The 57,671-nt window shown below is 61.6% G+C and carries 50 protein-coding genes and 1 tRNA gene (2 of these 51 only partly in view); 43 read left to right on the top strand and 8 right to left on the bottom strand.

All coding sequences use genetic code 11. The features are described 5' to 3' along the window. On the top strand, positions 1–952 hold the end of the coding sequence (locus tag B5D32_RS01085) for an acyl-CoA dehydratase activase (protein ID WP_078783228.1). 1,976 nt of this gene lie to the left of the window's left edge; the window shows 952 of its 2,928 coding nt (coding positions 1,977–2,928); the start codon falls outside the window, past its left edge; it ends in the stop codon at positions 950–952. Between the two features lie 11 nt (positions 953–963). Next, complete coding sequence (locus B5D32_RS01080) at positions 964–2,283, top strand: 2-hydroxyacyl-CoA dehydratase (protein ID WP_078783227.1); 1,320 nt, start codon at positions 964–966, stop codon at positions 2,281–2,283. A gap of 249 nt (positions 2,284–2,532) precedes the next feature. Here B5D32_RS01080 and B5D32_RS01075 read toward each other — a convergent pair whose 3' ends face one another. Next, positions 2,533–3,186, bottom strand: coding sequence for a Crp/Fnr family transcriptional regulator (locus B5D32_RS01075; protein WP_078783226.1), 654 nt, complete (start codon positions 3,184–3,186; stop codon positions 2,533–2,535). Positions 3,187–3,272: 86 nt separating this feature from the next. Between B5D32_RS01075 and B5D32_RS01070 the strand changes: the two genes are divergently transcribed. From B5D32_RS01070 to galE, 18 genes are all read left to right on the top strand, one after another. Next, positions 3,273–3,995 carry an ATP-binding protein gene (locus B5D32_RS01070; protein ID WP_078783225.1) on the top strand — a complete coding sequence of 241 codons (723 nt, stop codon included), beginning with the start codon at positions 3,273–3,275 and terminating at the stop codon, positions 3,993–3,995. Between the two features lie 80 nt (positions 3,996–4,075). After that, a tRNA-Val gene (locus B5D32_RS01065) sits at positions 4,076–4,151 on the top strand. Positions 4,152–4,596: 445 nt separating this feature from the next. Further along, entirely contained in the window at positions 4,597–6,381 is a 1,785-nt protein-coding gene (locus tag B5D32_RS01060; RefSeq protein ID WP_159446951.1) for an ABC transporter ATP-binding protein, read from the top strand. After that, on the top strand, positions 6,374–8,257 hold the full coding sequence (locus B5D32_RS01055) for an ABC transporter ATP-binding protein (protein ID WP_078783223.1): 1,884 nt from the start codon (positions 6,374–6,376) through the stop codon (positions 8,255–8,257). The genes B5D32_RS01060 and B5D32_RS01055 overlap by 8 nt, the downstream gene beginning before the upstream one ends. 548 nt (positions 8,258–8,805) lie before the next feature. Further along, positions 8,806–9,303, top strand: coding sequence for a crossover junction endodeoxyribonuclease RuvC (gene ruvC / locus B5D32_RS01050; RefSeq protein WP_078783222.1), 498 nt, complete (start codon positions 8,806–8,808; stop codon positions 9,301–9,303). A 171-nt stretch (positions 9,304–9,474) separates the two neighbouring features. Further along, complete coding sequence (gene ruvA, locus B5D32_RS01045) at positions 9,475–10,074, top strand: Holliday junction branch migration protein RuvA (protein ID WP_078783221.1); 600 nt, start codon at positions 9,475–9,477, stop codon at positions 10,072–10,074. 66 nt (positions 10,075–10,140) lie between these two features. Beyond that, positions 10,141–11,148 (top strand): Holliday junction branch migration DNA helicase RuvB, encoded by a 1,008-nt coding sequence (gene ruvB / locus B5D32_RS01040; RefSeq protein WP_078783356.1) that lies wholly within the window; start codon positions 10,141–10,143, stop codon positions 11,146–11,148. A gap of 158 nt (positions 11,149–11,306) precedes the next feature. After that, positions 11,307–12,170 (top strand): class I SAM-dependent methyltransferase, encoded by an 864-nt coding sequence (locus B5D32_RS01035; RefSeq protein WP_078783220.1) that lies wholly within the window; start codon positions 11,307–11,309, stop codon positions 12,168–12,170. 3 nt (positions 12,171–12,173) lie between these two features. Further along, a complete protein-coding gene (locus tag B5D32_RS01030; RefSeq protein ID WP_242943372.1) occupies positions 12,174–13,016 on the top strand; it encodes an energy-coupling factor transporter ATPase in 843 nt (280 codons plus the stop codon). Positions 13,017–13,296: 280 nt separating this feature from the next. Then, positions 13,297–14,175: an energy-coupling factor transporter ATPase gene (locus B5D32_RS01025; RefSeq protein WP_078783219.1), complete on the top strand. Its 879-nt coding sequence runs from the start codon at positions 13,297–13,299 to the stop codon at positions 14,173–14,175. Then, positions 14,168–14,986, top strand: a complete 819-nt coding sequence (locus B5D32_RS01020; protein WP_078783218.1) for an energy-coupling factor transporter transmembrane component T family protein — start codon at positions 14,168–14,170, stop codon at positions 14,984–14,986. The genes B5D32_RS01025 and B5D32_RS01020 overlap by 8 nt, the downstream gene beginning before the upstream one ends. Before the next feature lie 56 nt (positions 14,987–15,042). Next, on the top strand, positions 15,043–15,801 hold the full coding sequence (gene truA / locus B5D32_RS01015) for a tRNA pseudouridine(38-40) synthase TruA (protein ID WP_078783217.1): 759 nt from the start codon (positions 15,043–15,045) through the stop codon (positions 15,799–15,801). A gap of 136 nt (positions 15,802–15,937) precedes the next feature. Beyond that, positions 15,938–17,284: a DUF5711 family protein gene (locus B5D32_RS01010; RefSeq protein ID WP_078783216.1), complete on the top strand. Its 1,347-nt coding sequence runs from the start codon at positions 15,938–15,940 to the stop codon at positions 17,282–17,284. A gap of 194 nt (positions 17,285–17,478) precedes the next feature. Next, positions 17,479–18,150, top strand: a complete 672-nt coding sequence (locus B5D32_RS01005) for a CvpA family protein (protein WP_078783215.1) — start codon at positions 17,479–17,481, stop codon at positions 18,148–18,150. Between the two features lie 213 nt (positions 18,151–18,363). Next, complete coding sequence (locus B5D32_RS01000; protein ID WP_078783214.1) at positions 18,364–20,676, top strand: ATP-dependent Clp protease ATP-binding subunit; 2,313 nt, start codon at positions 18,364–18,366, stop codon at positions 20,674–20,676. A gap of 10 nt (positions 20,677–20,686) precedes the next feature. Further along, complete coding sequence (locus B5D32_RS00995) at positions 20,687–21,694, top strand: hypothetical protein (RefSeq protein ID WP_078783213.1); 1,008 nt, start codon at positions 20,687–20,689, stop codon at positions 21,692–21,694. Between the two features lie 122 nt (positions 21,695–21,816). Then, positions 21,817–22,749 (top strand): helix-turn-helix domain-containing protein, encoded by a 933-nt coding sequence (locus tag B5D32_RS00990; protein ID WP_078783212.1) that lies wholly within the window; start codon positions 21,817–21,819, stop codon positions 22,747–22,749. 72 nt (positions 22,750–22,821) lie between these two features. Further along, a complete protein-coding gene (gene galE, locus B5D32_RS00985; RefSeq protein WP_078783211.1) occupies positions 22,822–23,847 on the top strand; it encodes a UDP-glucose 4-epimerase GalE in 1,026 nt (341 codons plus the stop codon). Positions 23,848–24,011: 164 nt separating this feature from the next. Here galE and B5D32_RS00980 read toward each other — a convergent pair whose 3' ends face one another. Then, a complete protein-coding gene (locus B5D32_RS00980; protein ID WP_207706137.1) occupies positions 24,012–24,794 on the bottom strand; it encodes a helix-turn-helix domain-containing protein in 783 nt (260 codons plus the stop codon). Positions 24,795–24,914: 120 nt separating this feature from the next. Here B5D32_RS00980 and B5D32_RS00975 point away from each other — a divergent pair, with 120 nt between their 5' ends. From B5D32_RS00975 to B5D32_RS00930, 10 genes are all read left to right on the top strand, one after another. Beyond that, positions 24,915–26,027 (top strand): ABC transporter ATP-binding protein, encoded by a 1,113-nt coding sequence (locus B5D32_RS00975; RefSeq protein WP_078783209.1) that lies wholly within the window; start codon positions 24,915–24,917, stop codon positions 26,025–26,027. Positions 26,028–26,150: 123 nt separating this feature from the next. Next, on the top strand, positions 26,151–28,043 hold the full coding sequence (locus tag B5D32_RS00970) for a PTS fructose transporter subunit IIABC (RefSeq protein ID WP_078783208.1): 1,893 nt from the start codon (positions 26,151–26,153) through the stop codon (positions 28,041–28,043). Positions 28,044–28,183: 140 nt separating this feature from the next. Beyond that, positions 28,184–29,935, top strand: a complete 1,752-nt coding sequence (locus tag B5D32_RS00965; protein WP_078783207.1) for a hypothetical protein — start codon at positions 28,184–28,186, stop codon at positions 29,933–29,935. Positions 29,936–29,956: 21 nt separating this feature from the next. Next, positions 29,957–32,299, top strand: coding sequence for a putative glycosyltransferase family protein (locus B5D32_RS00960; protein WP_078783206.1), 2,343 nt, complete (start codon positions 29,957–29,959; stop codon positions 32,297–32,299). Between the two features lie 15 nt (positions 32,300–32,314). Beyond that, the gene (locus tag B5D32_RS00955; protein ID WP_078783205.1) at positions 32,315–32,935 is read left to right on the top strand and encodes an epoxyqueuosine reductase QueH; all 621 of its coding nucleotides are present in this window, start codon (positions 32,315–32,317) and stop codon (positions 32,933–32,935) included. A gap of 190 nt (positions 32,936–33,125) precedes the next feature. Further along, entirely contained in the window at positions 33,126–34,424 is a 1,299-nt protein-coding gene (locus B5D32_RS00950; RefSeq protein ID WP_078783204.1) for a putative ABC transporter permease, read from the top strand. Positions 34,425–34,709: 285 nt separating this feature from the next. Further along, complete coding sequence (locus B5D32_RS00945; RefSeq protein WP_078783203.1) at positions 34,710–36,677, top strand: BMP family ABC transporter substrate-binding protein; 1,968 nt, start codon at positions 34,710–34,712, stop codon at positions 36,675–36,677. Further along, positions 36,674–37,327: a metallophosphoesterase family protein gene (locus tag B5D32_RS00940; protein WP_078783202.1), complete on the top strand. Its 654-nt coding sequence runs from the start codon at positions 36,674–36,676 to the stop codon at positions 37,325–37,327. The genes B5D32_RS00945 and B5D32_RS00940 overlap by 4 nt, the downstream gene beginning before the upstream one ends. Positions 37,328–37,453: 126 nt before the next feature. Then, the gene (locus B5D32_RS00935) at positions 37,454–38,452 is read left to right on the top strand and encodes an NAD(P)H-dependent glycerol-3-phosphate dehydrogenase (RefSeq protein WP_078783201.1); all 999 of its coding nucleotides are present in this window, start codon (positions 37,454–37,456) and stop codon (positions 38,450–38,452) included. 11 nt (positions 38,453–38,463) lie between these two features. Continuing rightward, on the top strand, positions 38,464–39,246 hold the full coding sequence (locus B5D32_RS00930; protein ID WP_078783200.1) for a Cof-type HAD-IIB family hydrolase: 783 nt from the start codon (positions 38,464–38,466) through the stop codon (positions 39,244–39,246). A gap of 171 nt (positions 39,247–39,417) precedes the next feature. Here B5D32_RS00930 and B5D32_RS00925 read toward each other — a convergent pair whose 3' ends face one another. Both B5D32_RS00925 and B5D32_RS00920 read right to left on the bottom strand, forming a co-directional pair. Beyond that, the gene (locus B5D32_RS00925) at positions 39,418–40,404 is read right to left on the bottom strand and encodes a helix-turn-helix domain-containing protein (RefSeq protein ID WP_078783199.1); all 987 of its coding nucleotides are present in this window, start codon (positions 40,402–40,404) and stop codon (positions 39,418–39,420) included. A 180-nt stretch (positions 40,405–40,584) separates the two neighbouring features. Next, positions 40,585–41,307, bottom strand: a complete 723-nt coding sequence (locus tag B5D32_RS00920) for a uracil-DNA glycosylase (RefSeq protein WP_078783198.1) — start codon at positions 41,305–41,307, stop codon at positions 40,585–40,587. 228 nt (positions 41,308–41,535) lie between these two features. Between B5D32_RS00920 and B5D32_RS00915 the strand changes: the two genes are divergently transcribed. Together B5D32_RS00915 and B5D32_RS00910 are read left to right on the top strand one after the other, a co-directional pair. Then, positions 41,536–42,675 (top strand): hypothetical protein, encoded by a 1,140-nt coding sequence (locus B5D32_RS00915; protein ID WP_078783197.1) that lies wholly within the window; start codon positions 41,536–41,538, stop codon positions 42,673–42,675. A 64-nt stretch (positions 42,676–42,739) separates the two neighbouring features. Further along, positions 42,740–43,615, top strand: coding sequence for a YitT family protein (locus B5D32_RS00910; RefSeq protein WP_078783196.1), 876 nt, complete (start codon positions 42,740–42,742; stop codon positions 43,613–43,615). Between the two features lie 355 nt (positions 43,616–43,970). On the opposite strand, the gene buk is transcribed toward B5D32_RS00910, so the two are convergent. Continuing rightward, entirely contained in the window at positions 43,971–45,038 is a 1,068-nt protein-coding gene (gene buk / locus B5D32_RS00905; protein WP_078783195.1) for a butyrate kinase, read from the bottom strand. A 164-nt stretch (positions 45,039–45,202) separates the two neighbouring features. Further along, on the bottom strand, positions 45,203–46,111 hold the full coding sequence (gene ptb, locus B5D32_RS00900; protein WP_078783194.1) for a phosphate butyryltransferase: 909 nt from the start codon (positions 46,109–46,111) through the stop codon (positions 45,203–45,205). Between the two features lie 430 nt (positions 46,112–46,541). On the opposite strand from ptb, the gene coaD reads away from it, so the two are divergent. From coaD to acrA, 7 genes are all read left to right on the top strand, one after another. Further along, a complete protein-coding gene (gene coaD / locus B5D32_RS00895; protein WP_078783193.1) occupies positions 46,542–47,033 on the top strand; it encodes a pantetheine-phosphate adenylyltransferase in 492 nt (163 codons plus the stop codon). An 89-nt stretch (positions 47,034–47,122) separates the two neighbouring features. Then, positions 47,123–48,337 (top strand): thiolase family protein, encoded by a 1,215-nt coding sequence (locus B5D32_RS00890; protein ID WP_078783192.1) that lies wholly within the window; start codon positions 47,123–47,125, stop codon positions 48,335–48,337. A 29-nt stretch (positions 48,338–48,366) separates the two neighbouring features. Continuing rightward, positions 48,367–49,152: an enoyl-CoA hydratase-related protein gene (locus tag B5D32_RS00885; RefSeq protein WP_078783191.1), complete on the top strand. Its 786-nt coding sequence runs from the start codon at positions 48,367–48,369 to the stop codon at positions 49,150–49,152. 92 nt (positions 49,153–49,244) lie between these two features. Beyond that, positions 49,245–50,117, top strand: coding sequence for a 3-hydroxyacyl-CoA dehydrogenase family protein (locus B5D32_RS00880; protein WP_078783190.1), 873 nt, complete (start codon positions 49,245–49,247; stop codon positions 50,115–50,117). A 98-nt stretch (positions 50,118–50,215) separates the two neighbouring features. Beyond that, positions 50,216–51,385 carry an acyl-CoA dehydrogenase family protein gene (locus tag B5D32_RS00875; protein WP_078783189.1) on the top strand — a complete coding sequence of 390 codons (1,170 nt, stop codon included), beginning with the start codon at positions 50,216–50,218 and terminating at the stop codon, positions 51,383–51,385. A 14-nt stretch (positions 51,386–51,399) separates the two neighbouring features. Then, positions 51,400–52,185 (top strand): acryloyl-CoA reductase electron transfer subunit gamma, encoded by a 786-nt coding sequence (gene acrB, locus B5D32_RS00870; protein WP_078783188.1) that lies wholly within the window; start codon positions 51,400–51,402, stop codon positions 52,183–52,185. Between the two features lie 17 nt (positions 52,186–52,202). Beyond that, complete coding sequence (gene acrA, locus B5D32_RS00865) at positions 52,203–53,303, top strand: acryloyl-CoA reductase electron transfer subunit beta (protein WP_078783187.1); 1,101 nt, start codon at positions 52,203–52,205, stop codon at positions 53,301–53,303. Between the two features lie 65 nt (positions 53,304–53,368). On the opposite strand, the gene B5D32_RS00860 is transcribed toward acrA, so the two are convergent. Continuing rightward, a complete protein-coding gene (locus B5D32_RS00860; RefSeq protein ID WP_078783186.1) occupies positions 53,369–54,046 on the bottom strand; it encodes a hypothetical protein in 678 nt (225 codons plus the stop codon). Further along, positions 54,043–54,597, bottom strand: a complete 555-nt coding sequence (locus B5D32_RS00855; protein WP_159446950.1) for a 5-formyltetrahydrofolate cyclo-ligase — start codon at positions 54,595–54,597, stop codon at positions 54,043–54,045. The genes B5D32_RS00860 and B5D32_RS00855 overlap by 4 nt, the downstream gene beginning before the upstream one ends. 188 nt (positions 54,598–54,785) lie before the next feature. On the opposite strand from B5D32_RS00855, the gene rfbC reads away from it, so the two are divergent. The 4 genes in view from rfbC to B5D32_RS00835 are tightly spaced (at most 12 nt apart) and all read left to right on the top strand, a layout consistent with a single transcriptional unit that may run on beyond the window. Beyond that, the gene (rfbC, locus tag B5D32_RS00850) at positions 54,786–55,352 is read left to right on the top strand and encodes a dTDP-4-dehydrorhamnose 3,5-epimerase (protein ID WP_078783184.1); all 567 of its coding nucleotides are present in this window, start codon (positions 54,786–54,788) and stop codon (positions 55,350–55,352) included. A 9-nt stretch (positions 55,353–55,361) separates the two neighbouring features. Beyond that, positions 55,362–56,159 carry an ABC transporter permease gene (locus B5D32_RS00845; protein WP_078783183.1) on the top strand — a complete coding sequence of 266 codons (798 nt, stop codon included), beginning with the start codon at positions 55,362–55,364 and terminating at the stop codon, positions 56,157–56,159. A 12-nt stretch (positions 56,160–56,171) separates the two neighbouring features. Continuing rightward, positions 56,172–56,948 carry an ABC transporter ATP-binding protein gene (locus B5D32_RS00840; RefSeq protein WP_078783182.1) on the top strand — a complete coding sequence of 259 codons (777 nt, stop codon included), beginning with the start codon at positions 56,172–56,174 and terminating at the stop codon, positions 56,946–56,948. Positions 56,949–56,951: 3 nt separating this feature from the next. Then, positions 56,952–57,671, top strand: partial view of a glycosyltransferase family 2 protein gene (locus tag B5D32_RS00835; protein WP_078783181.1) — the 5' end (the start) only. It continues 1,149 nt past the right edge of the window; the window shows 720 of its 1,869 coding nt (coding positions 1–720); the start codon lies at positions 56,952–56,954; its stop codon lies beyond the right edge, outside the window.

Raw genomic sequence — 57,671 nt, 5'->3', positions numbered from 1 at the left:
GATCGGCATCCCGCTCTGCCTGAATATGTACGAGCTTTTGCCGTTCTGGCACACGCTGTTCAGCCGCCTCGGCTTTGAGGTCGTCGTCAGCCCCTTCTCCAACCGCAAGCTGTACCAGAGCGGTCAGGCGACGATCCCCAGCGACACGGCCTGCTTCCCGGCCAAGCTGAGCCACGGCCACATTCACTGGCTGTGTGAGCAGGGCGTGGACGCGATCTTCTACCCCTGCATGAGCTACAACTTGGACGAGCACCTGGGCGACAACCATTATAACTGCCCCGTCGTGGCCTACTATCCCGAGGTCCTCGAGGGCAACTGCCCCGAGCTGAAGGCGACGAAGTTCATCTACGATTACTTCAACCTCGAGCGCCGCAAGGATTTCTACAAGAAATTCCAGCAGACGCTGGACCATTATTTCCCGGGGCTGGACCGGAAGGCCGTGCACGAAGCCATTGATGCGGCCTACGACGAGTACGCCCGCCACATGCAGCAGCTGCGCGACAAGGGCACCGAGATCATTGCGCAGGCCCGCAGGGAAGGCCGCCGCATCATTGTGCTGGCGGGCCGCCCCTACCACGTTGACCCTGAGGTCAACCACGGTATTGACCAGCTCATCATCCGGCAGGGCGCTGCCGTCATCAGCGAGGACTCCGTCAGCTGGCACGAGCAGAAGTTCCAGACCTCCGTCCTGAACCAGTGGACCTACCACAGCCGCCTGTACGCCGCCGCGAAATACTGCACCGAGAACCCCGACATGGACCTTGTGCAGCTCGTCTCCTTCGGCTGCGGCCTGGACGCCGTCACCACCGACGAGACCCGCGAGATTCTGCAGGCGGGCAGCAAGCTGTACACCCAGCTGAAGATCGACGAGATCACAAATCTGGGCGCGGTGAACATAAGACTGCGCAGTTTGTTTGCGGCGCTGGAAGAACGCAAAGAGGACAAAAAGTAAGAGGCAATTCCATGGAATACATGACCCCCAACTTTACCAAGGACATGGTAAAGACCCATAAAATCCTGATCCCGAACATGGCCGTGACTCAGTTTCGGCTCATGCAGGCGGCACTGGCCAGCGAGGGCTACCAGACCGAGGTGCTCGGCAACTGCGGCAGCGAGGTCGCGCAGCTGGGCCTGAAATACGTCCACAACGACACCTGCTACCCGGCGCTGCTCGTCATCGGGCAGTTTCTCGACGCACTGAACAGCGGCAAATACGATTTGGACCACACCGCGCTGCTCATCACCCAGACCGGCGGCGGCTGCCGTGCGTCCAACTACATCAAGCTGCTGCGCAAGGCGCTCGTCAAGGCGGGCTACGGCAATATTCCCGTAGCATCGTTGAACTTCTCCGGTCTGGAAAAGGGCAGCGGTCTGCCGCTGACCGTGCCGCTGCTGCGCAAGGTCATTGCGTCGATCTTTTACGGCGATATGCTGGTCGCCCTGCGCAGCCAGACCCACGCCTACGAGAACCACAGGGGCGACGCCGACGCCATGACCGAGAAGTGGATCTCTACGATACAAGGCTGGATCCGCGACGACAAGAACTACTCCGCCCATGACATAAAGCGCCGGTTCTACGACATTGCCGCGGACTACGCGACCATTCCCATCACCCGCGTGCCGAAGGTCAAGGTCGGCGTCGTCGGCGAGATTTATGTCAAATACTCGCCGCTGGGCAACAATGATCTGGAAAAATTTCTGGAAAGTCAGGACTGCGAGGTCAACCTGCCCGGCCTGATGGGCTTTGTGGAGTACTGCGTGGCCAACTACAAACTGGACATCGACCTGTACGGCGGCAACAAGCTGGTGGCGGGCGGCGCGGACGCGTTCTTGAGCTGGCTGGACGGCATCGGCTGCGCCAGCTATGACGCCATGCGCAAGTACGGCTTCTACGCGCCCGGCTCGTTCCGCGAGCTGATGAAAAAACCCGAGGGCATCATCTCTCTGGGTGCCAAGATGGGCGAGGGCTGGCTGCTGACCGCCGAGATGATCGAGCTGGTCGAGGGCGGCTACGGCAACATTGTCTGCGCCCAGCCGTTCGGCTGTCTGCCGAACCACATCGTGGGCAAGGGCATGATCAATAAGATCCGCGCCCTGCACCCGGACGCGAACATCACCCCCGTGGACTACGACCCCAGCGCGACCCGCGTCAACCAGGAAAACCGCATTAAGCTGATGCTGGCCGTAGCCCGCGAGAAGCTGGACCAGCCCGGCGAGGTACAGCCTGTCACCGCGGAACAGCTGGCAGGCGGCGCACCGCAGGTGGAGACGGTGGTACGATAAATGTATAAAAAAGCCGCTGGCATAATTGTCAGCGGCCTTTTTATACAGACTTCAAGCCTTCCCCCTTAGGGAAGCCCTGCGTGTCAAAAAATTGCATTCTTATCTTATTGCGTGTGTAGGGGCGACCATTGGTCGCCCGCCAACTTACCGCAGCAACGCATTTTCCGGGAAAGTTTCTTCCAAGGCAAACAGGCACGGGCGAGCAATGCTCGCCCCTACAATGGACTTTTTCGACAGTTTGAGCTTCCCTCACATCTCCTCCACCTGTTTCAGCTCTACCTCCCGCTTATCGATCACCAGCAGTCCTTCCTTCTGCATCTGGCTCAGCGCATTGCTCAAGGCGCTGCGGTCCACACCAAGGTGGTCGGCCAGCTGCTGGCGGTCAAAAGGGAGCGTAAACCGCAGGCTGCCGTTTTGCCGCGCCAGCACCGAAAAGTACGCTGTGATCCGCCCGCGGATCGTTTTGGGGGCGGTGTACAGGCTGCGCTGCGCCAGCCCCAGATTTTTACGCGCTGCAATGCGCAAAAGATTTTGCGTCAGCTTCCAGCGCCACGGCTCGCAGCCGCACTGCAAAAGCTGCCCGGTCTCCAAAAACAGTGCCTCACCGTTTTCTGCGGCCACAACGCTGACCCGCAGCGGCTCGTCCGGCAGACAGGCGTAGGTCTCGGCAAACAGGTCACCCGGCCCGGCCTGGCCCAGCAGCGTCTTGCTGCCCCAGACGTCCAGGTGCTCCATGTGCACCCGCCCGGCCAGCACCACGCCCAGCGCCGGGGCTCTCTGCCCGGCCTCCAGCAGGATCTCCCCTTTGGTAAATGCCCTGCGGCGCATCCGCAGCGCGGTTACGGCTGCCTCGGCCTCGTCGGCGGTCAGGCCGCGGAACAGTGGTACATCCGGCAATTCCATAATTATGCACCTCACATGTTGTTGCTACAACAGAACTCTTGCTGCCATTGTAGTAAAATGACAGCACAAAGTCAAGGAGGCTGACCATGAAACGACAAATCATTCACATCGACCAGGAGAAATGCAACGGCTGCGGGGCCTGCGCCGCCGCCTGCCACGAGGGCGCGATCGCCATGATCGGCGGCAAGGCCACGCTGATGCGCGACGACTACTGCGACGGCATGGGCGACTGCCTGCCGCACTGCCCCACGGGGGCCATCACGTTTGAGCAGCGCGAGGCCGCGCCCTACAACGAGGCCGCCGTGCAGGCCGCCAGGCAGCACAAGGCCGCCCACACGCCCGGCTGCCCCGGCAGTGCGCCCAAAGCGATGCACGTCTGCCCGGGCAGCATGGCCAAGGCCCTGCACCCCGCCGAGGCAGGGGAGAGCGCCCCGACGACGGCCCCCAGCCGGCTGCGCCAGTGGCCCGTGCAGATCAAGCTGGTGCCTGTGAATGCACCCTACTTTGACGGTGCGCGGCTGCTGATCGCTGCCGACTGCACGGCCTACGCCTACGCCGCGTTCCACGAGCGGTTCATCCGCGGGCACATCACGCTGGTGGGCTGCCCCAAGCTGGACGACGTCGATTACAGTGAGAAGCTGACCGCCATCATCCGCAGCAACGACATTCAAGAGGTCACCGTTGTGCGCATGGAGGTGCCCTGCTGCGGCGGGCTGGAAAATGCCGCCAAGCGCGCCTTGCAGGCGTCCGGCAAGTTCATTCCGTGGCAGGTCGTAACGATCTCCACCGACGGGCGGATTCTGGACTGATTTTTTTTGCAAAAAGGGCTTGCATTCCACAAAGCAGTATGCTATAATAACATACGTCGCTGAAACGCAGTGACGTATATGCGCGGTTAGCTCAGCTGGTAGAGCATCTGCTTGACGTGCAGGAGGTCACAGGTTCGAGTCCTGTACCGCGCACCAGAGAAAGCCCCTTGCCGATACGTTCGGCAAGGGGCTTTTCTTTTGTTTCCGCGGATGCGAGCATCCGCTTCTGCATGTAGGGGTCGATGCTCATCATCGACCCGGGAGCTGAACGACTGCCGCAGGGCCGGGCGTACTGCGCCCCTGCCCCTACAATGCACTTTTTGTGTCCCCATTGACGAACCTGCGCTGGTACGATATACTTATATTTTACGGCATTTTGTCGTACTTTGTTCAAAGCAGAAATAGGGCAATACCGCACAATTCTAAGTGCCGATACGGCGAGCGAGGCACGGCAGCTGCTAAGCCAAAAGCGCAGATAATACTTTGTGTATTATCGAGCATTTTGGCAACGCAGATGCCGTGCCGCAGCCGCCGGAGCGGTGCTTAAGCCGTCAGGCGGGAATTGTGCGGTGTTGCCATAGGAAAAGGAGGGAGGATCGCCGTGATTTTCGGCAAAGCGATCAATCGATACTATCTCAAGCACGCGCCGGTGCTGCTGCTGGGCATTCTGTCGCTGCTGACGGTGGACTACATTCAGCTGCTCATCCCGGAGCTGTACCGGCTGGTCATCAACGGCGTAAATCTGGGGCAGGTGGTCGTGGACGACCAGACGCTGCCCTTTACCAGGGAGGTGCTGTTTCAGCACATCTGTCTGCCAATGATCTGGATCGTCGTGCTCATGGTCATCGGGCGGTTCCTGTGGCGCGTCTGTTTCTTCGGGTCAGCGGTCAGCGTGGCCGCCGATTTGCGGGAGCGAATGTTTGACCACAGCCGCCGCCTGTCCCAGCAGTACTATCAAGTCAACAAGGTCGGCAACCTGATGAGCCTCTACACCAACGACCTCGACACCATTCAGGAGTGCTTCGGCGACGGCATTTTGATGTTCTTTGACGCCGCCGTGCTTGGCATTATGGCGCTGGTCAAGATGTGGCGGATGGACTGTAAATTAACACTTCTGGCGCTGATCCCGGCGGCGGTCATGTTCGTACTCGGCACCGTCATGAGCCAAGTCATGACCAGACGGTGGGAGGAGCGCCAGCAGGCGTTCTCCGACCTGTCCGACTTTGCACAGGAGAACTTTTCCGGCATTGCGGTCATCAAGGCGTTTGTGAAGGAACTCAAGGAGCTGATTGCCTTCCGCCGCCTCAACAAGGAGAACGAGGAGGTCAACGTCGCCTACACCAAGATTGCAACACTGCTCGAGGTGCTGGTCACGCTGTTCGTCGAGTCGGTCATCTGCGTGATTTTGGGCTACGGCGGCTGGCTCGTCTGGCGCGGGCAGTTCAACGCAGGTCAGCTTGTGGAGTACATCGGCTACTTTGAGGCCATCGTCTGGCCCATCATGGCCATCTCGATGCTGATTGAAAAGACCTCCCGCGGCAAGGCATCGCTGAACCGCATTACCGAGCTTCTGGATGCGCCCATCGACGTGGCGGACCGCGACGGCGTCGCCGACCTGCGCGACCCGCACGGCGGCATTGAGTTCCGCCATCTGACGTTCCGCTACCCAGACGGCGAGTACGACGTGCTGAAGGACGTATCGTTCACCATCAAGCCCGGCGAGAGCGTCGGCATCGTCGGCAAGACCGGCGCAGGCAAGACCGCGCTGGTGGACCTTTTGCTGCGTACCTACAATGTGCCCGACGGCACGCTGTTTGTGGACGGGCAGGACGTGAACGCCGTGTCCATCCATTCGGTGCGCGACGCCTGCGCCTACGTGCCGCAGGACAACTTCCTGTTCTCGGACACGATTGCCCACAACATCGGCTTCGGCGTGGACGACGCCAGCCAGGCCGACATTGACCGCGCCGCCGCGCTGGCCGATGTGCGGGACAACATCGTGGACTTCAAGGACGGCTACGAGACCGTACTCGGTGAGCGCGGCGTGACCGTCTCCGGCGGACAGAAGCAGCGCATCTCGATTGCGCGTGCCCTGCTGAAAAACGCGCCGATCCTGATTCTGGACGACTCTGTCTCGGCTGTCGATACCCGCACCGAGAAAATCATCCTCGACAACCTCAAGACCAGCCGCGCGGGCAAGACAACGCTGCTGATCGCCCACCGCATTTCGACGGTGGAGCAGCTGGACAAGATCGTCTTTATCGAGGACGGCAGGGTAGAGGCCGTCGGCCCGCACGATGAATTGTATCGCAGCTGCGCCGAATACCGCCGCATGGTCGATCTGCAGAAGCTCGAGGACGAGGAAGGAGGCGGCAGCCATGGCTAACGTAAATCCGCTGTTGCTGGTAGGCGCAGTCATCGGTGTCGTCACGGCGCTGCTGGTGCTGGCCTACGCCCTCGTCAAGGACAAAAAAGAGACGATGAGCTTTGAGCGCACGATGAACGACGGCGAGATTCTGCGCCGCCTGGCCGGGTACGCCAAGCCGTACCTGGCGAAATTCGTCGTTGTGCTGTTTTTAATGCTGTTCTCGATTGCCTATGACATCATCTCGCCGCTGATCGTCGGCGCACTGGAGGAGCTGGTTTCAGGCGAGTTCGAGCTGCCGCGGCTGTTCGCGGGCGTCGCTGTCTATGCGGGCGTGCTCGTTTTCTCGATGGCCAGCACCTACTTCCAGGCCGTCATTCTGCAGCGCGTCGGCCAGCGCATCATCTCCGACCTGCGCGAGGACCTATTCACCCACATTGAGTCGCTGTCCCACGAGCAGCTGAACGAGATTCCCGTCGGCAAGCTCGTCACCCGCGTGACGAACGATACGAACGCCATCTCGATGATGTTCACGAACCTGCTGGTCACGCTGACCAAGAACATCTTTGTCATCCTCGGCATCCTGGTCGCCATGCTGGCGCTCAACTATGAGCTGACACTGATGGTGCTCTGCTTTGTGCCGTTCATCGTGATTTTTACGGTCATCTTCCGCAAGTTCTCCCGCCGGGCCTACCGCAAGGTCAAGGACGCGACCACCGACATCAACACCTACCTGTCGGAGAATCTGTCCGGCATCAAGGTCACGCAGATCTTTGGCCGCGAGGACGAGAAGATGGCGGAGTTCCGCGAGAAAAGCCAGCGCCTCGCCCGCGCGAACCGGGAGCAGATCTTTGTGTTCGGCGTGTTTCGTCCTCTGGTCTACATGCTGTATATCTGCTCGATCCTGTGTCTTTTTTATCTCGGCGGTATGGGGCATCTGAACGGCGTGACGTTTCTGGGCCAGACCATCACGGGTGGCACCATCGTCACGTTCTACATGTACATTTCCAAATTCTTCACGCCCATCCAGAATCTGGCCGAGCAGTTCAATTGGCTGCAGTCGGCGCTGGCCTCGTCGGAGAAGGTGTTTTCCATCATGGACATTGCGCCCAAAATGGTGGACGCCCCCGACGCCGTCGAGTTGGACGAGGTAAAGGGCGAAATCGAGTTCCGCGACGTCTGGTTCAGCTATCTTCCGAGCGAGTGGGTGCTGCAGGGCGTGTCCTTCCACATTGACCCGCACCAGACCGTGGCGTTTGTCGGCTCGACGGGCTCGGGCAAGAGCACGATTCTCTCGCTGATCTGCCGCAACTACGAGTTCCAGAAGGGCGAGATCCTGATTGACGGCATCGACATCCGCAAAATCAAAATTTCGTCGCTGCGCCGTCACTTCGGGCAGATGCTGCAGGACGTGTTCCTTTTCTCGGGCACGATCCGCAGCAACATCGTCCTGCGGGAGGAGGGCATCTCCGACGAGGAGATCCTACAGGTCTGCCGCTATGTCAACGCCGACAAGTTCATTGACAAGCTGGACCACGGTCTGGACGAGGAGGTCCGCGAGCGCGGGAACAACTTCTCCGCCGGGCAGCGCCAGCTGTTGAGCTTTGCGCGGACGATCATCCACAAGCCAAGCGTCATGATTCTGGACGAAGCCACGGCGAATATTGACACCGAGACCGAGCTTTTGATTCAGGATTCGCTGGAAAAGATGCGGTCTGTCGGCACGATGCTGATCGTCGCGCACCGGCTGTCCACCATCCAGCACGCGGACAACATTATTGTGCTGTCCCACGGCAAGATCCTCGAGCAGGGGAACCATCAGGAGCTTCTGGCGAAGCACGGCAGATATTACCAGCTGTACACGCTGCAATATCATAAGGAGCAGCTGGAGGGGTAAGAGCCCAAAGCCTTCCCCCTTTGGGGGAAGGTGGCCCCGCAGGGCCGGATGAGGGGCAAGCCTGCCATTGCAGGCCTTTCACGGGCAGCCCCGTAGGGCGGCATGCCCTCATGCCGCCGTTGCTGCCACTCCGCTTACGGTCTATTGCGGAAGCCTGCGGCGGGGTGAGGGCACCCCGCCCTACGCACAGTGATACACGTACAGCCGTCATTTCGCCCCGGCACTTGCATTTTCCCTTCCACCCATGTATAATAACTGCCGCGCAGTTTTCCCTGCGCGGTAGTTTTATTTGAACATAGAGAGGGAATTTCCACATGAAAAAACTTTCTGCACTGATTTTGTCCCTGGCGCTGTCCGCCGCAAGGCGCTAAAGGCGGCAAAACGGCAGATTGGGTACTGATCTATCAAAGCCTTCCCCCGAGAGGGAAGCCGCTCGTTCCCAAAAGTCTCTCTTTCACACGAAAGGGAGGCTTTTTTATTTACAACCTATGGACGTAACTGCAATTTTATGGTATACTATATCGGTTAAAGTGGGGAGGTATAGGACTATGCGCGTTTTGGGCATCGACCCGGGGTATGCCATTGTGGGCTGGGGCGTTGTGGAGTACATCAGCAACCGCTTTGCACCCATCGGCTACGGGGCGGTCATCACCGAGAAGGACACGCCCTTTGAACAGCGCCTCGTTGAAATTTATGAGAGCGTATTCGACATCTGCAAGCGCTACCAGCCCGAAGCCCTCTCCATCGAAAAACTGTACTACCAGCACAACCAGACCACCGTCATCGGCGTGGCCGAGGCCCGCGGCGTCATTCTGCTGGCCGCGGCGCAGTGCGGCGTGCCGATCTACGAATACACACCCATGCAGGTCAAGCAGGCCATCACCGGATACGGCAAGGCCGTGAAGAAGCAGATTCAGGAGATGACCCGCATAATGCTGCACCTCGAGTCCGTCCCCAAGCCCGACGATACCGCCGACGCCCTCGGCATGGCTATCGCCCACTGCCATTGCAGCCGCAGCCGGTTGATGGGGACACCGGTGAGATAATCCCTTGCCTTCCCCCAAGTGGGGGAAGGTGGCCCCGCAGGGCCGGATGAGGGATGAGGTTTCCGCAATCACCCATTTGCGTGCGGTACCCGACAAGCTGCCCCTCATCCGCCCTCGGGCACCTCCCCCAAGTGGGGGGAGGCTTTCCACCATACAAAAGAAGGATACACCATGATCTACTGCCTTACCGGAAAAATCATCAAGAAAACGCTGGATTCCGTCGTCATCAGCTGCGGCGGGGTCGGCTATTTTGTCCAGATCCCCGCCACCACCGGCGAGGCCCTGCCCCCTGCCGGGCAGGAGGGGACCGTTTATACGATTATGAACGTCACCGAGAACGACGTCTCGCTCTACGGCTTTGCTGCCGAGGAGCAGCGCGACTGCTTTAAGATGCTGACCGGCGTCACCGGTGTCGGCCCCAAGGCCGCGCTGTCTATCCTGTCCATCATGACGCCGGAAAAAATCGCGCTGGCCGCGTCCAGCGGCGACCACAAAGCGTTCACCAAGGCCGCGGGCGTCGGGCCGAAGCTGGCCCAGCGCATCACGCTGGAATTGAAGGACAAGGTCGGCAAGGGGCTGGCCGCGGGCACGGGCTTCTCCGGCAATGTTGCCGCCCCGGCCCCCAGCTCTGCGCCCGCGCAGGCCGTCGCCGCGCTCGTCAGCCTGGGCTATGCGCCGTCGGACGCTGCCGCCGCCGTGGCCCGCGTCGACGAGACCCTCTCCGTGCAGGAGATCATCACCATCGCGCTGCGCAGTCTGTCGCGCGTGTAACAGAAGGGGAGTGCCGAATTGAACCAGGAATACACCGTGGACCCCAGCCGTCTCGTCAGCCCCGATATGACCCCCGCCGACACGGAGGAAGTCAGCCTGCGCCCGAAAACCCTGGACGATTACGTCGGTCAGGAGAAGGCCAAGGGCAACTTAAAGGTCTATCTGCGGGCGGCGCAGCAGCGCGGCGAGCCGATGGACCACATCCTGCTCTACGGCCCGCCGGGCCTGGGCAAAACCACGCTGGCCGGCATCGTGGCGCAGGAGATGGGCGTACAAATTCGCATCACGTCCGGCCCCGCCATCGAGAAGCCCGGCGACCTGGCCGCCCTGCTGACGAACCTACAGGAGGGCGACATCCTCTTTATCGACGAGATCCACCGCCTGTCGCGTCAGGTCGAAGAAGTCCTGTACCCGGCTCTCGAGGATTTCGCGCTGGACATCATGATCGGCAAAGGGCCGAGTGCCCAGAGCATCCGCATCAATCTGCCGCGGTTCACGCTGGTGGGCGCCACGACCCGCGCGGGCCAGCTGACCGGGCCGTTGCGTGACCGCTTCGGCATCCTGCTCAAATTAGAGCCCTACAGCCCCCGGGAGCTGGGCCGCATCATCCTGCGCAGCGCGGGCATTCTGGGCGTGCCCATCACCGAGGAGGGCGCGCTGGAGCTGGCCCGCTGTGCCCGCGGCACGCCGCGTATCGCCAACCGTATGCTCAAGCGCGTGCGCGACTTTGCCACCGTGCAGGGAGACGGCACGATTGACGAGGAGACCGCCATCGCCGCCCGCAAGTGGATGGACATTGACGAGCTGGGTCTGGACGAGCTGGACCGCAGTGTCCTGCGCGCCATCATTGAGATGTACGGCGGCGGCCCCGTCGGTCTGGAAACGCTGGCCGCAGCCTTGGGCGAGGAGAGCGTCACCCTGGAGGACATCTGCGAGCCGTACCTGATGCAGATGGGCATGCTGACCCGCACGCCCCGTGGCCGCTGCGTGACCCGCCTGGCCTATGAGCACCTGCACATGGCCGTGCCGAAGCGCTTTGACGACGAGGATTCCGGCCAGACGAGTATGTTTTAAATAAGGAAACGGGTAGAGCCCTTCCGGGCTTCGCTTCGCTCGCCCACCTCCCCACGAAGTGGGGAGCTGGCCGAGTTTACGAGGCCTGAGAGGCTCTGCCGCTTGGCCTTAACCACAAAATTCATCGAACCAACACATATAGCAAAGGAGAATCGCCTATGCGCCCTGCTGATTCCTGGCAGGATTATGAGCTGCTGGACGCTACCAACCACAACCGGTTGGAGCGCTGGGGCCAGACCCTGCTGATCCGTCCCGACCCGCAGGTCATCTGGAAAAACGACGAGACCAGCCCGCTGTGGGCCAAGGCCGACGCTGTCTATTACCGCTCTGCCAAGGGCGGCGGGCAGTGGAATTACCACAAAAAGCTGCCGCAGAAATGGCAGATCCACTGGAACGATTTGACGCTGATCGTCAGCCCCACGGGCTTCAAGCACACCGGCGTTTTCCCGGAGCAGGCCGTGAACTGGGCATGGTACCAGGAAAAGATACGGCAGGCTTGCCGTCCCATCCGCGTGCTGAACCTGTTCGGCTACACGGGCGGCGCAACGCTGGCGTGCCTGGCCGCGGGCGCGTCCGTCACCCATGTGGACGCCAGCAAGGGCATGGTCGCCTGGGCGCGGGAGAACGCTGCCGCCAGCGAGCTGGCAGACCGCCCCTGCCGCTGGATCGTGGACGACTGCGCCAAGTTTGTGCAGCGTGAGATCCGCCGCGGCAGCCGCTATGACGCTGTCATCATGGACCCGCCGAGCTATGGCCGCGGCCCGGGCGGCGAGATCTGGAAGCTCGAGGACAACGTCTACGACCTCATCACGCTGACTGAGCAGGTGCTGAGCGACGACCCGCTGTTCTTCGCCATCAACTCCTACACCGAGGGTCTGAGCCCCGCGGTCATGGAATACATCGTCAAAACGACGCTTTGCCCCGTCAAGGGCGGCCACACCCACTGCGACGAGATCGGTCTGCCGGTCTCCGCCACAGGCGGCGTGGTGCCCTGCGGCGCAACGGCCATCTGGGAGAAATAAGTCATGCCGAATCAGGAACCGATGATCAAAGTACAGGACGTCCGCTTCCGCTACGACCCCGAGCAGCCCAAGTACGCTGTGGACGGCGTGAGCCTGGACATCCGCCGCGGCGAGTTCGTCGCCGTGCTGGGCGCGAACGGCTGCGGCAAGTCCACGCTGGCGAAGCACTTCAACGCCATTCTGCTGCCCGAGGCCGGTACCGTGCTGGTCGAGGGCATGGACACCCGCAACGAGGACCATCTCTACGATGTGCGCCAGAAGGTCGGCATGGTGTTCCAGAACCCCGACAACCAGATCGTGGCGACCATCGTCGAGGAGGACGTGGCCTTTGCGCCGGAGAACCTCGGCGTGCCGCCCGAGGAGATCCGCACCCGCATCGACGAGGCTATGAAGCTGGCGGGCATCTATGAAAAGCGCGAGGCTGCGCCGTACAAGCTGTCCGGCGGCCAGAAGCAGCGCGTCGCGATTGCGGGCGTTATCGCCATGCGGCCCGACTGCCTTGTTATGGACGAGTCCACCGCCATGCTGGACCCCCATGGCCGCGCGCAGGTCATGAAAACCATCCGCCAGCTGCGGGCGGCGGGCATCACGATCGTGTCCATCACCCACTACATGGAGGAGGCCGCCCAGGCAGACCGCGTGCTGGTCATGAGCCGGGGCCGCATCGTCATGGAGGGCACACCCGAGCAGGTGTTCAGCCAGACCGAGCGGCTGCACGGGTATCACCTCGATGTCCCGCAGGCCGCCGAGCTGCGCGACGAGCTGGTCAAGGCCGGGATTCCGATGCCAGAAAATGTCATTACCCCCGACGCCTGCGCGGAGGAGCTGTTTAAGCTGCTGAAATAATAAATAAAAAATAATAAATAATAAATGCGGTGGATCGCGGCCTGTGGCCGCTCAAAAATTTCTCAACACCTGTAGGGGCGCATTCTATATGCGCCCGTGCAGCTCCCGGGAATGCCGCGGGCGGATATGGAATCCGCCCCTACAGATTTTGTTTTTGCCTTTCGGCAAAAACTCCACAATCTTTATTATTTCTTATTTATTATTTTTTATTTGTAAAACATCCCACCACAGGCCAAAATTGCACCCTCTGCGGGCGATATTTGGCGGGAAAGGAACAACTATGTCCGAAATCATTCGTGTTGAAAACCTGAGCTACATCTATAACCAGGGTATGCCCGACGCGACGAAGGCGCTGGATGACGTGTCCTTCACCGTCGAGGAGGGCGACTTTGTCGGTATCATCGGCTCGACGGGCAGCGGAAAATCCACGCTTATCAGCCATTTCAACGGCCTGAACCGCCCGACGTCGGGCCGCGTCCTTGTGGACGGCAGGGACCTGTGGGAGCAGGGCGCAGACCTGCGCAGTTTCCGCTTTCTCGTCGGCCTTGTCATGCAGTACCCCGAGTACCAGCTGTTTGAGGAGACCTGCGCCCGCGACATCGCCTACGGCCCGCGCAACATGGGCCTGGACGAGGCCGAGGTCCAGCGCCGCGTCAGGGAGGCCGCCGCGTTCGTCGGTCTGTCCGATGAGTTGTTGGAAAAAAGCCCGTTTGAGCTTTCGGGCGGGCAGAAGCGCCGCGTTGCGATTGCGGGCGTCATGGCCATGCACCCCCGCGTGCTGGTGCTGGACGAGCCCGCCGCCGGTCTGGACCCCGAGGGCCGCGACACGATCCTGAGCCAGATCAGGGACTACCATGAGAAAACCGGCATCACGGTGCTGCTGGTCAGCCACTCGATGGAGGATATTGCCAAGTACGCCAACCGCGTGCTGGTCATGCACCACGCCAAAATTGCCATGTATGACACGGTGGAAAACGTCTTTGCCCGCGCGCAGGAGCTGCTGGAGCTGGGGCTTTCGGTGCCGCAGGTCACGCAGATCTTTTTAAAGCTGCGCCAGATGGGGCTGGACATCCCCGCGGACGTCTACACGATCCCCTATGCGGTCAAAACGATTCAAAAGGCGCTGGCCGCCAAACAGGGAGGTGGGGCAAATGCTTAAAGATATTACGATAGGTCAGCATTTTCCCGGGCATTCCATCCTGCACCGCTGCGACCCGCGGCTCAAGCTGGTCGCGACGATTGCCTATATCGTCGTGCTGTTTGTGGCCCCGAACCCGCTGGGGCTGGCACTGTCCATCCTGCTGCTGGCCGCGCTGTACAAGGTAGCACAGATTCCCGGCAAGATGATTTTGAAAAGCCTAAAGCCCATCGTGCCCATCGTGATTTTTACGGCGGTGCTGAACCTGTTCTTCGTCACGGGGCAGGGGAAGCCGCTTGTACACTTCTGGGTTTTGAACATTTACGCCGAAGGTGTCAAGTATGCCATCCTGCTGGCGGTGCGCGTCTGCGCACTGATTGCAGGCACGAGCCTGCTGACCTACACGACCAGTCCCATCGTGCTGACCGACGCCATCGAGAGCCTGCTGCGCCCGCTGGCGAAGCTGCACTTTCCCGTGCATGAGCTGGCCATGATGATGACGATTGCGCTGCGGTTCATCCCGACCCTGATCGAGGAGACGGAAAAGATCATGAACGCCCAGAAAGCCCGCGGCGCGATGCTGGACAGCGGCACATTTACCCAGCGCATCAAGGCGCTGGTGCCGATCCTGATTCCGCTGTTCATCTCGGCGTTCCGCCGCGCCGACGAGCTGGCCATGGCGATGGAATGCCGCTGCTATCACGGCGGCGAGGGCCGCACCCGGCTCAAGCAGCTGAAATTCACCGGCGAGGACTTCAAATGCCTGGCGGTCATTGCCGTGGCGCTGGTGGCCATTGCCTGCACACGATTCTTTGTGCCGGGGCTGGCGTAAGAATCAGCCGCCTTGCGGGCGCATATAGAATGCGCCCCTACGAATTCAGGTGAACTATGACCTATCTACTTTGGATTTCCTACAAGGGCACCCGCTATGCCGGGTTCCAGGTCCAGCCAAATGCGCCCACGGTCTGCGCGGTTTTGCAGGACGCGATGCAGGCGGTGTTCGGCTGCCGCCCCGACGTCAAGGGCTGCTCCCGCACCGATGCCGGCGTCCATGCGCGGCGTTTCGCGCTCAGCTTCTGCTATACTGGCAAAGTGCCGATGCAAAAAATCGTGCCCGCGCTCAACGCCCACCTGCCGCCGGACATCCGCGCAGTGGACATCCGGTCCGTGCCGGACGGCTTCCACGCGCGTTACGCCGCCCACGCCAAGACCTACCGCTACTACATTTTGAACGCGCGGGTGGATGATCCGTTCACCTACGACACCTGCCACAGGGTAGGGGCCGCGCTCGACTTGGCCGCCATGCAGGCCGCTGCGGCGCAGTTCATAGGCACGCACGATTTTTCCGCACTCTGCGCGTCCGGGTCCAGCGCCGCCGCCCACGGGGATACCGTGCGGACGATTACGGATTGTACTGTTGTACAGAACGGCGATTTGTTTACAATTTCCGTGACCGCCGACGGCTATCTCTATAATATGGTGCGCATTCTGGCGGGCACGCTCGCGGACGCGGGTCTTGGCAAGCGGACGCCGGAGAGCATCCCCGCCCTGCTGGAAAGCGGAGACCGACGCCGGGCCGGGCCGACGCTGCCCGCAAAGGGGCTGTTTTTGGAGAAAGTAGACTATCCCGGGTTGGATGACGTTTAATGGCGTACCGTAGGGAGGGGTCTTGACCCCTCCGCGGAGCCTGACCACCGCCGCTAACGGCCCGGAGGCGTCAAGACGCCTCCCTACAAACCAACCCATACGCACAAATTTTTTCCGGAAAGGAGGGGGCCCACCTATGAGTAAGGCGGACAGAGATCGGCAGGCATTGCTGCAGCGGCTGGCGCGTGAGCAGAGGCGGGCCCTGAGCGCCGCCGCCCGCGACGCAGACCGCGCCCGCACGCTGCGCACCGCTCCCACACCGCGGCGCGATGACAGCCCGCCGTCCCGGACGTCCGAGCAGCCGTCCGCGCAGAGCGCCGCGCGGCTCAAATCCCTGACGCCGCTCTACAAGCAGCGCCAGCAGCGGCGGCTCACCGTCCTGATCGTCATTATCATTGCGCTGGCGCTGGCGCTCACCGTTGTGACCGGCACACTGTCGGCCTCTCTGGCGCTGCTGGGTGATGCCGTGGACAGCGCGTCGCTCTACCTGAACCGCACTGCCGGCGGCTGGCCGGCCACCACCGGCATCACCGAGCCTTTGCAAATCGAACCGCTGGCGGACGGCTTCGTCGAGCTGGGCAATGAGGATGTGCTCGTCTACTCGGCCTACGGCTCCAAAATTCTGAGCCTGCAGCCGTCCTATGCGCGGCCCGTGCTGGCTGTGGGCGGCACCCACTTTGTGGTCTACAACCGCGCGGGCAGTGAGCTGACCGTATGCAGCCGCACCCGCACGCTCTACACACAGCGCTTTGACGAGGACATTCTGCTCTGCGCCATGTCAAACAACAACTCGCTGGCCGTCGTGACCGACGCGGACCGTTTTGCCGGCTGGGTACACATCTATGACCCTTCGATGCGGGAGCTGTACAGCTGGCGGATGCCCCAGTCGATGGGCACGCCGATTGCGCTGGACTTTGCCCCCGACAACCGCAGGTTTGCCTCGGGCATGATTGCCGCGCGGGACGGGCAGCTGAACTGCTCGGTCTACTTTATGAGCCTCGACTCCGACACCGAGGGGCTGCTCTACACCGCCGACGCGGGCAGCATGCTGCTGCGGCTGGACTGGCAGAGCGAGAACCGCGTCATGGCCGTGTTTGACACCTACATTGCGGTCATCGACCCCCGCACCGCCGCCGAGGTCGCACGCTACGACTACGGCGGGGCCGCGCTGCAAAGCGTTGCGCCCGGACGCCGCCAGACCGCGCTGCTTCTGAACGTACACGGCGGCAACAGCCTGGTCACCCTGTCTGAAAGCCTCACCGTTATGTCCGAGATTCCCGCACGGCAGGCGTTTGCGGTCTCGGCCACCGACACCGACATTTATCTGCTCTGCCCCGATGCCGTCGAGTGCTACGGCTACGATGGCGTGCAGAACTGGGTGCAGACCGGCCTGCCGTCCCGCCCGCTGGCGGTCCTGCACGGCAAGCAGACGCTGGTCTTTACCGGCAGTCAGGCGGACGTTTTGGCGAAGCCAGCCGAGTAGCTCCGAAGCCTTCCCCCTCGGGGGAAGGTGGCCCCGCAGGGCCGGACGAGGGGCTGCCTTGCCGCAATAACCAATTTGCGGGCAATAATGGCAAGGTTCGCCCTCATCAGTCAGCGGGCGGGGCCGCTGACAGCTTCCCCCTCGGGGGAAGCCGTTCGACCCGCAAGTAATCTAACAGAAAGAAGTACCCATCTATGTCTTTTTCTCCCGCACTTGTCTATGATTTTATTTTTCTGGCCGTATTTTCCTTTGCCGCTGTCAAAAGCTGGCAGAAGGGCTTTCTCGCCGGGCTGACCGAGCTGATCGGCGCGGTGTTGGGCGTCGGCATTGCCTCCTGGGGCAGCCGCACGCTGGCCCCGGAAGTCTACCTTAGCTTTTTCAGCGACTCCGTCTCCACCCGGGTCGAGCAGGCCGTCGCGCAGTCGGGCGGCGATATTGCCGCTGCGGTGCAGGGGCTGGACTTTCTGCCGGAATCCATCCGTGCCGCGCTGGCCGCGGGTCTGCAGACTGCCGGGGACCAGCTGCCCGAAAAGATCAACGCCCTGCTGGAGCCGCTTTTCCTGCCGCTGGTGCAGGCGTTGCTGTTTGTGCTGCTCTGCATGATCGTGCGCTGGGTGTTCGCCCTGCTGGTGCGGCTGATGCGCGGCGTCAATCTTATCCCGCTGGTGGGCGGCGCCAACCGGCTGCTGGGTCTGGTGCTGGGCCTTGTGACCGGCGCGTTCGACTGCTGGCTGCTGGCGCTGCTGCTCTGGTTCGCCGCCAGCATCACCACCGGCCAGATCGACTGGCTGACCACCGGCGTTTTGCAGCGCAGCGTCGGGTACAGCCTTTTTGGTGCGTTCAACCCGTTTTTGCTCCATTATTAAACAAATTCTGAACAAGCCCCGCCAAAACTTGCAATTTGGCAGGGTTTGTTTAATAATAGTAGTGTAGCTGCGGTGCGGCGGGCAGGGGACTGCCCACCCTACGTAGGGCGGATTTCCTATCCGCCCGCCGGGCGTCGAGAACGCCGTCCCCTACAACAATTTATCGCAATCCCACGTGCCTCTTATCGGGCACTTTTCATAGAGGTGAAGTAAATGCTTTGTGTTAAATGCCAAAAACGCCCCGCTGTCGTGTTTGTGCAGCGGCTTGAAAACGGCAAGACCGTGCAGGAGGGCTACTGCCTGACCTGCGCCCGTGCCATGCACATCCAGCCTGTGGATGATCTGATGAAACAGTTCGGCATGTCCGACCAGGATCTGGAAAACATGGAGGAGCGGATGTCCAGCTTTTTGCAGGAGGCCTCCGACTCCGGCATGCTGGCCCCCATGATGAACGGCGACGACACCGACGCCGGTGACGAGCCCGCCCCGCAGGACGATTTTGTCCCGGGCGGCAGCCCCGTGTTCCCGTTTGGCTTTGGTGCGCGCCAGAATAAGGACGACGCCAAGCCCAAAAACGGCAAGAAGGAAAAGGCTCCCCGCCGCAAGTTCCTTGAGACCTACTGCGAGAACCTGACCCAGAAGGCCCGCGACGGCAAGACGGACCGCATCATTGGCCGTGACCGCGAAATTTACCGCACGATCCAGATTTTGTGCCGCCGCCAGAAGAACAACCCCTGCCTGATCGGCGAGGCCGGTGTCGGCAAGACTGCGATTGCCGAGGGTATTGCCCAGCGCATTGCCGAGGGCAAGGTCCCCGCGCGTCTGCAGGACAAGGAAATTTACCTGCTCGACATGACGTCCCTCGTCGCAGGCACCCAGTTCCGCGGCCAGTTTGAGCAGCGTGTCAAGGGCCTCATCAGCGAGGTCAAGGCTGCGGGCAACATCATCCTGTTTATTGATGAGATCCACTCCATCGTCGGCGCGGGCGACTCCGACGGCTCTATGAACGCCGCCAACATCATGAAGCCCGCACTGTCCCGCGGGCAGATGCAGGTCATCGGCGCAACGACGTTTGCCGAGTATCGCAAGTATATCGAGAAGGATTCCGCGTTGGAGCGCCGTTTCCAGCCCGTCAAGGTCGAGGAGCCGTCGCTGCTGGACACCATCGAGGTCATCAAGGGCATCCGCGTCTACTATGAAAAGCACCACTGCGTCCGTGTGTCCGACCCCATCGTGACGAGCATCGTCAAGCTGTCGGAACGCTACATCACGGATCGTTTCCTGCCGGACAAGGCCATTGACCTGCTGGATGAATCCTGCGCCTGCTGCAACCTGCGCCATCCTGAAATTACAGAGCTCATGGAGACCCAGCGCACCGTGGCCGATTTGGAGACCCGCGAGCACGAACTGGAGAACCCCGAGCCGCAGAACGGCCAGGACGCTGCCATCGACTACGAGGCACTGGCCGCGGTCAAGACCGATCTGGCGAAGCAGCGCGAAAAGCTGCCCGCCCTGCAGCTGAAGGTCGCGGAAATTGAAGTGACCATGGACGACGTCGCACAGGTCATTGAGCTTTGGACCGGTGTGCCTGCTGTGAAGATCAAAGAGACCGAGTATGGCCGCCTGCAGGGGCTGGAGGATGCCCTCAAGGCTCACATCATCGGCCAGGACGAGGCTGTCCACGCCGTGGCCGGGGCCATCAAGCGCGCCCGCGCCGACCTGTCCGGCCGTCACCGCCCGGCCAGCTTTATCTTCGTCGGCCCCACCGGCGTCGGCAAGACCGAGCTGGTCAAGCAGCTGGCCAGCCAGCTGTTCGACACCGTTGACCCGCTCATCTCCATCGACATGAGCGAGTACATGGAAAAGTACGCGGTGTCCCGTCTCATCGGCTCGCCCCCGGGCTATGTCGGCTACGACGAGGCCGGGCAGCTGACCGAGAAGGTCCGCCGCCATCCCTACAGCGTCGTGCTGTTTGATGAGATCGAAAAAGCACATCCTGACGTTATGAATATCCTGCTGCAGATTCTGGACGAGGGCAAGATCAACGACGCGCAGGGCCGCACGGTGGACTTCTCGAACACGGTCATCTGCATGACCTCCAACGCGGGCTCCACCGACCAGAGCGGCGCGACGGGCTTCGGCAAAAAGGCCGAGGTCGCCAGCGCGGACCGCAGCATGAAGGCGCTGCAGGAGTTCCTGCGCCCCGAGTTCATCGGCCGTGTGGACGAGATCATTACGTTCAAGCCGCTGAGCGAGGAAAACCTTGAGAAGATCGCCGCGCTCATGCTCGACGAGTACAAGCCCGGTCTGGCCGCGCACGGCATCACGCTGCACTACACGCAGCCCGCGCTGGCGGACATCGTAGCCGAAAGCTCCACCAAATACGGTGCGCGTGAGCTGCGCCGCACGATCCGCAAGACCATTGAGGACCCCGTCTCCGATGCGCTCGTCGATGGCCGCCTGGATGGCCGCGAGGTCACGCTGGAGCTGGCCGACCACGACGGCAGGGCCGTGCTGGAAATTTAAGGGGCGCACCATGTACAGAAAACTGGCTGCCCTGGTGCTGGCCGCGGCGCTGCTGTGCAGCTGCTCGGCCCGCGTCACGGTGCAGCGTTATCCCGCGGAGCTGCCCCGGGCCGAAAGCCCCGCCGCCACCCCAACGCCGGAGCCTGTGCCCACCTTTACCGAGGAGCAGAAGTCCTACGGCAGCGCCGCACTGTTGACCGATGCCACCGTGCTCGTCAACGTGTTTTTGAACGACGCCGCCCACGGGCAGACCTGGGACGCCGAGAGCCGCGCTGCCGCCGTGCAGCGCACCCAGCTGGCCGTGGACTGGATCACCGAGCAAGCCGCGGGCTACGAGGCCGCGGTGAATCTGATCTGTGATCGCAGCGCGGACGGCAGCGATTCAACGCTGACACGCAGTTATCTTGTGCAGTCTGCCATGCAGGGCGGCGAAAATTCCGAGGAAAGCTCCGCTTTTCTCGACGAGATGGATACGCTGTGCGCGTCGCTGGCCGCCGACAGCCGTCTGGCTGCCTACGGGGCCCGGCACATCGCATTTTTGTTCTTCCTGCCCATCAGCGGGACATCCTTCACGATGGCTCACTACGCCGACGACGGCGACAGTTTTTATTATGAATACAGCTGCCTGTACAAAACCGACGCCTACACCGACGGCGAGGCGGAATCCCCGGCGACCTACGCCCACGAGATCCTGCATCTGTTCGGCGCGCCCGACCTGTATGAGGGCAGCAGCGACCCCTACGTCGACGAGGCACTTGTCAGCTATGTGGCCGACACCTACCCCGGCGATATTATGCTGAGCACCTACGAGGACGACGGCTCAAGCCGGTTTGACGCCATCACAAAGGAGATCAGTCCGCTGACGGCCTACTGTCTGGGGCTGACCGACACCTGCCCCGAGCTTGCGCAGTTCCCCCTGCTGGCCGACATGACCCCCGGCGTTTTCTCTTACGGCGCCGACGGGGAAGCGGGGAGCGCGGAGACCGGCGAGAGCTGGCCGGGCGCGGTAGCGGTGTAAGGAAAGTAAGCACCGCCCGAAGGGAGAGAGCCTTCCCGCAGGCAGCTGGTCGCCATACACATGCGGGCCGGGCATGCCCGGCCCCTACAGCGGTGTCAAGCCGGGGAAGGGAGGTCACACCCATGCTGAACGATACCTTTCCGCTGCGGGTCGAAGCGATCCCGGCGGCACATGCGTCGGAGTGGCGCGCGGACGACTCATTCCCGCCCAGCGAGACGCAAGCCTGGCAGCTGGTCTTTGTGCGCAGCGGCACCATTGAGGAACGCTGCGATGCCCGCCACGTGCTGCTGCGGGCAGGCGGACTGCTGTTCCACCAGCCGGGGGAGGTCTTTGCTATGACCACCGTCGGCGAGGTCCCGCCCGAGACGCTGCGCATCGACTTTTACTGCACCGGCGCAGCCATGGACCGTTTCCGCGGCGCGATGCTGCACATGGAGCCTGCCGAGCAGCATGACCTGAACTGGCTGGCAAATGCCGCCAACGAGCTGTTCGACGCCGCCCCCGTGCCGGGCGGACGGCCTGTCTTAAAGGAGGAGCTGCCCTTCGGCGCGATGCAGCAGTTCATCATCCATCTGGAAAATCTGCTGATTTTGCTGGCCCGCCGCTGCCGCCGCACCAAGCGCCCCGTGGCCCGCGTCCGGCGGGAGCGCCGCCAGAACGCGCTGGTCGAGGACGCCCGCGCCTATTTTGCCGAAAATCTTGCGCATGAACTGAAAATCGACGACATCTGCACGGCGCTGGGCTGCACGCGGCCCCAGCTGCAGCAGGCGTTCCGTGCGCGGCTCCACCGCACGGCCATGGAGGAATTTTCCGCCATGCGCATCGAGTACGCGGCCCAGCTGCTGGCCCGCGGGGCATCCCCCGGCGAGGTCGCCGCGCAGATGGGCTACTGCTCCGGCGCGTATTTCAGCCAGAAATTCCGCGCTGCCACGGGGCACACGCCGTCCGCCTACCGCCGCATTCAGCAGGGGCTGCCCGCCCGGCGGCAAAACAGGCAACAAAAAGGCAAATCAGAATCAAAAACTCCTATTGCAGAAACTCCGCAGAAAGAGTAGAATACAAGCAAAGAGAGGCGAACCGCCCGGTTCGCACGCAACAATATCATATAACATAAGGAGACGACTGTTATGGCAATTCTGGTTAGCGGTGGCGCCGGCTACATCGGCAGCCACACCTGTGTGGAACTTCTGGCCGCAGGGTACGACATCGTTGTAGCCGATAACTACTACAACTCCTGCCCCGAGGCCCTGGCCCGCGTCAAGAAGATCGCCGGCAAGGACTTCCGTTTTGTCGAGGCCGACATGACCGACAAGGACGCCGTGGAGAAGATCTTTGCCGAAAACGAGGACATTGACTGTGTTATCCAGTTCGCCGCCTACAAGGCCGTCGGCGAGAGCGTTTCCAAGCCCATCGAGTACTACTCCAACAATCTGGCCTGCACGCTGAACATTCTGGATGTCATGCGCCGCCACAACTGCCACAACATCATCTTCTCCTCCTCCGCCACGGTCTACGGCGACCCCGCCAGCGTGCCCATCCGCGAGGATTTCCCCGTCGGCGGCACCACGAACCCCTACGGCACCACGAAGGTGTTCACCGAGCGCATCCTGACCGACTGCTGCCACGCCGACCCCGAGCTGAACGTTGCGCTGCTGCGTTACTTCAACCCCATCGGTGCGCATCCGTCCGGCCTGATCGGCGAGGACCCCAACGGCATCCCCAACAACCTCGTGCCCTACATCGCCAAGGTCGCTGTCGGCAAGCTGGAGAAGGTCCACGTCTTTGGCAATGACTACCCGACCCCCGACGGCACCGGCGTGCGCGACTACATCCATGTTGTCGACCTGGCCCGCGGCCATGTTGCTGCCATCAAAAAGCTGGAGCAGAAGCCCGGCCTGTTCATCTGCAACCTGGGCACCGGCCACGGCTACAGCGTGCTGGACGTCATCAACGCCTTCAGCAAGGCCTGCGGCAAGGAAATCCCCTATGTCATCGACCCGCGCCGCCCCGGCGACATCGCCGAGTGCTGGTGCGATCCCTCCAAGGCCAAGCGTGAGCTCGGCTGGGAGGCCCAGTACGGCATTGAGGAAATGTGCGCCCACAGCTGGAACTGGCAGAGCCACAACCCGGACGGGTATAAGACTGCGGAATAAAATTGCATAAAAAAGCCTCCTGATGCTCTTGCATCGGGAGGTTTTTTATGTCATCGCGCAGTAGGGGCCGGGCATGCCCGGCCCGGATGTGTATAGAAAGCGGATGCTTGCGGGAAGGCTGCGGGCCGGACATGTCCGGCCCCTACTGCTCCTGCCATATTCTTTTACACATACATTTCCTGGCTTCGCGGCGGGAGCTTGGGTACGGCGGGCAGGGGTGCGGCGGCGGTGCGCCAGGCCGCGGGGGAGAGGCCCACCTCCCGCTTAAAGACGCGGCACAGATAATTGGCCCCGGAAAACCCCGTCAGGCCCGCGATCATGTCCAGATTGTACTCATCGGTCAGCAGCAGCGTCTTGACTGCCTCGATGCGCACATTCGTCATGTACTTGCCCGGCGGCACCCCCATCTCCTGCTTAAAGACGCGCACCAGATGGCTTTTTGTCACGCCGAGCTGCTCGCTCAGCTCCTCGACGCCGTAGAGCGCCATGTAGTTCTGGCGGATGGCCGCCACGGCCTCGGCCACAAGCGGCGGCAGGGGACGGGCGGTCTCGTCGGCCTTGGCTGCGGCGCAGAGCAGCGCGTAGGCCATGGGGGCCGTCTGTGCGCCGCACAGCTGTGCGATCAGCTCCGCCGCGCCGGGGCAGGCAGCGCCGTCCGCCCAGCGCGCCGCCCCCAGTTGCAACAGGTAGGCGTCCGTGCAGTGGCCGGTCAGCCGCACGGCCAGCAGGTGGCAGTCGCTCTGCGGCGTCAGCACCAGGGGGGCAGGGCCCAGCAGAATATCGCCGCTTTGGCCCGGGCGGTCAACGCCGTCCAGCAGGCACGCCCCGCGGGAAAGCACCCCCACCCACAGGCCGTCTCCGGCCAGAGCCAGCGGCGCTGTGCCGTCCAATTCCGCCGTTTCGGCAGCGGTGCAGTAAATTTCCGGGTCAAATATCAATTTCGACACCTCTATATCAATAAAATGCTATTTTCAAATAGATTATAACCTGTTATTATAATCATGTCAACAGAAACAGCCCCCTCTACACGGGCTGAAACCACTGAATACATTTGGAGGATGAGCATTATGGCTTCTATTAGCTGCCGTCACGTTAAGAAAGTTTACCCCGGCAATGTTACTGCCGTTCCCGATTTCAACCTGGAAATCGCGGATAAGGAATTTATCGTTTTCGTCGGTCCTTCCGGCTGCGGTAAGTCCACCACCCTGCGTATGATCGCCGGTCTGGAGGAGATCTCCGGCGGCGAGATGTACATCGGTGACCGTCTGATCAACGATGTTCCCCCGAAGGACCGCGACATCGCGATGGTCTTCCAGAACTACGCTCTGTACCCGCACATGACCGTTTACAAGAACATGGCCTTCGGTCTGGAGCTGCGCAAGATGCCCAAGGACGAGATCGACAAGCGCGTCCGTGAGGCTGCCAAGATCCTGGAGATCGAGCACCTGCTTGACCGTAAGCCGAAGGCTCTGTCCGGTGGTCAGCGTCAGCGTGTTGCCCTGGGCCGTGCAATGGTCCGTAACCCGGCGGTCTTCCTGCTCGACGAGCCTCTGTCCAACCTGGATGCCAAGCTGCGTACCAGCATGCGTACCGAGATCATCAAGCTGCACAAGAAGCTGGCTACCACCTTCATCTACGTTACCCACGACCAGACCGAGGCTATGACCATGGGCGATCGCATCGTCGTTATGAAGGACGGCATGATCCAGCAGGTCGATACCCCGCAGAACCTGTACGATTATCCCTGCAACATCTTTGTTGCCGGCTTTATCGGCAGCCCGCAGATGAACTTCCTGGACGGCACCCTGAAGAAGGCCGGCGATCAGTTCATCGTTGATCTGGCCGGCACCGAGGTTCCGCTGCCCAAGGAGAAGACCGCTGACGGCAAGCTGGACGCTTACGTCGGCAAGACCCTGAAGGTCGGCATCCGTCCCGAGGACATCAAGGACGACGAGGAGTTCCTGGAAAAGCATCCCAACAGCCACCTGAGCGCTGAGGTTGAGGTTTCCGAGCTGATGGGCGCTGAGATTTATCTGTACCTGACCTACCAGGGCCAGAACCTGATGGCTCGCGTTGCTCCCACCTCCAAGTCTCGCCGCGGCGACAAGATCACTGTCGCTATGGATACCCACAAGATCCACCTGTTCGATCCCGAGACCGAGAAGACCCTGCTCAACTAATTTTTACAGCATTCATAGCGGTTCCGTTGCGGCGGAACCGCTTTTTTACTAATACTGCGCCGCAAAAGCCGCGCTGCATCGACAGCTGACGGAGCACAGCGGCACCAAACGGAGGCTCAAACCATGCGCATCGCCAACTACCTGCGGCCTGACTGCGTCGCACTGCGCCAACAGGCGGACTCGCTCACCGGTGCAGTGCAGCAGATGGTTACACTGCTGGACGGGACTGACAATCTGACTGACACCGCTGTGTTTGCGGCGGACGTCCGCGCCCGGCTGGCGCTGGGCGGCGTCTGTGTGGGCAACGGCCTGGCCATCCCGCACGCCAAAAGCACCGCCGTCAGGCAGCTGCAGCTGGCTGCGCTGACACTGGACCCGCCGCTGCCCTGCGACACACCGGACGGCAAGCCGCTGGACCTGCTGGTGATGATTGCCGCCCCCGCCGAAGCCAACGACCTGCACGTACAGGTGCTGGCCGAGCTGGCGACGCTCTTTCTGGACACCGATTTCTGCGCCCGCCTGCGGGAGAGTGAGACCCCCGAGGCATTCTGCCGCGCCATCTCCGCGCGGGAGGAGCAGGACGCGCAGGAGCCGCCGTCTGCCCCGTCTGACGCAGCGCCGGGCGCCGCCAAGCCCGGCTATCAGCTGCTGGCCGTGACGGCCTGCCCCACCGGCATCGCGCACACCTACCTGGCGGCGGAGGCGCTCCAGCAGGCCGCGCAGGCCCGCGGCCTGACGCTCAAGGTCGAGACGAACGGCGCTGCCGGTGTCAACGACGAGCTGACCGATGATGAGATCCAGGCCGCAGAGTGCGTGATCGTGGCGGTGGATCGCTCGATCCCGCTGGCGCGGTTCGTTGGCAAGCGGCTGGTCTATGCCTCGGCGGGGGATGCCGTGCGCGACGCGGACAGACTGCTGGAAAAGGCCGTTTCCGGCAAGGCTCCCGTCTACCGCGGCGGGCACGCCTTCCGCACCAGCGACTGGAAGGAGCTGGGCCGCGAATACTACGGCCACCTGATGAGCGGCATCTCCCACATGCTGCCGTTTGTTGTGGCGGGCGGCGTGATGCTGGCGCTTTCCCTGCTGCTGCAGCACCTTTTTGGCCGCAGCGACATCACCACCATGATGACGAACGTCGGCAACGCTACGTTCAGGATGATGTACCCCGTGCTGGCTGCGTTCATCGCTTACAGCATTGCGGACCGCCCCGGCTTTATGCCCGGCCTGATGGGCGGCTACCTGGCACAGCTCGGCACAACCACCGCCCCCCGGTTGGGCTGGATCTCCAGCGGGTTCTGGGGGGCCATTGTCGCGGGCTTTGCTGCCGGTCTGGCTGTGCGGCTTCTGAATTACCTGTTCCGCCGCATTCCGCAGGAGCTGGATCACATCAAAACCGGGCTGCTGGTCCCGCTGTTGAGTCTGCTGTTTGTCGGTGCCCTGATGGTCATGGCCATCAATCCGCCGCTCGGGCGTTTCAATGCCTGGCTTTCCATCCAGCTGGATGGGATGCAGGGCGGCAGCCGTCTGGTGCTGGGCACGCTGCTGGGCGGCATGATGGCCACCGACTACGGCGGGCCGATCAACAAGGCCGCCTACGTCAGCGGCACGCTGGCACTGGTAGACCAGCAGTATGACCTGATGGCCGCTGTCATGGCGGGCGGCATGATTCCGCCGCTGGGCATTGGGCTGGCCTGCCTGCTGTTCCCGACGCGGTTCACCAGCACCGAGCGCTGCTCTGCGCCGCAGACCCTGCTGATGGGCGCGACCTTCGTGACCGAGGGTGCGCTGCCGTTTGCACTGCGCGATCCGCTGCGGGTCAGCCTCGCCTGCATCGCAGGCAGTGCACTGGCCGGGTTCATAACGATTTTGCTGGGCTGCGGGTGTCCCGCGCCGCACGGCGGGTTGTTTTTGCTGCCGGTCATGGAAAACCCGCCGGGCTTTCTGATTGCGCTGGCTGTCGGCACCCTGACCACGGCCCTGCTGCTGGGCATGCTGAAAAAGCCGCTGAAGCATTGATTTTCTCTTTACTTTTCGTATTTTTCAGCAGTCTTATACAAATTGTATTTACATAAAGCCCCGCTGTGCGTTGCGCACAGCGGGGCTTTATGCTATAATTTAGTATATATGTGATTTTTGTGGAGGAGGGCCCCGTCCCTATGGAACAGGTCAAATCATTTTGTCGGCGGTACCGTCGGCTGCTGCTGGCTGCGGCCTATCTGGCTATTTTTGCCGTGGGCGTGCTGTATCTGCGCGTCACGGTCAACATCCCGCCGGAGGGCGACGATAAGCTGACGCTGAACCTCTGGCTGTATGACTTCCAGCGGATGCCGTTCTGGCAGTATGCTCTGCAGGACCTGCAGGGGCGGCTGCGGTACTTTACGCTGCAGGAGGTCCGTTTTTTCCCGTTCCATTACCCGAACGCCGTCGACCTGCTGTTTTACACCAGCCTGACGCACTACCGGCTCTACATCATCGCCTGGACCGGCGCGGCGGCCTTCGCTGTCAGCCGCGTGGCGGCCAGACTGGGCAGTGGGGATGCGCTGGCGCTGGGCGGCTTTGCGCTGGCGCTGGCCGCGGCCCCCATCTGGAACGAGGGCATGTACAGCTACTACGCCGTACCGCAGCGGGCGTTGTTCTGGGCTATGACGGCCTGGCTCTGCCTGTTTGCGTGGCAGGGGACACGGCACCGCCGCTGGGCTGTGCTGGGCGCGGTGCTGTCCTTTATCGCCTGCGGCACCTATGAGATCGGCTATGTCTTTGCGCTGCTGGCGCTCGTCGTCTGGCTGCTGCGCCGACGCAGCGTCAAAAACGCCCTGCTGGACACGGCTCCCGCGCTGGGCGGCATGGGCGCGGCGCTTGTGTTCCACGTTCTGTGCGGGCGCAACGGCGGCACCGGCAACGAGCTTTCTCTGGATATTCCCGCCGTGCTGCGCGTCACCGTGCAGCAGATGGCCGCGTCGCTCCCTGGGCTGAACTCCCGCCTTTTGCAGGAGGACGCCGGGGTCATCACGAACGGGGATCGGCTGTGGCCGCTGGCGCTGGGTGTGCTGGCCGGGCTGTTGATTTTCTTCGGCGTGCCGTTTAAAAAGCTGCGCGGCAGAACGCTGGGCGCACTGGCCGGGTTCGGCCTGGCCGTCTGGGCACTGCCCGCGCTGCTGCTGGCTTTGTCCGCCCGCTATCAGCAGCCCGAGGCCATTACCTGGCAGTGGGGCTACATTCCCGCGGCGGCCAGCTCCATCGGCTTTACGCTGCTCGTCGCAGCGCTGCTGGCGCTGCTGGCGGGGCTGTGCTGTAAGCTGCCGAACGTTCTCTCCGTGGTATCACGACTGGCCCTGACGGCGGTGCTGGCGGCGGGTCTCTGCCTGAACGGCGGCTATCTGCGCGGTGTCGTGCGCACCCACCATGCCGAGAACCTCGCTGCCTATCAGTTCTTTGTCCGCACGATTGAGGCAGGTCTTGCCGATGCCGTACAATCCGACGACCTGATTCTCTGCAACGAGAACGTCTGGGACAGCAACGCGGAGGCCGAGTCCGCCTTCTTCAGCCGGTTCACCGGGCGTGCCCTGCACGCACAGGTCCTTTGGACCGAGAACCCCGCCACCGACGGCGACGCCTACGCCTACCAGACCTACCGCAATTACGGTGGCTACGATCTGGCGTGGTGCGGCAGACTGCAAAGCGCCGACAGTGACCTGATGGACGGGGTACAGGTCTACGTGCAGAGCGCCTATGTTCCCGACAACGCTGTCATCAAGTATAAGGTCCGTTTGGCCGACGGCACCGAGGAGGCCCGCGCCATCTGCCTGCTGGACTGCACCCAGACCCCGCGGGACCGGAACGGCGACTATCTGGCCACTGTTGAGGACACGTCCATCGTGAACGCCAAGCTCATGATCTGGGACGGCTGATAAACTGTGAGGGAGCCCCGGATGAAACACTTTATTGCCTTTTGCCGCCGCAACCGGCTGTTTGCGGCGCTGCTGGCCGCCGAGCTGGCCGTTGTCTGTGCGCTGGCAGCCGGGCTGTTCGGCGCGCCGTATAAGCTGGCGCTGACGCCCGGCGACTTTACAAATACCCTGCCCGACATTGCCGCCGCGGACGACGACGGCTTAAAAATCTGGAACCAGATCGGCTATCACAGCGACGACCCGATGACCTTCTCGGCAGACAATATCGCTTTGCCCTCCGGCGCGTATGAGGTCACAGTCCGTTATTTTTCCTGCCAGACACCCGACGCGCCCACCTTTAATATGCTCAACGCTGCCGGGTCGCTGACCTTTGCCAGTGAACGCAGCCCCGCCGCCGTGACCTTTGACGCGCTGCGGCTGGACGACTGCCACCGCAGCCTGACGACCCGGCTTTGGGTCGGCTTCGGTGCGCGGATGCAGGACCTGACCGCCACCGTCACCTACGACCAGGGCCAGCTGTACATTTACAGCATCACCCTGACCGAGCAGCCCATCTACCGCGCGGCGCGGCTGCTCTGCTTCCTTGTGCTGTTTGCCGCCGCAGACGCCGCACTGCTGCTCCTGTTTGCCCATGTGGGGGAGCGGGGCGCTGCCCGCCGCCGTGCGCTGCGTCTGCCGCTGGCGCTGGCGGGCATCGCGCTGCTGGCCTGCCTGCCGCTGTTCAGCAACTATCTGTACTTCGGCCATGATTTGGAATTTCACATGCAGCGCATCGCCGCCATGGCTGCGGAGCTGTCCTACGGGCAGTTCCCGGTGCGGCTGACCACGACCACGCTGAACGGCTATGGCTACGCCAGCCCGCTTTGCTACTGTGAGCTGTTTTTGCTGCTGCCCGCGCTGCTCTACAATCTGTGGCTGCCGCTGCGCACCTGCTACCAGGTCTACCTCTTTGCGGTCACGCTGGCGACCTGCCTGATCGCCTATTTCAGCTTTGCCAAAATCACGGCCAGCCGTCGGCTGGGCCTGCTGGGGGCACTGCTCTACACGCTGTCCGCCTACCGGCTGACCTGCGTCTACACCCGCGCCGCCGTCGGCGAGTTCACGGCCATGGCGTTTTTCCCGCTCGTGCTGCTGGGTCTGTACGGCATCTACACCAGCGACAGGCCCCGCTTCGGGGACTGGCTGCCGATGGCGCTGGGCATGGCGGCCATGGTGCAGAGCCATCTGCTCTCCTGTGAGCTGACGGCGCTGCTGCTGATTTTGTTTTGTCTTTTGCGCCTGCGGGAGACTCTCCGCCCCGCGCGGCTGCTGGCCTGGGTCAAGGCCGCGCTGCTGGCTGTGGGGCTGAGCGCGTGGTATCTTTTCCCGTTTTTTATTTCCACCCGCTCCATCCCGTTCCTTGTCAACCGCAGTGATCTGGTCGGTAAGCTGCAAAAGCACGGCCTGTACGCCGTGCAACTGTTCAGCTTCTTCGGCACGGCGGGCGGCTCCTCCGCGGAGGGCACGACCCACGACATGGCGCTGACCCCCGGTCTGCCGCTGCTGCTGGCGCTTGCGCTGGCGTTTTACTGCCTGTGGCGCACCCAGGCCCGCGGGGACACACGCCCCGCGGCAAAGCACCTGTACACCACCACCGGCTTTGCCGTGCTGACGCTCGTGCTCTCGCTCCACGCCTTCCCGTGGGATTTTGTCGAGGGCTGGTTCGGCCCCGCCGTCGGCAAGGTCGTGGGAATGTTCCAGTTCCCGTTCCGCTTTCTCTCGCTGGGCACGCTGCTGCTCTGCGCCGCTGCGCTGTTTGCGCTGCAGCTGCTGCCGGAGCGCCGCGCCGCACTGGCCGCCGCGGGGCTTGTCTGCGCCGCGCTGCTGACCGCCAGCATCACCGAGACGAACATCATGAGCGCCCAGGGCGAAAGCTCCTACGCGACCTACAACCAGAACGCCACCATCAACTCCGTCGGCACGGCGGAATACCTCATCGACGGCGCCAGCTCCTATGAGGCCATCTGGGCACAGCCCAAGCCCGCCAGCGGCGACCTGCACCTTATCAGCTATGAAAAGCGTGAGGGCGTCGCCTATGTCAGCGTCGAGAACGACGGCGGCGAGGCGGCCATCTCGCTGCCCATCTACAACTACGGCAATTATTATGCCGCCGACGAGAGCGGCGCGCCGTTTGCCATCACCAGCGGCGAGAATATGCGCATCGTACTGACGATCCCCGCGGGCTACACCGGCACGATCCATGTCCGGTACCACGCCCCCGGGTATTGGCGCGCGTTTGAGGTACTCTCCGCCGTCAGCCTGCTGGGGGTCATCGGCTGCGGCGCTTTTGCCCGCCGCAAGCGCCGCACCCCTGCCACTGTGTAAACGAGGTCACTACCCATGCCCAACCGCATCAACTATCAGCTTGAAATGGAAAAGGTCCTGCGCACGCTGGACGGCACCCGCCCGAAGCTGCTGCTGCACGCCTGCTGTGCGCCGTGCTCGAGCGCGACACTGGAGCGCCTGTCCGCGCACTTTGACCTGACCATTCTTTACTACAATCCCAACATCTACCCGCCGGAGGAATACCACCGCCGCGAGGCCGAGCTGGAACGCTTTGTCGAGCAGGCCGGGTATCACTACCCCGTGGTGGAGCTGCCCTACGACCCGCAGGAGTTCTATACCGCCGTGAAGGGGTTGGAAAACGAGCCGGAGAAGGGCGCACGCTGCACGGTCTGCTATCGGCTGCGGCTGGAGCAGGCCGCCCGCTATGCCGCCGACCACGGCTTTGACTGGTACTGCACAACGCTCTCGATCTCCCCGATGAAGGACCCCGTGCGGCTGAACGAGCTTGGCACCGAGCTGGGCAGGCAGTACGGCGTGCCGTTCCTGCCCAGTGAGTTCCGCAAAAAGGACGGCTACAAGCGCAGCTTACAGTTGAGCGCCGAGTACGGCCTGTACCGGCAGGATTACTGCGGGTGCGTGTTCAGCAAGCGGGAGAGGGAGAAGCAAAACTCTTAAAGTCTTCCCCCCTGGGGGGGAAGGTGGCCCCGCAGGGCCGGATGAGGGGCGAGTCTGCCTCTGCCACCCATTTACGGGCAATATCCGCAAGGCTTTCCCCTCATCAGTCAGCGGGCGGGGCCGCTGACAGCTTCCCCCTTGGGGGAAGCCATTCCACCCGATAATTTTCTCACTTACAGGAGAGCCCCCTATGACCTTCTATCAAATTGTTTTTCTCTTCTTCGCCTACTCGTTCCTCGGCTGGGTGGGGGAGGTCCTCTTTACCGCCGTCGTACACCGCAAATATCAGGACCGCGGCGTGCTGAGCGGTCCGCTCTGCCTTCTGTACGGCGTCGGCGGGCTGGTCATCACCTTTGCCCTCGGCGACATCCGTGAGGGCTGGTTCTTCCTGCTTGTATTCAGCGCCGTCTATGCCACGGTCATCGAGTGGATCGGCGGGCACATTCTGGAGTACACGACCCATACCCGGTGGTGGGATTACAGCGCCATGCCGTTCAATCTGGACGGCTATGTCTGCCTCGGCGCGTCGCTGACCTGGGGTGCGCTCGGCGTTGTCGTGCTCAAATGGGGCAACCCGCTGCTGCTGGCGCTGTACAGCCTTGTGCCGCGCGGCGTCTGGGTTGTTGTGCTGCTGGCCGCGCTTGTCGTGTTCTGCGTCGATCTGGTCGGCACCCTGCTGGCCATGGCCGGTCTTCGCTACCGCTGGCCCGCCGCCGCGGCTGTAGAAAACCGTCTGGCAAACCTAACCGTCCGCGGCGGCATGTGGATTCTCGACCACGTCGAGCGCCGTATGGCGAAGGCTCATCCCGCACTGACCTTTGTGCGCCCCAAACGGCAGCAGACCGACACGTTTGCCGCCGGGTGCAGCCCGTATAAAATTATTTTACTGTTCTTCATCGGCGCGTTCCTCGGCGACATCACCGAGACGATCTTCTGCCGCGTCACCGGCGGCGAGTGGATGAGCCGCTCCAGCGTCGTGTGGGGCCCGTTCTCCATCGTGTGGGGCCTGGCCATCGCCATGGTCACCCAGCTGCTCTACCGCTACAAGGACAAGCCCGCCAGCTGGCTGTTCGTCATGGGCACGCTGCTGGGCGGTGCGTATGAGTACCTGTGCAGCGTTTTCACCGAGGTCGTTTTCGGTGCGGTGTTCTGGGACTACAGCGCGATCCCGTTCAACCTGGGCGGGCGCATCAACCTGCTGTACTGCTTCTTCTGGGGCTTTGCGGCGATTGCCTGGTTCAAGGTGTTGTTCCCGCCGATCTCCGCCTGCATCGAGAAGCTGCCGCCCCGCGGCGGCAGAGTGCTGACCTGGGCACTGTGCATCTTTATGGCGGCGGACATTGCCGTCAGCTCCGCCGCACTTGTGCGGTACAATGACCGCCTGAACGGCGTACCTGCGTCCAACAGCGTCGAGGTCTATCTCGACGAGCACTACGGCAATGACCGGATGTATCAGGTCTACCCCAAGGCCGTGCATACCAACTCTTAAGCCTTCCCCCTGGGGGGGGCTGCGCCCGCAGGCGCGTGTCGGAGCGCAACCGCCGGAGGCGGCTCTTAGCGCGTAGACTGAAGGTGGCCCCGCAGGGCCGGATGAGGGGCGAGTGTGCCATCATAACCCGTTCATGGGCAATATCGGCAGGTACAGCCCTCATCAGTCACCTTCGGTGACAGCTTCCCCCGATGGGGAAGCCTTTTAAAATTCTTTGTATATTCCGCACAGATGTGCTATAATAATTTTGTAGCTAATGTATAAGTTTTGAGGAGGCGATGGGTCGTGAACCGTGCAGATGGAATCGATTGCTACCAGAAAGCCCTTCGACAGGGCCAGCGCGATTACCGCGAGAAGATGAACGCTGGGCAGTCGCCGTTTTTGCCCGTATTGGACGATATTCTGCAAAACGTCCCTGTGGAGAACCAGATCCCGCTCGGCCAGGTAGAGATCCCGCTGGAGCTGCTCGTTGGTACCAAGACCTCGGGCCGCACAGCGGCGTTTGCGTCCAACTTTATGCCGCTGCTCGGTCTCAAGACCGAGTTTGCCACCAAGTGGATCAACCTGTGCGTGTCCCATCTGGATGAGGGCATCCGTGACCCCATCACCTGCTATGAGTACATGGGCCGCTTCTACGTGCAGGAGGGCAATAAGCGCGTCAGCGTGCTGAAGTATTTTGACGCCAGCAGCATCACCGGCAATGTCACTCGCGTCGTGCCGCAGTACAGCGACGACCCCGCCGTGCAGATGTACTACGAGTTCATGCACTTTTACCCGGTCATGCAGAACTATCTGCTGACCTTCACCAAGCCCGGCAGCTATGCCCGCCTGCAAAAAATACTGGGCAAGGCGCCGGACGAAAAGTGGACTGGCGAGGATCGAACCGAGGTCTTATCGCTGTACAACTGGGTCAAGAAGGCGTTTCTGGCCCACGGCGGCGCACGGCTGCAGTGTACCGTCGGCGACGTGCTGCTGCTGCTGCTGCGCGTCTACACCAAGGAGGAGCTGGCCAATTTAAGTCCCAGCGAGCTGAGCGAAAAGCTCGACGCCCTGTGGGACGATGTGCTGGCCCTGCAGAAATCGGACCCCGTGCAGGTCAGCGACAAGCCCGCCGCCCCGAAGCAGACCGGCCTGCTGGATTTTATCCTGCCCGGCAAGCACACCGCGCCCAGCCATTTGAAGGTTGCCTTTGTGCATGAGCGCGCCCCCGGCACCAGCTCCTGGACAAGCCAGCATGAGTTTGGCCGTACCCAGCTGGACACTGTGTTTGAGGGCAAGGTCGAGACGGCAGCCTACTTCAACGCCGTCCCGGGCAAGAACGCCGATGCCCTTGTCGAGCAGGCCATCACCGACGGTGCGGATGTCGTCTTTACGACCAGCCCCAAGCTGGTAGGCGCGTCCCTGCGCGCCGCCGTCCGGCACCCGCAGGTACACATCCTGAACTGCTCGATGGAGATGCCCTACGCCAGCATCCGCACCTACTACACCCGCGTGTATGAGGCCAAGTTCATCACCGGCGCGATTGCCGGTGCCATGGCGGGCGGGGACCGCATCGGCTATGTGGCCGACTACCCCAGCTTCGGCGTGCCTGCCAACATCAACGCATTCGCGCTCGGCGCGCGGATGACGAACCCCAACGTCCGCATCGACCTGCAATGGACCTGCCTGCCCGACCAGATTGACCCGCTGCACGTCTTTACCCAGAAGGGCATCACGGTCATCTCGGGCCGCGACGCACCGATGCCGAACCGCCCGCAGCGAGAGTTCGGCACGTTTCTGGTGCGCCCGGGCGGCGTGCTGCAGGACCTGGCCACGCCGTTCTGGCACTGGGGCCAGTTCTATGAGAACGTCATCCGCACCGTTTTGAACGGCGGCTGGGTGCGGGACAAGTCCGGCACCGATGGCCGCGCCGTCAACTACTGGTGGGGCATGAACAGCGGCGTCATGGACGTTCTGCTCAGCCGCGAGCTGCCGCCCGATGTGACCCATCTGGCGCAGATCCTGCGCACCGGCGTCACCTCCGGTATGATCGACCCGTTCCACTGCCGGATCACCGGGCAGGACGGCAGCGTCAAGAACAGCGGACGCCACGGGCTGGACCTGGAGCAGATCGCCCACATGGACTGGTTGTGCGACGCCGTTGACGGCCACATCCCCGAATATGACGAGCTGGCCGAGGTCTCGAAGCCGATGTACCGGATGCAGGGCATCCACCGCGATCTTCTTCCCGTCGAGAAGGAGGCCGAGCTATGAAGATTCTGGCCGTTGCGGACGAGGAGTGCAAGGCCCTCTGGGACTACTTCACCCCCGACAAGCTCGAGGGCGTCGAACTCATCATTGCCTGCGGCGATTTGAGCCGCCATTATCTGGAATACCTTGCCACCATGGCACCCGTACCGCTTTTGTACGTACACGGCAACCATGACGAGAGCTACGACACCCGCCCGCCGCAGGGCGTCATCTGCCTGGATGACGACGTGTACGTACACAACGGCCTGCGCATCGCCGGGCTGGGCGGCAGCTGCCGCTACCGCACCGGCGCCTGGCAGTTTACCGAGGCCGAGATGAAAAAGCGCATCAACCATCTGCGCGGCAAGATCGACCGCCATGGCGGCATTGACATACTGGTCACCCACGCGCCGCTGCACGGCTACGGCGATATGACCGACCTGCCGCACCGCGGCTTTACAGCGTTTTCGGTCCTGCTGGACCGCTACCATCCGCAACTGATGCTGCACGGGCACATCCATCTGAACTACGGCTGCTCCATCCCGCGGGAGCAACAGTACGGCGCGACCCGCATCGTCAATTGCTATGAGCGGGTGTATCTGGACGTGGACGCCCCCGCCCCCAAGCCCCGCCCGCGGCTGTTTGCTTCGCTGCTGGGGCGGAATGCCCTGTAGGGGCGAGGCATGCCTCGCCCTCGGCCTTCCCGTGGGCATTCTTCTGCCTTTCACGCTGAGGGCCGGATACGTCCGGCCCCTACCAAGCGGCACGGCTAACTTCATCAAACAAGGAGAACTATTCCCATGACAAAAATCGCAGTATTCGGTGCAGGCACCTGGGGCATTGCGCTGGCGCGGCTGCTGGCCGCCAACGGGCGCGACGTCACCGTATGGAGCGCCATCCCCGCCGAGCTGAAGTCTTTAAGCACCACGCACCGCCACCCCAACCTGCCCGGTATGGAGCTGCCCGCCGCAATGCACTACACCGCCGACATTGCCGAGGCCTGCACGGGCCGCGACATCCTGCTCTTTGCCGTGCCATCCCCGTTTGTGCGTGCCACCGCAAAAAAGGCCGCGCCGCACATCCCGGAGGGCCAGCTAATCGTTGACGTCGCCAAGGGCGTCGAGGACAAGACCCTGATGACGATGAGCGAGATCATCGAGGATGAGCTTGCCAAGGCCGGGCGCAAAGCGCGCGTTGTGGCACTGTCCGGCCCGACCCACGCCGAGGAGGTCGCCCGCGATATGCCCACCGCCATCGTGGCCGCCAGTGCCGACGAGGACGCCGCCAAAGCCGTGCAGAAGGTCTTTACCACACCGACCTTCCGCGTCTACACCAACGATGACCGCCGCGGCACCGAGCTGGGCGGTGCGGTCAAGAACGTCATTGCGCTGGCTGTCGGCATTGCGCTGGGCCTGGGCTACGGTGACAACGCCAAGGCCGCGCTCATCACCCGCGGCAACGCCGAGCTGTCCCGACTGGGCATCGCCATGGGCTGCAAGGCCGAAACCTTTGCGGGCCTGTCCGGTATGGGCGACCTGATCGTCACCTGCACGAGTATGCACAGCCGCAACCTGCACGCCGGTATGCTGATTGGCCGCGGCAAGTCGGTGGAGGAGGCCAAGACCGAGGTCGGCCAGGTCGTTGAGGGCATCAACGCACTGCCCGCCGCCTGCCGCCTGGCCAAGCAGTATAAGGTCGAAATGCCCATCGTCCAGGCTGTGGAGGCCATTCTGGACGGCAAGCTCGAGGCCCGCAGCGCGCTGATGGCGCTGATGGGCCGCAGCCTCAAGCGCGAATAAGGAACACCGCCATGACACAAATCAAGGCCGCATTTTTTGATATTGACGGCACGCTGCTTCCTTTTGAGGCCACGCACCTGCCCGCCTCAACGGTGGACGCGCTGGCCCGGCTGCGCAAAAACGGCGTCAAAACGTTTATTGCTACCGGCCGCCCGCCGGTACACCTGCCGTACCTGCACGCGCTGGACGGCATCCCGTTTGACGGCTATGTGACGATGAACGGCCAATACTGCTATCTGGCCGACGGCGAGCTGCTGTACACCAAGTACATCCCGGCGGCATCGCTGCAAACGCTGCTGCCGTACATTGAAAAAGAACAGCTGTCCGTCGGTTTTGTAGGAAAGGACTTCTGCCGGTTCAACCTTATCAACGATTTGAGCCGCGACTTTGCCAAAAAGCTGGAGCTGGGGGCCGGGGATGTTGCCGCGCTGATCCAGCACGAGGATATTTACCAGCTTAGCGCGTTCCTGCCGCCGGAGAAGGAGGCCGAGTTCCTGCGCCGCTGCCCCGGCTGCCTGGCTGTGCGCTGGGAGGATGATTTTTGCGATATCCTACCCGCGGGCGGCGGCAAGCCCAACGGCCTGGCCCACACGCTGGCCCATCTGGGCCTGACGCGGGAGCAGTCCATCGCCTTTGGTGACGGCGGCAACGACGTGACGATGCTGGAATATGCCGGGATCGGCGTCGCCATGGGCAACGCCTGCGATGCCGCCAAGGCCGTCGCGGATTATGTCACCGACGACATTACCGCAGACGGCCTTGCAAAGGCACTGGCGCATTTTGGGCTGATTTGAATAAATTGTCCCCCCCCCAGAGGGAGACGCCCTGCAGAGGTCGCATATATGCGGCCCGCAGCTGTACGGCAGATGACCTCTTGCGGGAAAGCCGCGGGCCGGGCATGCCCGGCCCCTACCGCTATCTATAAGGCAAGCCCCTGACCATCACTCGGTCAGGGGCTGTTGCCTTTACACTTTTTTCCTCACAAACGCCTTTGCCGCAACCACACACGCGGCGTAGACCACGCCCGCAATGGCCCAGATGAACCAGCTGTACTGCGGCTGGCCGTTGCCGTTGGGGCCGAAGGTGTACCACAGGAAGATGGCAACCACCACCAGCCAGTAGGCCGCAGTCAGCGCGGTCAGCCGCCCTTTCACGGCCTTGTGCCCACGGGTAAAGTCCCCGTCCTCCAGCAGCCGATCCATGGCGTCCTGCACCGTGCCCACCCGCACAAAGGCGTACACACCGCAGGCGACCAGCACCAACAGCAGACAGATGGACATCGACATCAAAAACGACACACCGACCATCACAGCCGTAAACAGGGGCACTGCCGCCAGAATGCAGAGCGCCGCACCAATGCGGTTGGCCCGGTCATACTCCGGCGCAAAGGCGGCGCGGCGCTCCCTCACCAGCGCTGTCACGCCGTGCTCGGTCTCGATGGGCTCCTTTTCCAGAAACTCATATTCCCGCACCGCCGCGCCGCACTGCATAAACAGCACAACAGCCACAGCCACCAGCACCACCAGCGCGATCATCCCCAAGCCGCCCGCCAGATCGTCAGCCAAACCAAGCAGCCCGAGCTCCCTCACCGTACCCAGCGCCAGCAGCGGAATGGGGCTGACGATGCAGAGCGCCGTCGCCAGCGCCATCTGCGGCGCGTTGGCCTGTGCCTTGGTCAGGTAATCCTCCGCCTGCGCCAGCGTCACCCGGGGCAGGGGAGAGGGCGTCTGTGCCGCGGCAGGCTGCGTGTCGTCCTGCGTGTCTTTTAAAAGGCAGTCCGTCGTCACACTGAACAAACTGCTCAACTGTAAAATTTTGTCAATGTCGGGCATCGACTGTGCGCTCTCCCACTTGGAGACCGACTGGCGGCTGACGTTTAGCCGCTCGGCCAGCTCCTCCTGCGACCAGCCCGCCTTTTTGCGCAGAGCAATGAGCTTATCGGAAAATGTCATGGTGTGCCTCCTCCTTGGCAGCCTTATGGCAATCGTAGGGGCGCATTCTATATGCGCCCGTCAACGGCTGCCGGCCTTGCGGGCGGATATGGAATCCGCACCTACGGGTTTTCGGAAATTTTCTGACCTTATCTTACCAAATTCCCCGGTTGCGCACCATACAGTTACCCCGTCAATCTGTCAACCGTGGGTTGCGTTTGCGGGCAGACGCCAGTCGATTTCCGCTGCACCGTTGTTTTTTAAAAACGCATTCACCTTGCCGAACGGCGCCGAGCCGAAGAACCCGCGGTAGGCCGACAGCGGGCTGGGGTGGGCGGATTCCAGCACCAGCACCGGGCGATGGGCGGCAGCCCTGTTGAAAATCGGCGCGTACTTCTGCGCGGGCTTGCCCCACAGCACGGCGGCCAGCGGGGCGGTGCCGTGGGCGGCGGCGTATTCCAGCGCGGCACGGGTAAACGTCTCCCACCCGCGGCCCGCATGGGCGTTGGCCGCGCCCTGCTCCACGGTCAGCACCGTGTTCAGCAGCAGCACACCCTGTCGCGCCCACAGCGTCAGGTCGGTGTGTGCGGCACAGCCGGGGCCAAGCTCGGCCTCCAGCTCCTTAAAAATGTTGCGCAGGCTCGGCGGAGCCTTGCAGCCGTCCGGCACCGAGAAGGACAGCCCCATGGCCTGACCCGGCTCATGGTAGGGGTCCTGCCCCAGAATGACGACCCGCACCGCCGACACCGGGCAGGCGCGGAACGCGGCGAAGATGTTCTCCGCCGCGGGGTAGACGGTTTTTTCCGCCGCAGCCGCCGTCACAAAGGCATCCAGCTCCGCAAAGTACGGCTTTGCGCGCTCCTGCGCAAAAAACAGCTGCCAGTCGGTGCCGGACAATTTGTCGAGTTCAGTGGTCAAAAGCATAGTGGATCTCCTCGGTAGTTTTGTAGGGCCCGCTCGTGTAAAACAGTCGGCCTTTCACGGGAAAACTGCGGGCCGCATATAAGCGGCCCCTACATAGGTGCCCCCACACATTTTTCACAAGTATATCACACCCCCGCGGGGCTTGCAATAGCGGCAAAAATGCGGTATAATAGCATTTATGCTGCGGCGTTGTGCCGCAAAGCCAATCATAAAGGGGAGAACCAATTCATGCGTTCCATTAAAACCAAACTGTTCAGCCTTGCTATGGCTGTTTCCATGGTGCTGGCGCTGGCTGGCTGTGCCATGTCCGCGCCGTCCACCGTCGGCTCCATCGGCGGGGTCGAGATCCCGGCAGGCATCTATCTGCTGGCCCAGTACAACTCCTACAACACCGCCTCCGGTGTTGCGGAGCTGGCCACCGGCGAGACCGCGTCCGACGTCAAGGCCGTGCTGAAGGCCACCTGCACCGGTACGATCAACGGCGAGGATGTCACCGCCGTCGGCAGTGACTACGTTGCCCAGCTGACGACCCGCGCCATTGAGTACTATGCTGCCGTGGAAAAGCAGTTTGCCGAGCAGAACGGCGTGCTGGACGACACTGCCACCGCCGAGGCCGCCAAGACTGCGGACAGCCTGTGGAGCTCCAACGGTGACCTGTACACCGCCAACGGTATCAGCAAGTCCAGCGTGGAGGCCTACCTGCTCAACGCCCAGAAGGCCAAAGTCCTGCTGAAGATGACTTACGGTCCCGACGGCACAAGCCCCGTGACTGACGCCGAGTACACCGACTACATCAACAACGACTGCTACTACATCGAGGCCGTCCAGTTCCCTCTGGTCAACTACTCCACCTACTCGATGGCAGATGACGACCAGAAGGCCGCCATCATGGCCACGGCAGAGAGCTGCATGGCCGAGCTGAACGAGACTGCCACTGCCGAGACTGCGTCCAGCAGCGCCCTGTACACCGCCGCCATGACCTACGTGCCCGAGGCAATGGCCGCCATGGGCAGCACGATGGACGCCAGCCAGGCCGTCTACTACGCCGCATCCCAGCTGTACACGCCCAGCGATCTGAGCAGCTACGGCAGCGACGAGTACAACAACCTGACCGACCCGCTGGATGCCGCCGGTATGAACCACTGGACGACCATCGACCTGGGCACGACGGTTCTCGTCGCCCGCAAGATCGACCCGTTCAAGACCTACACCGTCGAGGATCTGGACAGCATGTACGACCTGCTGACCAGCATGAAATCTGACGCCATCCAGGATGAGCTCTACGCCGCCGGTGCCGCGCTGGATCACAACCTGAACAGCGCCGCCATGAACACCTACAGCGCATCCAAGATCAAAAAGAACGTCTGAACCTGAAAATTCAGCCGGGAGCAGCATTGTTTGCTCCCGGCTTTTTTGTTGAGGAGGGTCCCCCATGACGAAAAACAAATACACAAACCTGCTTTTGCAGACCCTGGGCTGCTTCATCTCCGCCGCCGGTATCTACAGCTTTGCCGTGGCCGCCGAGGTCCCGGTCACCGGCGTTGCGGGCATCTGCGCCATCTTATACCGCCTGTTCGGCATCCCCATGGGCCTGAGCAATGTGCTCATCAACATCCCCATCATCCTCTGCACCTATAAATTGCTCGGCAGATCGTTCTTTATTCGCAGTGTCTACTGCATGGTGCTCTTTGCAATCTTTACGGACTATCTGCTGCCGCTGATGCCGGTCTACCAGGGGGACCGCCTGTTGGCGACGATTTGCGGCGGCGTGGTCGGCGGTATCGGCGATGCACTGATCTACATGAACAACTCGAGCACCGGCGGCCTTGACTTCATCACCATGGGCATCAAGGCACGGCATCCGCACCTGCCGTTCGGCAACATCACGTTTGCGGCGGCGCTGGCAGTCATCCTGCTCAACGGTGCGGTGTTCCAGGATGTCGATTCCATTATTTACGGTATCATGTTTAATTTTATCGTGTCTGCTGTCATCAACAAGATGATGTTCGGCTTCTCGTCCTCGATGCTGGCCATGATCGTAACCGATGACGGCAAGGCCGCCTGCGCGGAAATTGACCGCGTGGCGGACCGCGGCTCGACGATTTTGCAGGGTCACGGGGGCTACGGTGGCCAGCCGAAGGACGTCGTGCTCTGCGCCTGCTCCAACAAGCAGCTCTACGAGATCGAGCACGCCGTGCAGGCCATCGACCCCGGCTGCTTCATCATCATGCTGCAATCCAACGAGGTCCACGGCGAGGGCTTCCGGCAGTTGGAGTTGGGGAAGAGCGAGAGCTCGGAGAGCAAATAAACAACATATTACCGCTGGTTTCAGCAGCTCTATGACACATAGGCTGCCGAAACCGGCGGATTTTCTTTATACTGGGGACAAGACGAAAAGAAGAGCCTGCCGGATGTGTCGCTGCGGCGGGCTGTAGGGAAGGGTCTTGACCCCTCCGCGGGGCGTCGAGGACGCCGACCACTGCCGGTTTGCCGCGCGGTAGGGGCCGCACATGTGCGGCCCGCCACATCCCCATAAAACGCCCGCCGACGGGGCACCACCGGGCCGGGCATGCCCGGCCCCTACCACAGCACTATAGCATACAAAAGCACCGCCGTTGACGGTTTGGCTCGTCAGCGGCGGTGCGGTTTATTTTATGTTGGAATCAGTAATTCTTAGCCTCTTCCTCGCCGGTCATGACGCGGAGAGCGCCCTGGCAGAGGGCAAGCAGCTCGTCCTCGCCGGGGTAGGTGGTGACAGGGGCGATCCAGCCGAGGTACTCGGTCAGGGTCTTGGCGGTGAAGGGGTTGTAGGCAATGCCGCCGGTCAGGATGATCTGGTCGACCTTGCCGTGCAGGACAGCGGCCATAGCGCCGGCGTCCTTGGCGATCTGGTAGAAGAATGCTTCCCAGACCTGCTTTGCCAGCGCGTTGCCGGACTCGGCCATCTTGCCGACCTCACGGGCATCGTTCGTGTGCAGATAGCCGTTGAAGCCGCCGTTGCCGCAGATCTTCTTATAAACTTCCTTCTGGGTGTACTTACCGCTGAAGCACATCTTGACGAGGTCGCCGACGGGCACGGTGCCGCTGCGCTCGGGGCTGAAGCAGCCCTCGCCGTCGAGGATGTTGTTGACATCCACGACCTTGCCGTGGTCATGCGCACCGACGGAGACACCGCCGCCCATGTGGATGACGATAAGGTTCAGATCCTCGTAACGCTTGCCGTTCTCCTTGGCAAAGTGGCGGGCGACGGCCTTCTGGTTCAGCGCGTGGAAAATGGAGCGGCGCGGCAGCTCCGGCATACCGGAAATGCGGGCCTTATCGGTCAGCTCGTCAACAACGACGGGGTCAACGATGTAGCTGGGCACGCCCAGGAAATCGCCGATCTCGCGGGCCAGAATGCCGCCCAGGTTGGAGGCGTGCTGGCCCTGCACACCGGCCTTCAGGTCAGCCAGCAGGGCATCGCTGACGGCGTAGGTGCCGCCGGGGATGGGCTTGAGCAGGCCGCCGCGGCCCACGATGACGTTCAGGGTCTTGGGGTCGCAGTTTTTCTCCTTCAGGAAGTCCAGAATGATCTCCTTGCGGAAGTCCTTCTGGTCGATGACGCTGGCGTACTTGGCGATCTCCTCGGTGGGGTGGCGCAGCGTTTCTTCAAACAGCAGGGTCTCGTCCTCGAACACGCCGACCTTGGTGGAGGTGGAGCCGGGGTTGATGACCAGGGTTTTGATGGACATTGGTAACGTCTCCTTTTAAAATTCTTTGGCTTCCCCCTTGGGGGAAGTTGATGAGGGGCGGCCTCTCCATGATTGCACGCAAACGGGCAGCCACAGCAGGTACAGCCCTCATCCGGCCTCGCTAAGCTCGGCCACCTTCCCCCGATGGGGAAGGCTTTTTACAATTACTGATTCAGCCCCGCTGCGACCACAGCAGCCAGTGCGATGGAGTTGACCTTCGTCTGGAAGGAATCGGAGCGGCTCGTCAGGATAGCGGGAACCTTGGTACCGGTCAGGATGCAGCCGTTCTTGCAGTCGGCAGTGTGGACCAGCGTCTTGTAGACGAGGTTGCCGGCCTGAATGTCGGGGAACAGCAGGATGTCCGCATGGCCTGCAGCCGGGCGGTCCTGGGCACCCTTGTGGTGGGCAGCCTCGGGATCAATGGCAATGTCCATCGAAAGGGGACCGTCAACGACACAACCGGTGATCTTGCCCTCGGCGTTCATCTTGCGCAGCTCGTCGGCATCGACAGTGCAGGGCATCTTCGGGTTGACGACCTCAACGGCGGCCAGCGGCGCGACCTTGGGGCACTCGACGCCGCAGGCATGGGCAACGGCGACGGTGTTCTCGATGATATGTACCTTATCCTCCAGCGTCGGGTAGGTCATAAAGGCGACGTCGGTCAGGAACAGCAGCTGCTCAATGCCCTTGACCTCAAACACAGCCACATGAGACAGCGTATTGCCGGTGCGCAGACCGACTTCCTTGTCCAGCACGCTCTTGAGGAAGGTCTTGGTGTCCAGCAGGCCCTTCATGTACATGTTGGCCACACCGTCGTGGGCCAGCTTGACGGCCTTGAGGGAGGCCTGCACCTTGTCAGGCTCGTTGATGATCTCATAGTCGGAGAGGTCGATGTTCAGCTCGGCTGCGATCTTGCGGATGGCAGCCTCATCGCCGACCAGAATGGCGTCGGCAATGCCCTGCTTGTGGGCGGCGTCGACAGCCTCCAGAACAGCGTCATCCTCGGCGGCGGCCACGGCCAGCTTCTGCTTGCCGCAGGTCTTTACTTTCGCGATCAGGTCCTCAAAATTCATTTTACAGCACCTCGTTTTGCTTCTTTCCAAAGGCGGGGCCGCTCTCAAAAAAGCCCCGTATGTTAAAATAATAACACGTTATGCGCCGTGGGTCAAGAGGGGGAAGGGGAGCGCGGCATCAAAAAATATTTTTCGCCTTTTTTTCGCCTTTTCTGTGTCTGCCTATATTTAAATAGGTAGGAAATCCTCCTTTTTGCGAAATCCTGACCGAATTTTAATAAATTCGTCATTGACAAAACCTTAACAAGATGGTAAAACTATAGTAGCGGTTCGGGAAACACCGGCCCGCAGCGGCACCTTGCCGCCGTATTTCTGACCCAATGGAGAAGCCCCAAAGAGCCAGCGTCGGCGTCGGTGCCTTGCTTTACCCCTTATGTTGTTTATTTTTTAACAACTAAGGCGCAAATCCAACCGGAAAGGTTCACCACCCATGCCCACCATCGCCATGTATCCCGGCAGCTTCGACCCCGTCACGAACGGGCATCTCGATATTATCAAGCGCTCCAGCCGTATGTTTGACAAGGTGATCGTCGCGGTGCTGGTCAACAGCGCCAAGACCCCGCTTTTTACGGTAGAGGAGCGCGTTGCCATGCTGCGGGAGTCCTGCAAGAACATCCCGAATGTCGAGATCGACTCCTTCAACGGGCTGACGGTCACCTTCGCCAAGCAGAAGGGCGCTACCGTCATGGTGCGCGGTCTGCGCGCGGTCACGGATTTCGAAAATGAAATTCAGCTGGCCCACACGAACTTCGCCATGATGCCCGAGATCGAGACGGTGTTCCTGGCCACGGCCATCAAGTGGAGTTATCTTTCCTCCACCATCGTGCGGGAGGCCGCCCACTACGGGCAGGATGTCTCCCGCTTTGTGCCCCGCAACGTTGAGCGTGCGCTCATTGCCAAGCGCGAGGCAGGGGAGCTGTAAAACCGCATTCAAGCCGCGTCTTCCGTCGGCCTGAAAATAAATTGTTACTCAATAGTCCATCCAAAGAGAGAATTTTTAGGAGGCTACTTATGAAAAAGATCGTCATCGCCAGCGCCTGCCGTACTGCCATTGGCAAGTTCGGCGGCACCCTCGCCAATGTCCCCGCCGCTGAGCTGGGCTCCATCGTCATCAAGGAGGCTCTGAACCGCGCCAACGTCAAGCCGGAGCAGGTCGACCATGTCTACATGGGCTGCGTCATCCAGGCCGGTCTGGGCCAGAACGTCGCTCGTCAGGCTTCCCTGAAGGCCGGCCTGCCCATCGAGACCCCCGCCGTCACCGTCAACGTCGTCTGCGGCTCCGGTCTGAACTGCGTCAACATGGCTGCCCAGATGATCGAGGCCGGCGATGCCGACATCGTCGTTGCAGGCGGCATGGAGAACATGGACATGGCTCCGTTCGCCATGATGAAGGGCCGCTACGGCTACCGCATGGGCTCCCCCATGGGCAAGAGCGAGCTGGTCGACACGATGGTCAACGACGCTCTGTGGGATGCCACCGGCTTCAACATGCACATGGGCATGACCGCCGAGAACGTCTGCACCAACGAGACCTACCAGAAGAAGTACGGCTACAACCCCATCAGCCGTGAGCAGCTGGACGAGTTTGCTTTCCATTCTCAGGAGAAGGCCGCTAAGGCTATTGCCGACGGCGCTTTCAAGGACGAGATCGTTCCCGTTGTCATCAAGGGCAAGAAGGGCGACACCGTGTTTGATACCGACGAAGGCCCCCGCATGAGCTCCATGGAGGTTCTGGGCAAGCTGAAGCCCTGCTTCAAGAAGGACGGCATCGTCACCGCCGCCAACTCCTCCGCCATCAACGACGGCGCTGCTGCTCTGGTCGTCATGAGCGAGGAGAAGGCCAAGGAGCTGGGCGTTGAGCCTCTGGCCACCTGGGTTGCCGGTGCTCTGGCCGGTGTTGAGCCCGAGGTCATGGGTCTGGGCCCCATCGCCGCCACCAAGAAGGTCATGGCCAAGACCGGCCTGACCGTGGACGACATGGATCTGATCGAGGCCAACGAGGCTTTTGCCGCTCAGTCTGTTGCCGTCGGCGAGGCTCTGCACTTCGACCAGAGCAAGCTGAACGTCAACGGCGGCGCTATTGCGCTGGGCCATCCCGTCGGCGCTTCCGGTGCCCGTATCCTCGTCACCCTGCTGTACGCCATGAAGCATCGTGGTGCGCATAAGGGTCTGGCTACCCTGTGCATCGGCGGCGGCATGGGCTGCGCCACCATCGTTGAAATGTAAACTCTGTTAAAAACCGGAGGTTTTATCCTATGTCCTTTGTTACTACTGAACTGCAGGGCGCTGTGGCAGTCGTTACCATCGACCGTCCCAAGGCACTCAACGCCCTGAACCCGGAGGTTCTGGCGGATCTGAAGGCTGCCTTTGAAGCCATCGATCAGAACACCGTCCGCTGCGTCGTCCTGACCGGTGCCGGTGACAAGAGCTTCGTGGCCGGTGCCGACATTGGCTCTATGTCCACGATGACCAAGGCCGAGGGCGAGGCTTTCGGCAAGCTGGGCAACGACGTTTTCCTGATGATCGAGAGCTTCCCGCTGCCCGTCATCGCTGCTGTCAACGGCTTCGCGCTGGGCGGCGGCAATGAGCTGGCCATGAGCTGCGACATCCGCCTCTGCTCCGACAATGCCGTCTTTGGTCAGCCGGAAGTGGGCTTAGGCATCACGCCGGGCTTCGGCGGCACCCAGCGTCTGGCACGCCTTGTCGGCATGGGCATGGCCAAGCAGCTCGTATACTCTGCCCTGAACATCAAGGCAGACGAGGCCCTGCGCATTGGTCTGGTCAACGCCGTCTACACGCAGGAGGAGCTGATGCCCGCTGCGCTGAAGCTGGCCGGCAAGATCGCCAAGAATGCTCCCATTGCGGTCCGCAACTGCAAGAAGGCCATCAACGACGGCATCAGTCTGCCCATTGAGAAGGCCGTTGAGGTCGAGGAAAAGCTGTTCGGCGGCTGCTTCGAGACCCACGACCAGGTCGAGGGCATGGGCTGCTTCCTGAGCCGCGAGAAACCGAAACCGAAGCCGGTTTTCACGAACAACTAATTTTAGATAAATCTTAAAATCGTGCGCAGCGCGCACACCGATTTTATTATCTCTTATCTCTTATCTTTTATCTTATATTGGAGGTACTTACTATGAAGGTAGGCGTTATTGGCGCTGGCACTATGGGCCAGGGCATTGCAAAGGCATTTGCACAGGTTGAGGGCTTCACCGTCGCTCTGTGCGACATCAAGCAGGAGTGGGCCGATGGCGGCAAGAACAAGATCGCTGCCGGTTATGCCAAGCTCGTTGCCAAGGGCAAGCTGGACCAGGCTGAGGTTGACCGCCGCATGGCTGCCATCACCGCTGGCCTGAAAGAGGATCTGTGCGCTGACTGCGACCTGATTGTCGAGGCTGCTTTCGAGGATATGAAGGTCAAGCAGACTACCTTTGGCGAGCTGGATAAGATCTGCAAGCCCGAGTGCGTTTTCGCTTCCAACACTTCCTCTCTGTCCATCACCGAGATCGGCAAGGGTCTGAGCCGTCCTCTGGTCGGCATGCACTTCTTCAACCCCGCTGACCGCATGAAGCTCATCGAGGTCATCGCCGGTGTGAACACTCCCGCCGAGACCGTCGAGACCATCAAGAAGATCAGCACCGAGATCGGCAAGAGCCCGGTCCAGGTCAACGAGGCTGCCGGCTTCGTCGTCAACCGCATCCTGATCCCGATGATCAATGAAGCTGCCTTCATCAAGATGGAGGGCGTTTCTGACATCGCAGGTATCGACACCGCTATGAAGCTGGGTGCCAACCACCCGATGGGCCCCCTGGAGCTGGGCGACTTTGTTGGTCTGGACATCTGCCTGGCCATCATGGACGTTCTGTACAAGGAGACCGGCGACAGCAAGTACCGCGCCTGCCCGCTGATCCGCAAGATGGTCCGCGGCGGCAACCTGGGCTGCAAGACCGGCAAGGGCTTCTACGTTTACAACGCAGACCGCACCAAGACCCCTGTCGACGCCCTGTAATTCAGTAACTTACGCGCCTGGCGCGGCCAAAACCGTGCCGGGCCGCGTTTGTTTGGTCGGGCAGTATAGCCCGGCCCCAGTATATGGAGGTTTTATCAATGGATTTTACTCTGTCTAAACAGCAGCAAATGGTCCAGAAGATGTACAAGGAGTTTGCTGAAAACGAAGTCAAGCCCCTCGCCAAGAAGGTCGACGCGGAGGAGTACTTCCCCAAGGAGACCGTCGAGAAGATGGCTAAGCTGGGCATGATGGGCATCTACTTCCCGAAGTCCGTCGGCGGTGCAGGCGGCGACGTCCTGTCCTACGTCATGGCTGTCGAGGAGCTGTCCAAGGTCTGCGGCACCACCGGTGTTATCCTGTCCGCCCACACCTCTCTGTGCGCAGCTCCCATCTATGAGAACGGCACCCCCGAGCAGAAGGCCAAGTACCTGCCCAAGCTGTGCAGCGGCGAGTGGGTCGGCGCGTTCGGCCTGACCGAGCCCGGTGCCGGTACCGACGCTCAGGGCCAGCAGACCTTCGCCGTTGACGAGGGCGACCACTGGAAGCTGAACGGCTCCAAGATCTTCATCACGAACGCAGGCTTTGCCAATGTGTTCATCATCATTGCCGTCACCGGCTTTGTCACCGACAAGCGTGGCCGCAAGCAGAAGGAGATCAGCGCTTTCATCGTTGAGCGCACCGATCCCGGCTTCAAGGTCGGCAAGCCCGAGGACAAGATGGGCATCCGCGGTTCTTCCACCTGCGAGCTCATCATGGAGGACTGCATCATCCCGAAGGATCGTCTGCTGGGCGTGAAGGGCAAGGGCTTCCAGCTGGCCATGGCTACGCTGGACGGCGGCCGTATCGGCATCGCCTCCCAGGCTCTGGGCATTGCCGAGGGCGCCATCGACGAGACCGTCGCCTATGTCAAGGAGCGCAAGCAGTTTGGCCGCTCCATCGCACAGTTCCAGAACACCCAGTTCGAGCTGGCCGAGATGAAGGCCCGCGTTGACGCCGCCAAGTATCTGGTCTACGCAGCTGCCCAGAAGAAGCAGGCTGCCATGGACGGCCAGAAGGTCCGTTACAGCGTTGAGGCTGCCGAGGCCAAGCTCATTGCCGCCCGCACCGCCAGCGACGTGACCCGCCGCTGCCTGCAGCTGTTCGGCGGTTACGGCTACACCCGCGATTACCCCATCGAGCGCATGATGCGTGATGCCAAGATCACCGAGATCTACGAGGGCACCAGCGAAGTCCAGATGATGGTCATCGGCGGCGCGCTGCTGAAGTAAGGAGGACAGACGTAATGAAAGCAATCGTTTGTGTCAAACAGGTTCCCGATACGCAGGGCAAGGTCGCTGTCAAGGCTGACGGCACCATGGATCGCTCTGCCATGGCTACCATCACCAACCCCGACGACCTGAACGCCGTCGAGGCCGCCCTGCAGCTGAAGGACGAGACCGGCTGCGAGGTCGTCGTCGTCACCATGGGCCCGCCGCCGGCAGAGGGTATGCTGCGTGAGCTGATGGCCCGCGGCGCTGACCGCGGCGTGCTGGTCTCCGGCCGCGAGTTCGGCGGTTCCGATACCTTCGCTACCTCCCAGATCCTGGCCGCTGCCGTCAACAAGATCGGCGTCGGCCCCGAGGACATCGTTTTCTGTGGCCGTCAGGCCATCGACGGTGATACCGCTCAGGTCGGCCCCCAGATCGCCGAGAAGCTGCATCTGCCCCAGGTCACCTATGTCACCGACATTCAGAAGGACGGCAACAGCCTGACCGTCAAGCGTCAGCTCGAGGACGGCTACATGGAGCTGAAGGTCCAGACTCCCTGCCTGCTGACCTGCATCAAGGAGCTGAACACCCCGCGTTACATGAGCGTTTCCGGTATCTTCGAGTGCTACGACAAGCCGCTTGAGGTCTTTGATTACAACGCTCTGAAGGACGATCCGCTCATCGAGACCGACACCATCGGTCTGAAGGGCTCCCCGACGAACGTTTACAAGTCCTTTGCTCCTCCGGTCAAGGGCGCCGGCATGAAGGTCGAGGACGCTGCCCAGCTGGTCGGCATCCTGAACGACAAGCACCTGATTTGAGGAAGGAGAAACGAACAATGGCTGAATTCAATGCAATGGACACCGCCGCCTTCAAGGGCGTGTGGGTATTCTGCGAGCAGCGCGAGGGCGAGATCCAGTCCATCAGCTATCAGCTGCTGAGCGAGGGCCGCAAGCTGGCCAATGACCTGGGCGTTGAGCTGACAGGCGTTGTCATGGGCAGCGGCCTGGCCGAGGCTGACCTCAAGACGCTGGGCGGCTACGGCGCTGACCGCGTTTACAACATCGACAGCCCCCTGCTGAAGGACTACACCACCGATGGCTATGCCAAGGCGCTGTGCGACCTCATCATGGACAAGAAGCCCGAGATCATGCTGATCGGTGCGACCAACCTGGGCCGCGACCTCGGCCCCCGCTGCGCAGCCCGTCTGCACACCGGTCTGACCGCCGACTGCACCCATCTGGACGTCGATGTCGAGAAGTACAAGAACTTCCTGCGCACCACCTCCAACATTGATGTGGACAACACCAAGTTTGAGGAGAACACCAACCTGAAGATGACCCGCCCCGCTTTCGGCGGCCACCTGATGGCTACCATCATCTGCCCGCGCTTCCGCCCGCAGATGTCCACCGTCCGCCCCGGCGTCATGCAGATGCAGGCGTTCGACCAGGCCGGTGCTGACAAGGTCGTCGTCGAGAACGTCGCTCCCGCTCTGACCGCGGACGACATCCATGTTCAGGTGCTCGACATCAAGAAGAGCGCCGAGAAGCTCGTTGACCTTATCGGTGCCGACGTTGTCGTCGCCGTGGGCCGCGGCATCTCCGCTGACCCCGAGAAGGGCATCAAGCTGGCCGAGGAGCTGGCTGAGGCTCTGGGCGGTGTTGTCGGTGCTTCCCGCGCCGTCACCGATGAGGGCTGGCTGTCTGCCGACCATCAGGTCGGTCAGACCGGCAAGACCGTGCATCCCCGCATCTACGTTGCGCTGGGCATCTCCGGTGCCATCCAGCACGTTGCCGGTATGCAGGATTCCGAGAACATCATCGCCATCAACAAGAACGAGAACGCCCCCATCTTCGATGTTGCCACCTACGGCATCGTCGGCGATCTGTACAAGGTCGTTCCCGAGCTCATCAAGGAGATCAAGGCCGCCAAGGCTTGATTCCGCCTGTAATCAACAAGAGCCGTGCCCCGCAAAGGGCACGGCTCTTTGTTTTTTTGTATCGCTTAGTCTGCCACAGCCGGGGCGGACAGCAGCTCCGGCGGCAGGTCGCTCTCGTCCTCATTGACGAGGGAATCATCGACAACAAAGGTCGCATCAAAGGCCTTTGCGGCAGCATCCGCCACCAGATCGGCATCGACCAGCTCACTGTCTGCCATGACATACAGCAGCTTATCATCAAAGCTGACCACGCGGGCCTTATCTGCCTCCACGCAGACCCACTTGCGCATACTGATGTTTTCCTCCATCGAATCGGCGATCTCGCGGGCATCGGCCTTGTCCTTGAGGCGCAGCAGCACCAGGCTGTACGCCTGGCTTCCGGTCATCGGCTCGCTGACTACTGCGGCATCCACCTTGTCCACATTGTCCGCGGTCAGCCCCGCCAGATAGCCGTACCAGCTCTCGTCGGTCAGGTCGATGGCCACCGTCTCCATGCCCATCAGGTCAACCGGCTGGACGTCATAAATAGCATCCACCATCTCGCTCAGCTCCGCGTCCGGCTGCGGCTCGGCGGTCTCACCGGTATCCTCGTCGTCAACGCTGAACTCCGGGTCCAGCTCCGCGCCTTCCTCGGGTCTTGTGGCAGGCTGGTTCGCAAGATCGTTGCTGTCATCCTTTTGACTGCCGCAGGCAGACAGGAACAGGGCGGTCAGCAGGGCTGTTGCAAAAAGCAGCTTTTTCATCGTAAAATTCCTTTCTCGGTCATAATATTCTCGGGCGCAAAGCGTGCGTCCCAGTCGTCGCAGGGCAGCTCGTCCAGCAGCAGGGCCTCGGGGCAGAGCAGCAGCCCCATTCCCTTATAGTATGCCAGAAATCGGTCATAATACCCGCCGCCGCGCCCCAGCCGGACCCCGTCGCGGCTGGCGGCCAGGCAGGGGACAAGGGCCAGCGCCGCGGCATATCCCGCCGGGTCGGCGGCGGGCAGGTCGGCGGGCGGTTCCTGAATGCCAAACGCCCCGGGCCGCAGCAGGCGCAATGCCGGTATCTCCACCCAGTCCATCTCGGTTTTGCTCCGCACACGGGGCAGCAGCAGGCGCTTGCCGTCGGCCAGCGCGCGTCTTAGTATTTCCGCCGTGTCCGGCTCATCCGGCATGGCCGCAAAGGCCAGCACTGCCCCGGCACGCTGCCATTGCGGCAGGCTGAACAGCGCCTGCGCCATGCCGCGGCCCACAGCCGCCATGTCCAGTTCCGTGCGCCGGGCCTTGGCCCATGCGCGGGCTTCGCGTTTTGTCATTCTGCACACCACCTTCCGGGCTATCATACCATATCTGCCCTCCACTTAACAAGACGGAAAAGCCGTCCTGTTGTTACAGCAGCGACAAAATTTTTCCGCCATCTTGCCCGGCGCAGTGAAATAGAGTATAATATATCCTGTATCGCTATGTATTAGACTAATGAAATATAAAAAGGAGATTCCAAACCATGAGCAAGTTCAATTTCATCAAGACCGATATTCCTGACGTGCAGATCATCGAGCCGACTGTTTTTGGCGATGACCGCGGCTATTTTATGGAGACCTACCAGATCGACGAGTTTGCCGCAGCGGGCATCGACAAACCCTTCGTGCAGGATAACCAGAGCCGCTCCACCAAGGGTGTGCTGCGCGGCCTGCACTTTCAGACCAAGCACACCCAGGGCAAGCTCGTCCGCGTGACCCTGGGCGAGGTGTTCGACGTCGCCGTCGACTGCCGCCCCAACAGCAAGACCTTCGGCAAGTGGGTGGGCGCAACGCTGTCCGCCGACAACAAGAAGATGCTCTGGATCCCCGAGGGCTTCGCCCACGGCTTTGTCGTGCTGTCCGATGTGGCCGAGTTCTGCTACAAGTGCACCGACGTCTACGACCCCACCGCCGAGGGCGGCATTCCCTACGATGACCCGACGGTCAATGTGCAGTGGCCCGACTGCGGCTGCGAGCACAAGACCAGCGCCAAGGACAAGGAGCACACCCCGTTTGCCGCCCAGAAGTTCGAATATTTTGAGAAATATTGAGGGTAAACCGTGCAGAAACTGAAAGACACCTTCGCAGGCTTCTGGAAATACCGTTACCTGCTGCAAAACCTGATTTCCCGTGATTTCAAGCTGAAATACCGCCGCAGCGTGCTGGGCGTGGCGTGGAGCGTGCTGAACCCGCTGCTGACCTGTCTGGTCATGTGGGCCGTGTTCGGTGCGCTGTTCAACCAGCGCGGTCAGGGCATCGAGGACTTCCCTCTGTTCCTTATCATCGGCCAGCTGATGTTCAACTTCTTCCGTGAGAGCACAACCATGGCCATGGAGAGCGTGCTGAAGAACGGCCCGCTGCTGCGCAAGGTCTATATTCCCAAATACATCTTCCCGTTGGAAAAGTGCTGCTTTGCGCTCGTCAACTTCTTTTTCAGTCTCGTGGCGCTGTTTATCGTCGCGCTGCTGACCTGGTCGCACATCTCGATCGGGACTGTACTGCTGGCCATTTATCCCCTTGTAATGCTGTTTATTTTCAGTCTGGGCATCGGGCTGATTTTGTCCACGCTCTACGTTTTTGTGCGTGACATCATGCATATCTGGGAGGTCTTTTGCACACTGCTTGTCTACGGCAGCGCCATCTTCTACGACCCGCGCCAGATGGAAAGCTGGATGCAGTACGTCATCAACCTGAACCCCATCTACTGGTACATCACCGCCGTGCGTTCCTGCGTCATGTGGGGCGAGGGGCTGACCCCCAACATGGTGCTGATCCCGTTCCTCTGCGCCGCGCTGAGCCTGGGCCTCGGCATCTGGGTGTTCAAAAAGAATCAGGACAAGTTCGTCCTGTACATGTAAGGGGGCATCGAAATGGCAGAGCAGAAACCCATCATCTCCATCGACCATGTTTCGATGCGCTTCAACCTCTCCAAGGAAAAGCACGAAAGCCTGAAAGAGTACTTCGTCGCGCTGCTGCACGGCGGTGTGCGGTTTGACGAGTTCTTCGCGCTGGACGATGTATCGTTTGATATTATGCCCGGCGATTTCTACGGCCTCATCGGCCTGAACGGCAGCGGCAAGTCTACGCTGCTGAAAGTGATTTCCGGCGTCTACAAGCCCAGCGCCGGCAAGGTCACGGTCAACGGTACGATTGCGCCGCTGATCGAATTGGGCGCAGGCTTTGACATGGACCTGACCGCACGGGAAAACATTTATTTAAACGGCACCGTGCTGGGCTACACGCCCAAGTACATCGACTCAAAGTTCGACGACATCGTCGAATTCAGCGAATTGCAGGATTTTCTCGACGTGCCGCTGAAAAACTACTCCTCCGGCATGGTCGCACGTCTGGCGTTCGCCGTGGCAACGATAACGAAGCCCGACATCCTGATTGCCGACGAGATCCTGTCCGTCGGTGACTTCCTGTTTCAGGAGAAGTGTGAAAAGCGCATGGCCGAGCTGCTGTCCGGCGGCACGACGGTCATTCTGGTCAGCCACTCCATTGACCAGATCGAGCGTATGTGCAACAAGGTAGCCTGGCTCGACCACGGCCATCTGCGCCGCATCGGCGCGACGAAGGAAATTACCGCCGAGTACCGAAGGTTCGAGAAAAAGGACGCCATGCCGGCCAAAGTCACCGAGGAATAAGCTATGTCCGAGAACACGAAACCGAACAACGAGCGCCCTGCCGACCTGGCCGTACAGGACAGCGTCGGCGGCATGGCGCGGCGGCTTTTGAACCCCGCCCACCTGCGGGACCTCGCGGGGCGCAGCGTCAAGACCCTGCGGGAGCAGGGGGCCGAGCAGCTCTGGCGCGATGTGAAATTCCGCGTCGGGCTGGCGATGCACCACGACGACTGGCGGCACCGCGCCGACATTCCGCTGCGCCGGGAGCTGAAGGCCCAGCGCGCCGCGCACCTGCAGGGGCCGAAGATCAGCATCATCGTGCCGCTGTACAACACGCCCGCCAAGCTGTTTGACGAGATGCTGCAAAGCGTCGTCAGGCAGACCTACACAAACTGGGAATTGGTGCTGGTGGACGCATCCGACGCCGACAAGCGGCTGGAGCGCCGTCTGCCCAAGGCTGTGCCCGGCACGATTGTGTATGAGCCGATTGAAAACGGCGGCATTGCCCTCAACACGACCCGCGGATTTGCGCTGGCGCACGGCGAGTACATCACGCTGCTGGACCACGACGACGTGCTCTACCCGAACGCGTTGTTCGAGGTAGTGCAGACGATACAAAACACCGGAGCGGATTTTGTCTATAGTGACGAAATCGTTCTCTCCGCCGATTTGAAGGAGCTGGGCGGCTACCACTTCAAGCCCGACTTTGCGCCTGACTACCTGCGCGGGGTCAACTTTATCACG

The organism is Gemmiger formicilis, assembly GCF_900167555.1.
GTDB classification, from domain to species: domain Bacteria; phylum Bacillota; class Clostridia; order Oscillospirales; family Ruminococcaceae; genus Gemmiger; species Gemmiger formicilis.
This window is presented reverse-complemented; position numbering and strand designations above follow the sequence as displayed.

Excerpts from the sequence above, each read along its gene's own strand:
- B5D32_RS00975 (WP_078783209.1), top strand. The coding sequence starts at position 24,915 with ATGGCTTCTATTAGCTGCCGTCACGTTAAGAAAGTTTACCCCGGCAAT.
- B5D32_RS00855 (WP_159446950.1), bottom strand. The coding sequence starts at position 54,597 with ATGACAAAACGCGAAGCCCGCGCATGGGCCAAGGCCCGGCGCACGGAA.
- ruvB (WP_078783356.1), top strand. The coding sequence starts at position 10,141 with ATGACCCCCGCCGACACGGAGGAAGTCAGCCTGCGCCCGAAAACCCTG.
- B5D32_RS00965 (WP_078783207.1), top strand. The coding sequence starts at position 28,184 with ATGGAACAGGTCAAATCATTTTGTCGGCGGTACCGTCGGCTGCTGCTG.
- B5D32_RS01010 (WP_078783216.1), top strand. The coding sequence starts at position 15,938 with ATGAGTAAGGCGGACAGAGATCGGCAGGCATTGCTGCAGCGGCTGGCG.
- B5D32_RS00970 (WP_078783208.1), top strand. The coding sequence starts at position 26,151 with ATGCGCATCGCCAACTACCTGCGGCCTGACTGCGTCGCACTGCGCCAA.
- B5D32_RS00890 (WP_078783192.1), top strand. The coding sequence starts at position 47,123 with ATGAAAAAGATCGTCATCGCCAGCGCCTGCCGTACTGCCATTGGCAAG.
- B5D32_RS01075 (WP_078783226.1), bottom strand. The coding sequence starts at position 3,186 with ATGGAATTGCCGGATGTACCACTGTTCCGCGGCCTGACCGCCGACGAG.
- B5D32_RS01080 (WP_078783227.1), top strand. The coding sequence starts at position 964 with ATGGAATACATGACCCCCAACTTTACCAAGGACATGGTAAAGACCCAT.
- B5D32_RS00990 (WP_078783212.1), top strand. The coding sequence starts at position 21,817 with ATGCTGAACGATACCTTTCCGCTGCGGGTCGAAGCGATCCCGGCGGCA.
- ruvC (WP_078783222.1), top strand. The coding sequence starts at position 8,806 with ATGCGCGTTTTGGGCATCGACCCGGGGTATGCCATTGTGGGCTGGGGC.
- B5D32_RS00995 (WP_078783213.1), top strand. The coding sequence starts at position 20,687 with ATGTACAGAAAACTGGCTGCCCTGGTGCTGGCCGCGGCGCTGCTGTGC.
- buk (WP_078783195.1), bottom strand. The coding sequence starts at position 45,038 with ATGTCCATCAAAACCCTGGTCATCAACCCCGGCTCCACCTCCACCAAG.
- B5D32_RS00950 (WP_078783204.1), top strand. The coding sequence starts at position 33,126 with ATGACCTTCTATCAAATTGTTTTTCTCTTCTTCGCCTACTCGTTCCTC.
- truA (WP_078783217.1), top strand. The coding sequence starts at position 15,043 with ATGACCTATCTACTTTGGATTTCCTACAAGGGCACCCGCTATGCCGGG.
- B5D32_RS01000 (WP_078783214.1), top strand. The coding sequence starts at position 18,364 with ATGCTTTGTGTTAAATGCCAAAAACGCCCCGCTGTCGTGTTTGTGCAG.
- ptb (WP_078783194.1), bottom strand. The coding sequence starts at position 46,111 with ATGAATTTTGAGGACCTGATCGCGAAAGTAAAGACCTGCGGCAAGCAG.
- acrA (WP_078783187.1), top strand. The coding sequence starts at position 52,203 with ATGGCTGAATTCAATGCAATGGACACCGCCGCCTTCAAGGGCGTGTGG.
- B5D32_RS00960 (WP_078783206.1), top strand. The coding sequence starts at position 29,957 with ATGAAACACTTTATTGCCTTTTGCCGCCGCAACCGGCTGTTTGCGGCG.
- B5D32_RS00910 (WP_078783196.1), top strand. The coding sequence starts at position 42,740 with ATGACGAAAAACAAATACACAAACCTGCTTTTGCAGACCCTGGGCTGC.
- B5D32_RS00940 (WP_078783202.1), top strand. The coding sequence starts at position 36,674 with ATGAAGATTCTGGCCGTTGCGGACGAGGAGTGCAAGGCCCTCTGGGAC.
- B5D32_RS00885 (WP_078783191.1), top strand. The coding sequence starts at position 48,367 with ATGTCCTTTGTTACTACTGAACTGCAGGGCGCTGTGGCAGTCGTTACC.
- B5D32_RS00955 (WP_078783205.1), top strand. The coding sequence starts at position 32,315 with ATGCCCAACCGCATCAACTATCAGCTTGAAATGGAAAAGGTCCTGCGC.
- B5D32_RS00935 (WP_078783201.1), top strand. The coding sequence starts at position 37,454 with ATGACAAAAATCGCAGTATTCGGTGCAGGCACCTGGGGCATTGCGCTG.
- rfbC (WP_078783184.1), top strand. The coding sequence starts at position 54,786 with ATGAGCAAGTTCAATTTCATCAAGACCGATATTCCTGACGTGCAGATC.
- B5D32_RS00920 (WP_078783198.1), bottom strand. The coding sequence starts at position 41,307 with ATGCTTTTGACCACTGAACTCGACAAATTGTCCGGCACCGACTGGCAG.
- B5D32_RS00930 (WP_078783200.1), top strand. The coding sequence starts at position 38,464 with ATGACACAAATCAAGGCCGCATTTTTTGATATTGACGGCACGCTGCTT.
- B5D32_RS00915 (WP_078783197.1), top strand. The coding sequence starts at position 41,536 with ATGCGTTCCATTAAAACCAAACTGTTCAGCCTTGCTATGGCTGTTTCC.
- ruvA (WP_078783221.1), top strand. The coding sequence starts at position 9,475 with ATGATCTACTGCCTTACCGGAAAAATCATCAAGAAAACGCTGGATTCC.
- B5D32_RS00840 (WP_078783182.1), top strand. The coding sequence starts at position 56,172 with ATGGCAGAGCAGAAACCCATCATCTCCATCGACCATGTTTCGATGCGC.
- B5D32_RS00860 (WP_078783186.1), bottom strand. The coding sequence starts at position 54,046 with ATGAAAAAGCTGCTTTTTGCAACAGCCCTGCTGACCGCCCTGTTCCTG.
- B5D32_RS00925 (WP_078783199.1), bottom strand. The coding sequence starts at position 40,404 with ATGACATTTTCCGATAAGCTCATTGCTCTGCGCAAAAAGGCGGGCTGG.
- B5D32_RS01030 (WP_242943372.1), top strand. The coding sequence starts at position 12,174 with ATGCCGAATCAGGAACCGATGATCAAAGTACAGGACGTCCGCTTCCGC.
- acrB (WP_078783188.1), top strand. The coding sequence starts at position 51,400 with ATGAAAGCAATCGTTTGTGTCAAACAGGTTCCCGATACGCAGGGCAAG.
- B5D32_RS01035 (WP_078783220.1), top strand. The coding sequence starts at position 11,307 with ATGCGCCCTGCTGATTCCTGGCAGGATTATGAGCTGCTGGACGCTACC.
- B5D32_RS00880 (WP_078783190.1), top strand. The coding sequence starts at position 49,245 with ATGAAGGTAGGCGTTATTGGCGCTGGCACTATGGGCCAGGGCATTGCA.
- coaD (WP_078783193.1), top strand. The coding sequence starts at position 46,542 with ATGCCCACCATCGCCATGTATCCCGGCAGCTTCGACCCCGTCACGAAC.
- B5D32_RS01020 (WP_078783218.1), top strand. The coding sequence starts at position 14,168 with ATGCTTAAAGATATTACGATAGGTCAGCATTTTCCCGGGCATTCCATC.
- B5D32_RS01055 (WP_078783223.1), top strand. The coding sequence starts at position 6,374 with ATGGCTAACGTAAATCCGCTGTTGCTGGTAGGCGCAGTCATCGGTGTC.
- galE (WP_078783211.1), top strand. The coding sequence starts at position 22,822 with ATGGCAATTCTGGTTAGCGGTGGCGCCGGCTACATCGGCAGCCACACC.
- B5D32_RS01070 (WP_078783225.1), top strand. The coding sequence starts at position 3,273 with ATGAAACGACAAATCATTCACATCGACCAGGAGAAATGCAACGGCTGC.
- B5D32_RS01005 (WP_078783215.1), top strand. The coding sequence starts at position 17,479 with ATGTCTTTTTCTCCCGCACTTGTCTATGATTTTATTTTTCTGGCCGTA.
- B5D32_RS00875 (WP_078783189.1), top strand. The coding sequence starts at position 50,216 with ATGGATTTTACTCTGTCTAAACAGCAGCAAATGGTCCAGAAGATGTAC.
- B5D32_RS01025 (WP_078783219.1), top strand. The coding sequence starts at position 13,297 with ATGTCCGAAATCATTCGTGTTGAAAACCTGAGCTACATCTATAACCAG.